This is a genomic window from Stenotrophomonas maltophilia (assembly GCF_006974125.1).
GTDB classification, from domain to species: domain Bacteria; phylum Pseudomonadota; class Gammaproteobacteria; order Xanthomonadales; family Xanthomonadaceae; genus Stenotrophomonas; species Stenotrophomonas maltophilia_O.
In genome coordinates, this window is record NZ_CP037858.1 from 683,117 (window position 1) to 737,940 (window position 54,824).

Consider the following 54,824-nt stretch of genomic DNA (forward strand, 5'->3'; position numbering starts at 1 on the left):
CAGCCTGCGCAGCACTACCGAGGCCCCGCCGGGCTGCTCGGCCAGCCACGCCCAGTGGCGCGGCAGCAGGGTCACTTCGCGGGCGACCACGCCCAGCTTGGGGCGGCCACGGCCACGCGGCGTTGCCGGCACATCTTCGGCAGTGACGTCGGCATCCGCCTCGACGGCGGCGGGAAACGCTTCGATGACCCGCGCCAGCAGTTCTGCGTCGCTACCGCGCGTATCGAAATCACGGGTGCGGCCGGTAGCGTTGTCGAACACGAGCAGCGGACCGGCAGCGTTGCCGGCGCGCAGCTGTTTCAGCGCAAGCGCAGCCACTTCCGGTGTACCGGAAGCGACCAGGCGGTGGCCGTCGAAGCAACTGAAGGGAGGGAGTCGGGACGCAGGCATGGCAATGACATCAGAGGCGATGCCCGAATATTGCCCGGGTAATTTGTATTCGTCAATATTGCCCGGGTATTAATAAGCCAGAAGAGCGTGCCAACCAAGGTTGGCACCCACCGGAAAGGTTGATCCCCACCCGAAAGGTTGATCCCCACCCGAAAGATCGCCCCCCCACCCGATTCGCCGGGTTACAGCCGGCTGTAGGACCAGCTGACCATGCGGCCGTCCTTGTACGGCATCACGCCGTGGAACGGGCGTGGGTCGGCGTCGAACACCAGTGGCAGGAAGTTGCGGTCGCCCTCCCACATCGGCAGCGTGTCCAGCTTGTCCAGGTCCACCCACTCCAGCGTGCCTTCGTGGTTGCCACCGTGCGGGGTGCCCTCGAATCCATCGATGACGAACACGAAGCCCAGCCAGTCCTCGCCGTGCTTGCCGAAACCCGGCCAGCTGATGGTGCCGCGCAGGCGCATGCCGGTGCAGTGGATGCCGGCTTCCTCCGCGATCTCGCGGCGCATGCCAGCCGCGACGTCTTCGGTCGGTTCGATCTTGCCGCCCAGCCCGTTGTACTTGCCCAGGTGGTGGTCACCGGGGCGGGTATTGCGATGGATCATCAGCACCTGGCGACGATCAGGCGACAGCACGTAGCCCAGGGTGGCGACGATCGGGGTATACGGCATGGGGCATGCATCCAGCAGCAGGTCAGCCGTGGATTATGGCCGATCAGCGCACCAGCGACAGGCGGCGTTCGGCGGGCGCGCCTGCGCCCTCGGGATCACGGCGCAGGGTGGCCACGCCGTGGCCGCGCTCGGCCAGGTATTCCAACCACTTGCCGAGGAAGGTGTTCATCCGCATGCGGTGGCTGATCAGCTCCGCCGGCGGCGGGTACAGGCCCATGGTGTCCTGCCAGCGGCGACCGACGTAGCAATGGGTGGTCTCGGCCTGGCGGGCGTCACGGTACAGGCGCACATAGGCCGACGGATCGGGCTCGCCGGTGACCGGATCGGCCAGGTCGTAGGTCAGACGCAGCTCCACCGTGTAGCGGTGGCACTCGATCACGTCCAGGCGGACATCCAGGCCGTCGCCGATCGAGGAAATGTAGCTGCCCGCCGCCAGTCCGGCCGGTTCGAACAGGCGCACCAGATGGCGGTAGTTTTCCGCGTACAGGCCCATGAGCCAGCTCAACCGGCTCAGGCGGGGAATGCGTTCGGTACGGGGCAAGGCTCGGGCCATGGGTCGATCCTACACGTTGGTGCTTCAACGTGGGGGCGGTTCGAGCCACAGCCAAGCCACCGACTGTGATCCCCCTGTAGAGCCGAGCCCATGCTCGGCTGGGCCACCGGGTTCTGGCCGAAGAGCAGCCGAGCGTGGGCTCGGCTCTACAGCGCGCAGCATCCACTGGTAGCGCCGGGCCATGCCCGGCGAACGTGGCGCGCGCCTCAATACAGCTCGCGCTGCAGCCCCAGCGTGGCCAGCACCTTGCTGGAGATCTCCTCGATCGAGGTATGGGTGGTGCTCAGGGTCGGGATCCGCTCCATCTGGAACATCACCTCGGCCGCAGCCACCTCACGCTTGCAGGTGTCCAGGTTGGCGTAGCGCGAGTTCGGGCGGCGCTCCTGGCGGATCTGCTGCAGGCGGTCCGGGTCGATGGTCAGGCCGAACAGCTTGCGCCGGTAGTTGCGCAGGCGCGGCGGCAGGCGGTCGCTTTCCAGGTCTTCGTCGGTCAGCGGGTAATTGGCCGCGCGCACCCCGTAATGCAGGGCCAGGTAGATGCAGGTGGGCGTCTTGCCGGCGCGCGACACCGCCACCAGGATCACGTCGGCATCGTCGTAGTTCACCGCGATCCCATCGTCATGGGTCAGGGCGAAGTTCATCGCGTTGATGCGGCGGTGGTAGGTGTCGAAATCGACCATGCCGTGGGCCTGGCCGACCCGGGCCAGGCGCGGGCTGGCCAGTTCACGCTCCAGCGGCTCGATGAACGGTGCGAACACATCCAGCATCAGCGCACCGCTGTCGGCCAGGATCAGGCTCAGGCTCTGGTCCACGCAGGAGTTCACCACGATCGGCCGGACCTGGTACCGCTCCCCCGCCGCCTGGATCCGGGCGCAGGCTTCACGCGCTTTTTCGGGGTCGTCGACAAACGACATGCGGTCGGTAATGAAGCTGAACCCGGAGAACTGGGTGAGCAGGCTATGCCCAATGGTTTCAGCGGTGATACCGGTTCCATCGGAAACGTAGAACACCGGACGGATGGTCGACATGCGCGCTTTTACCCCCTACGAAGCCTAAAAGGGCCGCCAACACAAGCTTGTGCCGACAGCGGTCTGCCCGGCATCATATCGGCTTCTTCCTACGGACGCGGCCACTCAGCCCGCCTCGGGCGATGGCCAAACGGAGCATCGCGCTTGAACGAGAACATCCTGTGGTTGCACGAACTGCGTCTGGCCGACCTGGCCCGCGTAGGCGGCAAGAATTCGTCGCTGGGCGAGATGATCGGCAACCTGGCCGGTCTGGGCGTCTCCGTTCCCGGAGGTTATGCGACCACGTCTGAAGCCTTCAAGGACTTCATCGCGCACAACGACCTGTCCAAGCGCATCTTCGACAAGCTGGCCAAGCTGGACGTCGAGAACGTCAACGCGCTGACCGCCGCGGGCAAGGAAATCCGCTCTTGGGTGATCGACGCTCCGCTGCAGCCGCAGCTGGACCAGGACATCCGCACCGCATACGCCAAGCTGAGCGCCGACAACGGCGGCGGCGACGTGGCCGTAGCCGTGCGTTCCTCGGCCACCGCCGAGGATCTGCCGGATGCCTCCTTCGCCGGCCAACAGGAAACCTTCCTCAACGTCACCGGTGCCGACGATGTCGTGCACAAGGTCAAGGAAGTGTTCGCCTCGCTGTACAACGACCGTGCCATCGCCTACCGCGTGCACCACGGCTTCAAGCATGAGGACGTGTTCCTGTCCGCCGGCGTGCAGCTGATGGTGCGTTCCGGCGTCGGTTCTTCCGGCGTGCTGTTCACCCTGGACACCGAGTCCGGCTTCCGCGACGTGGTGTTCGTCACCTCTTCGTTCGGCCTGGGCGAAATGGTCGTGCAGGGCGCGGTCAACCCGGACGAGTACTACGTCTACAAGCCCACCCTGCAGGCCGGCAAGCCGGCGATCCTGCGCCGCTCGCTCGGCAGCAAGGCGATCCGCATGGTGTACTCGGATGTTCCGGGTGAGCGCGTCAGGATCGAAGATACCCCGGCCGAACTGCGCACCACCTTCTCGATCAGCGACGAGGACGTGCAGGAACTGTCCAAGCAGGCCCTGGTCATCGAAAAGCACTACGGCCGCCCGATGGACATCGAGTGGGCCAAGGACGGTGTCAGCGGCAAGCTGTTCATCGTGCAGGCGCGCCCGGAAACGGTGAAGTCGCGCAGCCACGCCACCCAGATCGAGCGCTTCGCGCTGACCGAAAAGGGCGGCAACGTGCTGGCCGAAGGCCGCGCCGTCGGTGCCAAGATCGGTTCGGGCGTGGCCCGCGTGGTCAAGACGCTGGACGACATGAACCGCGTGCAGCCGGGCGACGTGCTGATCGCCGACATGACCGATCCCGATTGGGAGCCGGTGATGAAGCGCGCTTCTGCCATCGTCACCAACCGTGGCGGCCGTACCTGCCACGCCGCGATCATCGCGCGCGAGCTGGGCGTGCCGGCCGTGGTCGGTTCGGGCAACGCCACCAAGGTGATCGAAGATGGCCAGCTGGTCACCGTCAGCTGCGCTGAAGGCGATACCGGCTTCATCTACGAAGGCAAGCTCGGCTTCGAGCGCACCACCACCGATCTGGGCAACATGCCGCCGGCACCGCTGAAGATCATGATGAACGTGGCCAACCCGGAACGTGCCTTCGACTTCGGCCAGCTGCCGAACGCCGGCATCGGCCTGGCCCGCCTGGAAATGATCATCGCCAGCCACATCGGCATCCACCCGAACGCGCTACTGGAATACGACCGTCAGGATGCGGCGACCAAGAAGAAGATCGACGAGAAGATCGCCGGTTATTCCGATCCGGTCGGCTTCTATGTGGACCGCCTGGCTGAAGGCATCGCCACCCTCACCGCCTCGGTTGCACCGAACGCCGTGATCGTGCGCCTGTCGGACTTCAAGTCCAACGAATACGCCAACCTGATCGGCGGCAGCAACTACGAGCCGCACGAAGAGAACCCGATGATCGGCTTCCGCGGCGCCAGCCGTTACGTCGACCCGAGCTTCTCGGCCGCCTTCGCGCTGGAATGCAAGGCCGTGCTGCGCGTGCGCAACGAAATGGGCCTGGACAACCTGTGGGTCATGATTCCGTTCGTGCGCACCCTGGAAGAAGGCCGCAAGGTCATCGAGGTGCTGGAACAGAACGGCCTGAAGCAGGGCGAGAACGGCCTGAAGATCATCATGATGTGCGAAGTGCCGTCCAACGCACTGCTGGCTGATGAGTTCCTGGAAATCTTCGACGGCTTCTCGATCGGCTCCAACGACCTGACCCAGCTGAGCCTGGGCCTGGACCGCGACTCGTCGATCGTCGCGCACCTGTTCGACGAACGTAACCCGGCGGTGAAGAAGCTGCTGTCGATGGCCATCAAGGCAGCACGTGCCAAGGGCAAGTACGTCGGCATCTGCGGCCAGGGGCCGTCCGATCATCCGGATCTGGCCGAATGGCTGATGCAGGAAGGCATCGAGTCGGTGTCGCTGAACCCGGATACCGTGGTCGATACCTGGCTGCGCCTGGCCAAGCTGAAGGCCAACGGTTGATACAGCTGCAAGCTGAATAAAGAAACCCCGCCTCGGCGGGGTTTCTGTTTTGGGGAGGATCAATCGGGGCCGATGCGCCATTTGCAACTATTCCAGTAGGCGCCCTGAAATGGCCAACGCACACTGGGAGGACCAAAATCACTTGCCGGCAAGGTTCGCCCCATGACGATCCCGTTCGCACTTGGACTGTCCAACTACTCCGGCCCACTGGCAGGAGCGTGGGATTTCCAGAAGTTTCACGAGTTGGCTATATCCATGCTCGAAAAGCGTGGAGTAGAGGCCACCCACTTTGCGTGTGACGGAAAGGGCCAGAGCGGCAAGTTGACGAGGCTGGGCAATGCAGCGCATCGAAGGCTTCTGGCCAGTGGCTTCAACGAGCTGACTATCCTCGGTGTTGACGCTGTACCCAAAGGAAGTGACGCGCCCGCCTACGATCTGACGGCATCCGTCGATTTCCTCTCCAGTCGTGAGCTTGGAACGGAATTCGTTCTGTTCTCCAAGGACGCTCGCTTTCCTCTGGAACCGCAGTCCTTCCGGGAGCTCCTGGTGGGGCTGATCGCCCTGTACGACTGGGACTTCGGCTACGTCACTCACCCACCCTTCGAGCGCAGCCCGCAGGCCTACATCAGTGGCTACTGCGATGGAACCCAATCCAAGGACGAAGAAGACCGCAACCAGATCTGGTATGACGCCCCGCCGGAGGTGCGCCTGCGCAAGGTCCGCAACATTTTCCCGCTTAGTCTGCTCAATCCGGCACAGCTGGGTGCACCCGTCGCGCCCGACAAGACATTGGCTGGAATACTGCAAGGTACTCCCGGTTGCACGTTGGACGAACTGGTGCCCGGCCTCCTCTGGCTCAGCACGGTAGAACCGCATCTGGTGCAGGGACTACGCTCGCTGCTCAAGGGTACGGGCGCATTGATCGAAGGCGGCTGACATCACGTTCATCCCGCCGTGCCGATAATCTGCCCGCATGCAACCCCGCCTCTGCGGGGTTTTCAGTTTTTGGCGTTCTTGAGCGCCACGCCCGTTCGACAAGGAGCCCGCATGATTGCTACTGCCCCACCCGCCCCCGCCGCAAGGCCCTGGTTCCACTCGCTCGACTGGGAACGCCTGCTGGAAACCTATGGTGTGCCGTTGCTGGCCGCCATCGTTGTGCTGCTGGTTGGCATGTGGGTGGCACGACGCCTGTCCAACGCGATGCCGCGCGCTACTGCGCGCATGGGCGTGGACCCGATGCTGGGCAGCTTCCTGCGCAATGTGGTGTATGCCGCGTCGCTGGTCATCGTGGTAGTGCTGGCCATTGGGACGCTGGGCGTGCAGATCACCCCGCTGCTGGCCGTGCTCGGCACCGCCGGCCTCGCGGTTGGCCTGGCATTGAAGGATTCGCTGTCCAACATCGCCTCGGGCGTGATGCTGGTGACACTGCGTCCGTTCCGCGTGGGCGATGTGGTGACCGTGGCCGGACAGACCGGCACGGTGCGCGAAGTACGCATCTTCCAGACCGTCATCACCGGCGCCGACAACCAGCACACCACCATTCCGAACACGCTGATCACCGCCGCGCCGATCATCAACCTGACCGCCGAACCGACGCGCCGCGTCGAACTGGTGATCGGCATCGGCTACGAGGACAACATCCAGCTGGCACGTGATACCGCGCTGGCACTGATGAAGGCCGACCCGCGCGTGCTGCAGACGCCAGCACCGGACGTGGTGGTGTATGAGCTGGGTGCGCATGCGATCAACCTGGGCATCCGCTGCTACGTGAAGTCGGCCGACTGGTTCGGCACCAAGGTCACGCTGCTGGAACAGCTGAAGCTGGGCTATGACAAGGCCGGCATCAACATCCCGTACCCGCAGCAGGACATGCACCTGTACCTGCATGGCAAGGATGGTGGCGTCATAGAGGCTGATGCGCTGGTGCGCGACAAGCCCTGATCCAAGACAGAAATGCCGGCCAGCGGCCGGCACTACCCTGCCCCGCGCACCCTGGTAGTGCCGGCCGCTGGCCGGCACCCACCCCATCTCCATACACCGGTAGTGCCGGCCGCTGGCCGGCAGCCTCCAGAATCAAGCAGCGACGCTCTCTTCCAGCGTCGGGTAATCGGTGAAGCCGACCGCACCACCGCCAAAGAACGTCGCACGGTCCGGCGGATTCAGATCCGCACCCAGGCGCAGGCGCTCCGGCAGGTCCGGGTTGGCGATGAAGGGGCGACCGAAGCCGATCAGGTCGGCCCAGCCTTCCGACAATGCCTGCTCGGCGCGCTCGGCGGTGTACTTGCCGGCGTAGATCAGCGTGCCCGGGTAGATCATGCGCAGCGCCTGCTTGAAGGCCACCGGCATCGGCGGTGCGTCATCCCAGTCGGCCTCTGCAATGTGCAGGTAGCCCACGCCCATCTCACCGAGCAGGTGTGCGGCAGCCAGATAGGTCGCCTGCGGCGTATCGTCCACCGCCCCCTGCAGCGTGGTCAGCGGCGCCAGGCGCACGCCCACGCGATCACCGCCGGCCACTGCCACTACCGCTTGCACCACCTCTCGCAGGAAGCGCAGCCGGTTCTGCAACGCGCCGCCATAGCCGTCGGTGCGCCGGTTGGCCTGCGAGTCGATGAACTGGTTGATCAGGTAGCCATTGGCCCCGTGCAGCTCGACGCCATCGAAGCCCGCCTCCAGCGCGTTGCGCGCGGCCTGCGCATAATCGGCGACGATGCCCGGAATCTCGTCTTCGGCCAGCGCGCGCGGCATCGAGTGCTGGATCATCTCCCCCACGCCCGCCTCCGGACCGGCACCGGTCGGATCGACGAACACCTTCACGCCTTCAGCCAGCAGGGCCGACGACGATACCGGTGCGCCACCGTCCGGCTGCAGCGCCACGTGTGAAACGCGGCCCACGTGCCACAGCTGGGCGTAGATGCGGCCGCCGGCGGCGTGCACCGCATCGGTCACCTGGCGCCAGCCCTGCATCTGTTCGGCGCTGTGGATGCCCGGGGTCCAGGCATAGCCCTGGCCCTGCTGGCTGATCTGAGTGCCTTCGCTGACGATCAGGCCGGCACCGGCGCGCTGCGCGTAGTAGGCGGCCATTTCCGCGGTGGCGACGTTGCCGTCGGCGGCGCGCGAGCGGGTCATCGGCGGCATCACGATGCGGTTGGGGAGCGTCAGCGCGCCCAGGCGGTGGGAGGTGAACATCATGGCGGCAATCTCTTGCGGGGGAGTGCCAGCAAGAATGGGGACCGCCTGCGAAAGGCAACAGGCGTGTTGTGGCAAAACAGTTGTGCCCGGCAGGCAAGGATGGCCATGCATGAAGGCTCATCCACGCACGGCGTGGATCTACTCCAGGCTGGGCTCGATCCTGATCGCGCCATGCGCCACCCGGTCATAGCAGGTGCGCACCACGTCTTCCCCGTACTTCAGCTCGAGCCGACGCACGATGAAGTGGCCGCGCGCCATGTCCTGGTAGTAGTCGGTGAACATGGTATTCAGTGTTGCACCGGCGGCGGCACCGACGATCGGCACCGCCTGTGCGGCGAATTTCTCGGTGACTACCACGCCGAAGCGCGCGGCCACCTTCTCCACCATCTTCGCCAGCAGCTTGCCGGCCTCCTTCGGTGCCACGCCCAGGGTCAGGTCGCGGCCGGTCACCACGCGCCCGGCCAGCTCGGCCGACAGGTGGCGCATCACGTCGGTGGTGAAGCCGCGGGCCAGGTAATAGCCGGTCTCGCTGGCGTCATCGCGCGGCGAGTTGCCGCCCAGCGCGAACACCTCCAGGCAGGCCTGCCGGGTGCTGAACTCGGACAGGTCGAAGCCTTCGCTGCGGGCCACGTCGGCCACCGCACGCATCATGATGGTGGTCGACACCGGCAGTTCGATGAACAGCACGGCAAAGCCAAAGGCGCCGCCCACCGCACCGGAGGTCGCTGCGGCCAGCTTGTGCCAGCGGGTGGATGCGCCCTTGCCGGGGGTGTTGTCCATGCTCCACAGCGCCGCTTGCGCCGACTTGGACAGCGCCGCCTGCACCGCACCGTGGATGCGGTTGGAGACCGAGCTGGGCAGCGCCTTCACCGCGAACTCCAGCGGCGTGCCGACCAGATTGGCCATGCGCGCGGTCAGGGTTGGCGCTTCCAGCAGGGCCACCGCCCGCTGCAGGTCGGACCAGTCGCGGGCGTCGTGGGCAATATCGCGGGGAAGCAGGATGGGCTCGTTCATGGCGCCGATCTTAGCGCCAGGGAGTTGAACGGAGGGTGGTGCCGGCCGCTGGCCGGCAACCCGATACACCTCACGAAAGCCGCCGAATTGCCGGCCAGCGGCCGGCACTACCAAGTCGCGTGTCACCCGGTAGCGCCGGGCCAAGCCCGGCGTCGTTGTTCAGGTCGTGGGCAAGCCCGACAGCGCGCCCATGAACTGGCGATAGTGGCGCAGCTCGGCGATCGAATCGTGCACGTCACTCAACGCGGTGTGGTTGCTGTTCTTGCCCACGCCAGCGGCCACGGTCGGCGCCCAGCGCTTTGCCAGTTCCTTCACCGTGGACACGTCCAGGTTGCGGTAGTGGAAGTACTTCTCCAGACGCGGCATCTGGCGGTGCAGGAAGCGGCGGTCCTGGCAGATCGAGTTGCCACACATCGGCGAGAGGCCCGACGGGATCCACTGCGCCAGGAAGTTCACCGTCTGCGCCTCGGCCTGGCCGAGGGTGGTGGTGCTGTCCACCACGCGCTGCCACAGGCCCGAACGACGATGCTGGTTGCGATTCCACTCGTCCATCGCCTCCAGCGTTTCCAGCGGATGATGGATGGCGAATTCCGGACCTTCGGCCAGCACGTTGAGCTGGGCGTCGGTGACCACGGTGGCGATCTCGATGATCGAATCGTTGTCGGTGTCCAACCCGGTCATTTCCAGGTCGATCCAGATCAGTCGTTCGTTGGCCGCGCCGGTGTCCGCCATTGTGTCGCCTCGTTGCTGGGCAGGCGCGCGGCCTACCGGTGAAGGAAAGAGGCGCCCATCATACCCGTTCGCCCCTCAGCCCTCGCCGACGTGGTCTTCCAGCAGCAGCGGCGGCTTGCCGCGCTTGGCACGGAAGTAATTGGTCAGGCGCGTGCTCGCTTCCTTGGCCAGCACCCCGCCGTGGATCTCGACCCGGTGGTTGTGGCGGGCATCGCCGAGCAGGTCGAACACACTGCCGCAGGCACCGGTCTTTGGATCACTGGCGCCGTAGACCAGGCGCGATACCCGTGCATGCACGACCGCCATCGCGCACATCGCGCATGGCTCCAGGGTCACGTACAGGGTGCTGCCCAGCAGGCGATGGTTGGCCAGCAGCTTCCCCCCTGCCCGCATGGCCACGATCTCGGCATGCGCGCTGGGATCGTGCGAGGCGATATTGAGGTTCCAGCCCTCGCCCAGCAGCTGGCCATCGGCGCTTACCAGCACCGCACCAACCGGGATCTCATCGAACTCACGCTGTGCGCGCTCGGCCAAGGCCAGTGCATGGCGCATCCAGTGTTCATCAGCGTCGTGCACCGGTACACCCAGGACATCGGTCATGGCGGTTCTCGCTTTTCACCTGGGCCAGGATGGCCGCCGGGGCCGCATTGTACGCCCGGGGCCGTGCAGGCGCCGCTAACGTGCGTCGAAACGCTCGCGGGCCGCGTCGAGCGCCGGGAAGTTGTGCTCGGCCCAGCGGTCCAGAGCGGACAGCGTCTCGACCAGGCCGCGCGCGACCTCGGTCAGGTGGTACTCCACATGCAGGGGTTTGCTACCCAGTTCGCACCGCTCGACCAGGCCATTGCGCTCCAGCTGCCGCAGGGTCTGGGTCAACACCTTCTGCGAGATGCCTTCGATCTTCCGCAGCAGCGCACCGTTGCGTTGCGGGCCCTGCGCCAACGCCGGCAACAGCAGCATCACCCACTTGCCGGAGATCAGCGCCAGCGCATCGCGCGCCGAGCAATCGGCGGCGTAGACATCTCCAGGAAAGGCCATGGTTACCTCAAGGTGCGTAATTGCCGGGGCATACCGGCACCGCGAGGATGGTCGCACACTCCACGAACACCTCGCCCCATGCGCGCCCTCATCCTGCTTGCCCACCCCGAACCCCGCTCCTTCAACGCCCACCTGGCCGTGCAGGCGGCCGAGCAGCTGCGGCACGACCACCTGCAGGTGGACGTGGTCGACCTGTATGCGGAAGGCTTCGACCCGCTGGAAGCGGCCTGGCACCATCCACGGCGCCTGCAGCCGGGTCGCTTCGATGCCCAGCGCGAACAACGCTACAGCGCCGAACAGGATCAGCTGCCCGCCGATGTGCAGCGTCACCTGCGACTGCTGCGGGCTGCGGACCTGGTGATTCTGCAGTTCCCGCTGTGGTGGTTCGCGGCGCCGGCCATCCTCAAGGGCTGGCTGGACCGCGTGCTGGTCTATGGGCCGATGTACAACAGCCGGCAACGTCACGAACATGGCGTGATGCAGGGCAAGCGTGCGTTGCTGAGCGTGACAACCGGTTCGTCGGCGCGGGCCTGCGCGGTCGATGGCCGCGAAGGCGATACCCGGCTGTTGCTGTGGCCGTTGATGTACAGCCTGCGCTACGTCGGCTTCGAGGTGATGGAGCCGCATGTGGTGCATGGCGTACGTTCCGGGCTGGCACCGGAGCGCGTGCAGGCACACGACGAGGCACTGACCGCAGCAACCCACTACTACCGCGAACGCCTGGCGCAATGGCCGCAGTGGCCCACCGTGCCCTTCAACGACAGCGGCGATTTCGAGGATGGTGTGGTACTGCGCGCGGAAGCGACTGCCTACAGTCCCTTCATCCGCCATCGCAACGCGGGATGAATCCGCACCTGCAGGCACGGCCGGAAAGCTTCATACTGCGCATTCCTGTCAAGCACCTTGGTGAACATATGACCACCCTCCGTCCCTCGCGCGCCGACGATGGCGCCGCCCTTGTCGACCTCTGGCGCCGCGCCGTCGACGCCACCCATCACTTCCTCAGCGCGAAAGATCGCCAGGCGATCGATGCCGAAGTCGCCGGTTTCCTGCCGCAGGCACCGATGACCGTGGCCGTCGACGCTCAGGACCGCCCCCTCGGTTTCATGCTGATCGACGGCACGCACATGGAAGCGCTGTTCATCGATCCGGACGTACGTGGCACTGGCATCGGCCGGCAACTGCTGCAGCACGCACTGGCCCAGCATCCGCAGCTGAGTACTGACGTCAACGAACAGAACGCACAGGCCGTCGGCTTCTATCTGCGCATGGGCTTCGTCGAAAGCGGTCGTTCACCACTGGATTCGCAGGGCCGCCCGTATCCGCTGATCCACCTTCGGCATAAGGCCTGACATCCGCCGGGAGCAGCCACGTGCTAGCGTGGCTGCCTTCGATCAAGGAATGGCGTACATGGATGGTGCACAAGCCCTGTTGACCCTGTTTGCGCTGGGCATCAGCCTGGTCTGGATCCTGGTGCCGTTCGCCATCTTCGCCGTGCGCAACCTGCTGCGTGAGGTACTGGTCGAGCAGCGCCGCACCAACGAACTGCTTGAACATATCGGCGGTTATCGCATTCCAAAGCCACAACCCGAACCGACCGTCTGGCGCGCGCCCTGAGCAGAAACGTGCCAGGCCCGGATCAGGCCGTCGCCTCGAAGGCCGGCGAGTACTGCACCTCGCCCTGCGCCAGCGGAGGCTGCAGGCAGAGCGCCTGGAAGTACTCCGCAGGCACACCCCGCAGCACCAGGCCTGGCTCGGCACGGAAGCCGAAGCGGCCGTAATACGCCGGCTCGCCCAGCAATACACAGCCATGTGCAGCCTGCTGACGCAGTGCTTCAAGTGCGGCGTGCATCAGGGCCGCACCGATGCCCTGCCCCTGCCACGCGGGCAATACCGAAATCGGGCCCAGGCCAAACCAGCCCGTGCTGCCATCGCTGATCGTCACCGGCGACAGTGCAATGTGTCCGACCACCTGGCTCTGCGCTTCGGCGACAAGCGAAATGCTCAGTTCCCCACGCGAACGCAACGCATCGACGATGAACTGCTCGGTATGGCTGCTGTGCGCAGCGTCCCGGAATGCGGCCTCGGTGAGCGCATGGATGGCGGCGTGATCGGCCGGGGATTCGGCACGGAGTCGGAGGGTCATGCTGCTCTTCAACGGTAGGGGTGCCCACGGCGGGGCCGGATGCAAGCTGCGCCGCGCCTCGAAAAACACGGATTCACCTTTGTCATCTCCAAGTTAATCCAATAACGCATGTCACAGAATAAGATAGGAATTGACAGGGTGCGTCAATTTTTCGCCACTACAGCGCCTCCAACGCTGGAATCACGTCATGGCAGCGCCCCATAATCGGGTTGCCTCTCATCAAGGAACCGAGGCTCGCATGGAACGCCCTCTCCACAACGGCACGCAGGAAGCACTTTGCCACTAGCACCTCGCCACCGCCTCTGCATCGGCCTGGCCTGTGCCCGCGCGCTCTGCGTTGGCCTGCCTGCTCTACCGTGGCCCACGCTGCGCGCCGATCCTGTGTCTGGCCAGCCGCCGGTGCTGCTCTCTGCCGGCCCCGCGCGCGATCCTGCGGCCCTGCGCCTGCGGCTGTTCGGCAGGGACTACGGCAGCGTGCACCTGAACCTGCTCGACGAGAACTACTACCACGGTGGCTTCCGGCACTGGCTCCGCAATGGACTGGGTAACGTATGGCAGGCCCTGACCACGCGCGAGGACCGTAGTCGCCTGCCCTCGTACCGCGAGGAATTCTCCGATGCCCCCGCCGTGGCACCTTCCCCCGAACGGAACGTCCCGCCATGACCGACCGCCCTTCCCCCTTCATTCCAGGAGGCCGACATTGCGCCCTACATTGATCCCGTGCCTTGCTCTGCTTCTGTTGACCGCTTGCCATCCGGAGACCGCCATGAACCAGGAACGTGCCGCTGCTGAAGCCGATGTCGCCCAGGGTGGGCGCGGCCTCGCCAAGCTCAACCCCAACCCGCGCAAGGCCTATGAACTGGTCCTGCGCCTGAAGGACGCCCCCGGTGATTTCGCGGTCGTCGAGGGCGTCGCCCAGTACGATGTCAGCAACGAAGACCAGTGCGGCCACATCGAACCGGCCACCGGCACCGCCGCACGCATCACCAGCCAGGAGCCGGTGCAGCTGCGCAAGATTACCGACGGCGAGTATCGCGGCACCGTCTATCTCGACCGCATGCTGGATGAGGACTACTACGGCCGCGGCGTCTGCCGGTGGCAGTTCAGCGGCGCCGGCGCGATGTTGAAGGCCACCGGCGCCGAAGGCGAGACCCGCTTCCTGACCTTCGTCGACGCCAAGCCGCTGACCGAAGGCAGCGCGCACACCCTCTACTATCCGGACGCGGCCTATCCGCGCGCGCCGCTTGCAGCCGACTATCCGGCCACCGGCAAGTCCAACCCTGCCGACTACGTCGCCGAGCTGCAGGGCAAGCTGTTCACCATGAGCCTCAGCGCCAGCGAGGTCACCCCATGACCATCACCAGCCAGGACTATGCCGCGCTGTCCGATGACGCCTACAAGGATCGCGCGGTCGGCCGGCGCGCGCCGGGCCAGGAAGAGAAAGTCATCCTCAACGGGCACGAGTACAAGGTACTGCAGCACGTCGACAACCGGCTCAACGGCTATCAGGGCACCATCTACCAGCGCACCGATACCAACGAGATCGTCGTCGCCCACCGCGGCACCGAGCAGATCGCCCGTGATGCGATCCTCACCGATGGCGGCATGGTGGTGGCGCGGACCAACGTACAGGCACCCGATGCCATCGCACTGACCCGCAGTGCGCTGGATATCGCCAAGCAGGACGCCGCATTCGGAGGACGTGCCCCCCAGGTTACCGTCACCGGTCACTCCCTCGGCGGTGCCCTGGCCCAGATCACCTCGCACCACTTCAACGTCAAGGGCGAGACATTCAATGCCTACGGCGCGGTCAGCCTCAGCTACCGCATCCCGGAAGGCGGAAACACCATGATCAACCACGTCATGGCCTCTGACCCGGTCAGCGCTGCCTCGCCGCACTTCGGCCAGGTCCGCATCTACGCCAAGCCCGATGAGATCAAGACGCTCGCGGCAAACGGCTTCAGCAATCACGCCCTGCGTGATCTGATTCCGGACCGGCCGATCATTGCGGCGACCAGCTCGTTCGGCGCGCACAAACTGGGCAACTTCCTCGACGAAGGCTCGGTGCTGAAACATCCAGAAACCCAGAAGCTGGCGAAAGACAACGCCAAGATGATCGAGGAGTACCGCGATGACGTCGAGTCACTGCGTCGCGGCGTCACCCGCGCGGCACGCGGTATCCCGGGCGGCGCCATCGATCTGTACGACCACATCCGTGGCCCGCTGCAACCCGGTGAGCCGGCCCGTCGCGAGGCGGAGAAGAACGGCCATCACACCAGCATGCTGCGCATGGACGATGCCAACCACCTGGGCAACCCGCTGTTCAACGATGCGATCCGTGGCGTGCATGCGCAGGACGTTCGCGTCGGCCGCGTGCCGGATGTGATGAGTACGCAGTTGGCCGGTAGCCTGGCGGCGGAGATGCACGCGGCAGGTGGCAAGCGCATCGACGAAGTGGTGATGAATGCCGATGCCTCGCGCAGCTTCGCGGTGCAGGGCCAGGGCGGCGACCCCGCTCACCTTCGCGTGTCGGTGGATACGGCGGTGGCGATGAACACACCGCTGGAACAGAGCAGCCAGCGCATCGACCAGCAGGCCACGGGGCAGCGCCTTGCACTGGAGCGCGACCAGCAGCTGGAACAGCAGCAGAACCAGACCCGCAGCATGCAGGCCTGATGGCCAGCGCGGGAGCCGGTCATTCCGGCTCCCGCTTTACTTCAGCATCGCGCCTCAGGGGCTGGTGGCCGCGACCGGCGCGGACGTACTGGCGGTCACAAACAGATCCGGGCCAGAATCCGGGAAGCCGCCACAGGCCCGATCCCCCGGCGCCACCGGGTCACAGGGCCACTGGCTGCGCGAAACCTTCTCGCGCAGCTCGAAGCGATCCCCGGTCCAGACCACGAAGGCCAGGTGCTCGCGGTTCCAGTCACTGTAGGCACGCGGACCGCCCTTCTGCGCCGACTCCGGGTACTGCACGAACCATCGCATGGCCGGGCCGTACTGCAGCTTGCTGTGGTCCAGTGTGATCCGGCCTTCGCGGGCCAGCTGGCGTGCGCGATCGGCTTCCGTCAACGGCGGCATGGCCGGCATGGCCTCGGCCGTTACATCCCGCGGTGCGGCATCGCCGCGGACCTGATACACACGCTGGGCCACATAGGCCTCGCGGCAATCCCCCGCTGGCACGCGGACCGGCTCCGCGCCGTACTCATCACGGTTGGCGACCTGATCGCTGCAGGTGAACGGCGCTGACACCAGATAGAACGTGCTGCCGACGTCGCGCCCTTCCAGCGAGCGCACCCAGATGTCGCCCATCCGCACGATGAAGTCCGGGCGCTGGCCATAGCCCGGCACCGCCTTGAACCACGTCTTCTGCCGCACCTCACGCTCGCGCCAGCTGCGCGGCAGGTGGATGTCCTGCTGGGGCAGCGCGACCAGCAGCGCGGCCAGATGCGCCGGCATCGTGCCCTGGCAGGCGCCGATCAGCAGCTCGCCCTGGGCCGCCAGTCGCCCGGCCAGATCCACCGGACAACGGGCACCGAGCGCACGCTCGGTCGCCTGCTCGGGCGGCAACGGCACGATGGCCAATGCGGGCGGTGCGGGTGCCATCGCCGGAACGGTTGGCTCGACGGCGGCAGGCGGTGCAGCCACAGGCGCAGCCACTGCGAGCACAACGGGCACGGGCGCCGGTTCCGCAGACGGCACCGGCTGCGCGTCCACCCCAGGTGCCGCAGGAGGTGTCACGGCAACTGGTACTTCGGGAGCCGGCGCAGCGACAACGGCATGGGCCGCCGTGGGTGCTGCAGCGGGCGCCGCCCCTGCAGGCGGGGCAACGGGCGCCCCGGCAGCAAGGGGCGCCTCCCCGACGGGTACCGCTGCCTCCTGAGCCTGTGCCGACGCTGCGGCTAGTCCAAGTGACAGCAGCCAGAGCGGCGGCAGACGGCGCGCGGATGCATTGCAGCGGGCAGCCGCGTGCCGGGCCCTCAAGGGAACGATTCGCATGTAGTGTCCTTACGTTGGGTTTCCATGTCGGCGCCACAGGGCGCCACGCGTCGTACGTAAAGCACCGGCGGGGCCCCCTGCCCGCCGGCATCAGGTGTTACATGGATCGAGAACGCTGCTCCTGTTCGCGGGCGAGTGCGGCCGCCGGGTCCTGTTGCGCAACACTGGCCGCCAACTGCTGGCTGCTCTGTGCCAGTGGCTGCTGTGCGGCCTGCTCCCGGTCTACGGACGCACGCAGCATGGCCGGATCACCCAACGCGCCCTGCACCGCAAACAGCGTGCGGCCGTCGTTGCCGGCCAGCAGATGATCAATGCGCGACAGCCCCGCCTTCTGCGCGCCCAACGCCAACGCACCAGCGGCATTGTCGAGATCCTGTGCATTGCGCAGCCCACTCTGCGGTCCCAGCTGCTGCAGGTGCCGGCGCGCATCCTCGAACAACGCATTGCCGGGCTCACCGGCGTGCGACATGTCACGGGCAACACTCTGCGCCTGCGCACCGACTTCACCTCGATCCAATCGCGCCATCACGTCCGGCGTCAACTTCTGTTGCCAGACCTCGAAGCGTTGCCGGCGCGCCTCGATGCCATTGAGCGCGCCATTGAGTGCATGCGTTGCTTCGCGCACATCCTGGCGCGCCGCCTCCGGCACCCGTGTCTGCCACTGCCATACGGCAATACGGCCTGCGTGCTCGGGCTGCGCGGCCAGTTCCGGGTGATTCACCAGGTCCAGATCCAGCGCCTTGCCGGCGCGCTCGTAATTCTCCTTGCCGACCAACGGCAGATAGCCGCGGCCGTGGTACTTCAGCGCGTCACCAGGCGCGTCGTTGCCCATGCGCCCGCCGTACATCAGCTCAGCCAGGTTTTCCGGGCGGCCACGCAGCGCTTCCTGGCGGGCGCTCTCCAGCGCAGCGTTGCCATTGCGCCACGCAGCCTCCACCGGGATCTGCGAGATTCCCCGGGTGAAGTTGAAACTCTCGTTGAGCCGGCTCAAGCCGCGCGACTCGTGCCCTGCCTGGGCCATGAAATTGGCCAGTTCAAGCGGGGAGTCGATGCCGGCTTTGGTCGCCTGCCGCAACAGCTGCGACTCTCTATCGGTCGACACAGTGCAACTCCTGAATCTTCATCAGCGCGGATTCCCTTCCGCCGGTTGGAGCCTGGCTCATGGAAGCGACACCTCGGCGACACTGGACGGGTCGAAGTCCTCGAACCGCACCCTGCCCAGTTCCGCCACCGAGTAATCCCGGATGTTGGTCGCTTCGGTCTCGATATCCACGACCTTGCGTCTCACCCCGTCCACCCAGCAGGCCTTGTCCGCGGGCGCATAGCGGAACCGGTAGGTGCTGCTCCAGCGCTCGCGGCTACCGCCGTTGGTGATCACGCTGAAGGTGCCTTCCTCGACCATTGCATACGCAAAAGGGTCGCCGGCCAGGCCACCCCGGGTGGAACACGGCACCAGCTTGTCGTTGCGCGCGGCCAGCTGCCAACGCCCGCGCCCGTCAGCGCGCAGCAACAGCAGCACCCGGTTTGGTCCGTGCTGACCGGGCACCAGCCCTTCCGGCGTCGGCTGGTCGATGACCAGCAATTGATACTCGATGCCATCGCCGTTGAGCTCGCCCCTGACAGCTTCCAGCAGGTTCGCACCGGACGGAACGAATGCCAGGGCATCGTCCATGTGTGCGCCAACCCTGTCTTCCATCCCCTCCCACTCCTTCAATGTGGTCATGCCGATGCCCGCCTCCCTGCCCAGCCGGAACGCGGCGTTCCGGCTTATCCGCGCCTGCGCGGCCAGGGATCATAGCCTTGCGTACGGCAAGACCGCGATGATGGCGAGCGTCACCCGATGCAGGGGCTGACAGCGTCCTCATTGGACGGAAGAACTCCTGCATTCGGCGGCACTGGCGCGTCATTTTCATGACGCGCGGGGAGCTTACCGCGAGGCGTTCTGCCGCGTCGAAGTGCGAGGAAATCGAAAAGCGGAATTGATCACAGAAAACGGGGCTTAGCGTGAATGGCGCCTTACCTGATGAACAGATCCGCCGTACAGGCCGTTCTGGCGATCCCGCATTGACCCTGCGGCAGCTGCTTCCATGCCGCCTTCGCGCTGCATTGCTGCATCGCGACAACGACCGCTCCCTGTTCGGACATGGCGGTGGCGACGCTGGTGGTTTCAGTGCCCAGACCCGCGTGGGCGACCGCCACGCATTGCGCCTGGAGCAGGGTCGCCAACGTACATTCGCCTTTCCCGAACTCCTTGCACTCCTTCATGGAAGCACGCTTGGCCTTGCCCCGCGAACGCATCGAGTTGCTGATGAAGGTATCGCCGCGGGCATCCATCGCCACGCCGCGCACAGTCTGCGCCCAGTTGGGGCGATTGTTGTACGGGGATCCTGAGCTGCTCACCGGAATGGGCGCACAGCCCTGTACACCCTGGCCACCGATGGGATACATGCCCTGCGGGCAGTTGCCTTCGGCAAGCGCAGTGAACGGCAGTAGGCCTGCAATCAACAGACACGGAAGAAAAGCGAGGTGGATCCGTTTCATGGGGAGACTCATTCCTTTGCTGCCCATTGTGAGAGGTGGGACGGCCTGAGCAGACGATCGCTGCCCAAACTTGCCTCCCGGATTGGGAGGGCTCCGCAGAGCAGACAAGGCCCAGGCTGGCCGGGCACCTGATCATTGGAGAACTCTGCGATTCCAACCGGAGTGCTCGGCAAGCACCATGGTCGCGTAGCCACGCTGAACGCTCAAGGTCAATCGCGTCAGACTGTGCATCAGCGCAGGCTCGATCGGAGTACAGCACCCCAGCACAACACATTACTGCCGATCAAATAGACGCCCTTCGCACGAATATCACCTTCACATCAGCATCTCCAAGCTTGCCTTTGCCTTGGGGAATCAACACGCTCCGGGCACTGGCAGTCAGGGCTCTTTCGCTAGAACGCCTCATAGACCGGTTCAGAACACGCTGAGTAGGCAACTTTGCATTGCGTTCCAGTCGGATCCACGCAGATCTTTTGTGCCTGCACAATGGCTTCCTTCAAGTCTTGACCGCTCGCAACGCCACCACGCGCCCTATTGCCTTGGCTCTGAGGAACTACCCAAGCGGCACACTGGTTTCGGTACGCGATGAGTATTCGGCAATCGCGAGCAGCGTGCATGCCGCATCCCTCGAGAGCGACACGCTCCGCATCCTCTTTCGTCGCCCTCCCTGTCGCCACGCCTGCTTCGTTCGTACTGGGCGAGGAAGCAATGGCACCCCACGTCTTATGCCACTGGCCAGCGGGTTCCGCCCCACGGGCGCTCCCCCCCGCTCCAGGGATGGGGGCACACCCACCCACCCCTTGATCGCCGATGGGGTACTGGCCGGAAGGGCATCGGCCCTCGGCACTGGCGTTGCTGGCAACAAGTAATGCAGCGAACAGCAGAGCAGAAATCACGAAAGCTGAATCACCACGCAGAGATTTGAAGTCGGCCATTGCCTTGAATCTCCGTGTGATGTCACAACCGATCAGTCTTGCTGGAAGAACGGCTTGGTACAGTCAGAATGGAAAACGGAGCAAGCCTGACTTCCCAAATCCTTGCAGTCCTTGGTTGCCCGCTCCTGCGCCTGTTCTTTCGTCGCCCCGGTGTTGAATCTCATGCCATTGTCCGGTCGTGCAGCCCGGACAACCGCATAGCACTGGTTGTAGTAGGTAAAAACGACTGTGCAGTCGGTAGCTCCGCCCTGCCGGCATCGCTCGACGGCTTGGCGCTCTGCCGAAGCCTTGGCCTGATGCCCAGTGGCAGAACCTGCATCTCCTCCAGGCGAGCTGGCGACAGCACCCCATGTCTTGACCCAGTACCCGGGATTCTCCTGCGGGGCGCTCTGAGCCGCGCCGGGTATGGGTGCGCAGCCACCAACGCCTTGGTCGCCAATCGGGTACTGGCCCCCAGGGCAACGACCTTCGGCATTGGCATTTTCAGTAACGACGAGCACGGCAAACGCCAGCGTCAAAAACCCAAGAAATGTTACCCAAATGCTTGAATCCGGCCATTGCCAAGACTTTTGGGACATCACTGTTGATCACTCGGTGGTCTGATGCTCCGCACCCGTCATCTTCCTTGAAGCCTTCCGCAGTGCTTCAAGCGACATCCAAAGAACGGGAGGCAATATGATTCGCCACATCAGCCCTCCTGAAAGAAGGGCTTGGTGCAGTCCGAGTGGACGAACGTGCACTCCTGGCTTCCCGAATTCCGACAATCCTGCGTCGCCCTTTCCAGCGCCTGTTCCTTGGTAGCACCCGCGTTGAACATCGTTCCATTGTCCGGCCGGCCGGTTCTGATGGACGCATAGCACTGGTTGTAATAGGTGTACAGAACCTTGCAATCAGTTGCTCCCCAGTGACCGCAGCGCTCGATCGCCTGTCGCTCGGCCGAGGCCTTGGCCTGATGGCCAGTCGATGCACCCGCATCGCCATTCATGGATCCCGCAACGGCTCCCCACGTCTTAACCCAGTGCCCGGGATTCTCATCAGGCGCGCTCCGGCCTGCCCCAGGGATGGGAGCACAGCCGCCCACTCCCTGATCGCCGATCGGATACTGGCCCGGCGGGCAGCGACCTTCTGCTAACGCAGAATTGATGTATGCAGAACCCATAAACACGAAAGACAAGCAAAGATATTTCAGAAAACCGTTGGCGCTCATCGTCAGTCCAGCCTCTAATTTCCTTGATTGGCGTTCGCCGCGCCACGTTGACCAGGTGTGGTTCCTCCCGCCCCGCCCGTGCCGTCAAACACTCGGCCCAGACTGTTCTGAGGATTTGCTGCATTGTGGCCCGACGCGGCCTCCGGAGCCGCCGGCGGCGGAGCCGACATGCCCGGCGGACGACCATCGGCACTCGGCGAGGCACTTGCGCCACCACCTATCTGCGAATATGCCATGAAGGTGCCCAGGGTACCCTGGAAGAACATCGCTGCCATTGGGGGTGTAGTCAGGATCAACGCCGTGAGGATCAGGCCCATGCCTCCCTGCTGCATTGCCTGGCTGGTCATGCCGTCGGACATGCTTTCCTTGAGGATGAACTCCTGCACCAGCGCCGTGGTCCAGAAGGTGGCCGCTACACGTACCACCATGTCGAGCGCGATGGAGACCATCGCTGCAAGTACGGCCATCGAGAACATCGTGCCGATACCGTAGAACAGCCAGCGCTGGAACAGCTGCTTGGTCTGCTCGAACAGCAGGCAGAGGATGAACAATGGACCGAAGCCGATGAACAACGCCATGGCGATTTCATACAGCATCAGCATTGCACCAGCGGTGATGGCCGGACCTGCGGTGCCCATCCCGATGAAGAACAGTGCCCGCTTCTTGTCCTCCAGCAGCTCCCCGTCATTCATGATCTGAATGGCGTCGATACTGGAAAGCGCGACCTGCATCCATGCCAGGCTCTTGTCGATCTGATCCTCGGGCGATTCGTTCGAGCCCGTCACGACCTTCGTGATTTCTTCCTTGACGTCGTGGGTGAGGAAGCTCTGCAGGTTGGTGCCGAACGCGCCCATCGTGGTGGCCGCGCTGACGATCAACGCCGCACGCGCCATATTGGTCACCAGTACCATCATTGAGTCCCGGCTGCGGCCGGTCACGATGCGGAAGCCCTGCACCAGCACCCACAGGGTCATGAGCGTGAGGGCGATGCCGCCGACCCACTGCATCATTTCCCCCATCATGTCGATGCCAAACTTGTTTATCTTGCTTCGCAGGAAGTCGAAGATGAACTTGAAGAACACGAAATCCCCGATCGACTGGACACGTGCCACGTGCCCCATCAAATCCTGGAATCCGCCATTGAAGTCAAAATTGGCAATCGACCTGATCATTTCCGCAATCCCTTGATGTATCCCTACCGGACAACCTCATGAGGCAAGTGCTTATACCCCTGCCCCAAGCGACGTCAGTCGATGTGCAAAGCACCTTTCAACGCAGCGGTCTTGACCAGCTGCGAGATGACGCCCGGCTTGCCTTTCAATGCCACGCGCGCCAACACGCGCTGATTGGCCTTCATTGATTCCTCATAGGCGTCGTAGGACCGCATGCGCGCCTCCCACTCCTGCTGCAGCTTGGCAATGTCGTTTGCCGTACGCAGGGAGTCACTGTTCACTGCGGACATCGTGCCGGCCAGGTTTCCGTCCCCGCCAAAACGCCAACCCATGATCTCACCAAGCGTCGAATTGATGCTGGGGATGGTCTTCTCAAGGAACTCAACCGTCTCGTTGCGCTTGCGGTTTTCCATCATCTGGATGTTCACGCAAAGCTGCTGCTGCTGCGCATACAGGTCGCCAGAGGTGTCGAGGACGAACTTCTTCAGCAGGCTTCCTGCACTGAAGCCTGCTGAAGTACGGCAGACGTCTGCAACCATGTAGTCATCTGGAACACGCTCGAGCGTTGCCCCGGGTGGCAGCCCAAAATTGTTGATCAGACCCTGGATCTGGACCAGCGCGTCCTGATATTCCTGGAACGTCTTTTTCCAGCGAGTCACCTGAGCCGCGTACTCCAGCCCATCAGCCTTGATCTGCGCCTTTCCTTGAGCAACGTCCTTCAGCGCCTGCATCAGGTTGCTGAGGTCGAAAACAGGGTAACCACCGGCTGATACCGACGTCGTGGAGAACATGACCATGCTCCCCAGCAGGATGGCTGCCAGGCGCTTCTGACGCAGACCGCGTTGGCGCTTGTTATTACGGGATGTCATGTTCATGTTCTTCTCCAATGGAATGGATTTCATTCAGCGCTGTTTGATCGAAGGCTTTCAAGCCGCATCGGTTTCGGCAGAGACCTTGGCTTTACCAGAGCCCTTTCGGTTCTTGTAGAAGTCCTCCAGCCACTGTTCCGGCGTGAGCTCGTCCACAGTGATCCGATTGCGGACCGCAGCCGTCTGCAGCACCCGATGCATGATGTCGATGTTGTCGGTCGAGGCCGAGATCACCGACAGGATGTCATCCATGCCGCGAAGGTTGAGCTGGCAGACACTGGAGGCATGGCCCTGCTTGACCAGGAAGCAGCGCGAGCGCTCGTCCAGTGCCGTGACCACCTTGAACTCCGCCTCGGTCAACTTCAGGCCATCCATGTAGTCGCTCTTGCTAGCGTTCGGGTTCGGCAGCAGGATGAGCGTGGCGGTCTGCTCGATCAGGGCAGCGGAGATATCACTCTTCAGCGCGTCTTCCGGGCTCTGCGTGGCGAAGATGCCCAGGCCGTTCTGCTTACGGATGGTCTTCTGCTTGTTCTTCGCGAACTCCTTCAGGCCACCCTCGCCGTCCAGGATCTTCCAGAATTCGTCCATCACATAGATCAGCGGACGACCGTCGATCAGCGACTCAAGGCGGTGCAGCAGGTAATTGATGACCGGCACGCGCACTTCGGGGTTGTCGATGATGTCGGTGTAGTCGAAGCCGATGATGTTGGCCTTGCTCAGATCCACCGTATCGATCGGATTGTCGAAGACCCAGCCCAGCGAATTACCCGAGGTCCAACGACGCATGCGCGCATAGAGACCGTCATCGCCCATGTTGGGCAGGCTCTTCTGGAAGTTGGTCATGCTGCGCAGGTGCATCGGCGTATCAAGCATGCTCTCCACCGCGCGGTAGATGTCCTCTTCCTCGCGAGCGCTGTACTCGCGCTTGCCGGCCAGCACCTTGATCAGGTCGGCCAGGAACTGCACGTTGGATTCGCTGTTCTCGCACTGGAACGGGTTGAAGCCGGTCGGCGCACCATTCTCCAGGGCCAGGTAGTTGCCACCACAGGCGCGCACGAAGATCTCCGCGCCGCGGTCCTTGTCGAAGAAGAAGATGGTCGGCGATGGTTCGTACTTCTGTACCTGGCTGAGCAGGAAGTTGATCAGCGCGGTCTTGCCGGTACCGGACTTGCCGATGACCATGGTATTGGCGATCGCCTTCTCACCCAGCGAATTCTCGGATGGATGGGTGGCATGGAAATTGAAGTAGTACGGCTGGCCGTTGGTGGTCTGCAGCGTGGTCACGCAGTCGCCCCACGGGTTGTTGTGCTGCTTGCCGGTGGCGAAGTTGTGCAGCGGAGACAGGCCGAGGAAGTTCAGCGAGCTGACGTTGGCCAGCCGCGTGCGGAAGCGCCAGTTGGCCGGCAACTGCGAATAGAACGACGAGGTGACCGCCAGATCTTCCTTGGTCGACACGAATCCGGCGTTGGACAGCTCGGCACGGGTCGAGGCCACGTTCTGCGAGAGCTTGGCCTGGCTGTCGCCGTAGACCGCCATGATGAAGTGGTACTCGCCCAGCACGAAGTTGCCTGACGACAGATGATCCATCGCCTGGTCGAGTTCGACGATCTGGCTGACCGCCTTGTCGCCCGAGGAAATCATCATGCCCTTGGTCCGGTCCAGCACCTTCAAGGCGTCCTGGCGCCCCATCGGGCTGAACGAATGGGTGATGACGTACTCGTAGTCCAGATACTTCAGACCATTGAGGATGCCCGGATAGGTCCCCTCGGCATATTCCTTGATATTCAGGATTGCGCCGAAATGATTGACGCCATTGGGCGTATTGATCACGAAATCGCCGGTCTTGGCAGAGAACATGTGCCGGCTGACCGGAAGATAGTCTTTCACTGGCGCCGACAGTACCGGCACCGGCTCATCGATGCGGTTGATCAGGTAGCCGAACAGCTCCAGCGTCTCGGAAAACACCACGCCGTTCTTGGCTTCGTACATGCCGAGCCGGTACGGCGCGTAGTCGCGGATCACCGCCTCGACGTTCCCGGCCAGCTCCATCAGCTTCTCGACCGCCTGCTCCTGCTCGGCGCGCAGCTTGTCCACGTTCGCAGACTTCTCCACGAAGCGCTTTCCCGCCACCACCGGACGATAGATCATCGTCAGGTACAGCTCGTTCTGCATGATGCGCTGCGAGGACAGCATGCCCATGTACTGGTCGGACACATCCTGGTTGAAGCGCTGCTTGTAGTGGCTCTTTCCCTTCAGGGTGCGACGGCGGCGGATGTCATGCACCCAGAAGGCGACGTTGACGAAATCCGGCGCACGCAGCGTCTGCAGCAACCGGTTGAAAGTATTGTGCCGATGCTCAAGCTCCCATTCTTCGCGCCCCACGAACGGCAGCCCTTCCAGGTGCCAGGTCAACAGGTAGTCGCCGCCTGTGGTCTTCACCACATTCGGAGCCACGTGCGACGACAGGGGGATGAATTCACTGATGGAGGTATCTGGGTTGAACATGCGACTGCTTCCAAAAGGTACTGCCGACAAAGATCCGGAGTTGGCCAGGCGGGCGTTCAACGCCCACCTGGCCGGATCCAGCCCTCAATCCCTGGGGGCTGGCTTGCTGCGGTAGTGATTCGGGTTGAACACCCACATGCCATCGTGCTCCTGCACGTTGCGCGTCTTGAGCTTGAACATCAGGCGCAGGCCCAGCAGGCGGAAGATCATCTCGTCACGCTTGGCCATCTGCCGCATGATGAAGATCGCCACCGGAATGGTCAGCAGAAACCAGAAATTCGTGTACATGCTCAGCAGCAACAACCCACCCGCCACCATGAAAAATGGCAGGTAGGGAACGCCCAGGAACATCGCTGGGCGCGTGCAGCCCCGGAACAGGACGTTCTTATGCACTGTAGTACTGGACGGCGTGCTTGATCATTTCAAACGCCATGCCAGCGCCGTCGCCGCCACCGCCGACGTTGTCGCAGTTGCCAGCTTCCTTGCCGAGCAGCATGCGCGCGATCTGGCCCGCCGCGCCGATCAGCACACCGCCGATCAGGATCGGGGCCACGTCACCGATACGCTTGTGGGCAAACGCGATCTGGTAACCGGCGAAGATCACGGCGATCGTGACCACGGCGATCGAGGCCATGTTCAGCAGGCCGTTGATGTTGGAGAAGAAGCCGCAGACCTTGCCATCGGTACCACCGAAGTCGGTGCCGGCCAGGGCCTGGGGAGCGAACACAGCACCTGCGAATGCGACCGCCATCAGCATGGTCTTCAGCGTGCGCTGGGCCTGGACGAGGTCTAGATTGAATCGCTTCATGGATTGATTTCCTTGTTGATGGACTAACACAACTGAATCGACCAGCCGGGGGACCGGTCGCACCACGACTTCGTCAGAACACGAAGGCCGCATCCCCTGCGGGAATCTGCTGCACCGGGGCACGTGGTGCCGGTGCGTTGTAGAAATTCTGGGCATCCGCTGCCGGCGCGTTGCGCTCGTTCCAGGGGCGCAGCATCACCGGCGCATCCGACCCGGCAGCGATCCCGGGAAGCTGCTGCGGCATGGCTGACCGGCCCTGCGCCGCTGCGGGTTGCGGATACTGCTGTGGGGCCTGCTGCGGCATGCCATTCGCGCCCTGCGCCTGCGGCTGCATCATCCGATCAACCGAGCCCAGCACTACGCGCGATACCGCCTGGTCGGCGATGTTCAGCAGGCTGCCGCGGGCCATCGCACCGGTTGATGGGTAGACGGTGTAGGCCCGGGCCGGGTCATTGGACGGTACGTAAACCGGCGCACTGGCCTGGGCGACGATGCGCGCCTGGGCCGGCGAGACTGTCTGCGGATGATGCTCGACCTTCACTACCCGACGCTCGCCACGACTGACCACGTCGATCGGCGCGACGCCATTGGAGGCGACCTGCTGGCCACGACGGATGGAGTCGTAGACCTTCTGCACGTAGCCGTGGCGGAAACCGGTCTCGAAGTTGCCCGAGTAGTAGCAGCTGAACGACTTTCCCCAGTCCTTGCCCGAGCGGTTGTAGCACTCGGCGAGGATGCGGGAGCCCGCCTGCAGGTTCGGGCACTGCTGGAACGCCTTCTCGTACGAATCCAGACCATACTTGGCCAGGTTGTAGCGATTGACCTGGGCCAGGCCAATGGAGAAGTTGTAGCCCTTCTCCTCCAGCATGCGAACGGTGGCCAGCGCCTCGTCGAGTGCCTTGGGCTGGCGCACCAGGGCGCCGCCGACCACGCCGATGGCATAGGGGTTGCGCGACGATTCCACGTTGATGACGTGCTGCATCACGTCCATCGAGACGGCCATTTCCGGGCACGCCATCATTTCCAGTCCTGGCAGCATTGGTCAGCCCTCCTGCCCCTGGGCACGCCCAGGATTGAAATCAATACCGGTGATATAGCGCGAGCCTGCGTGCGCCTTGATATGCACGACGATGTCGATGGTCATCATCAGCAGTCGCTTGATGACGTTGAACTCCAGGCCCGACCCTTCAGTCGATGCCTTCACCATCAGCGCCAGCTGATCCCAGGTCTGCTCCGGGCTGCCGGCATGGCAACTGGTGATCGAACCCGGATGGCCCGATGCGCAGTTGCGGATGAAGTAGAACGCCTCGTCACCGCGCAGCTCGGCGAGGATGATGCGTTCGGGTTTCATGCGCAGGCAGGCTTCCATGCAACTCTTTGCGCTGACATTGCTGGTGCTCTGCCCGCCCTTGGAGTACAGCAGGTGAACCACATTGGGTTGGGTCAGAAACAGCTCGCGGGCGTCCTCGATCGTGACCAGGCGCTCGCTGTCCGGGATATGATTGACCAGCGCTTTCATGAAGGTGGTCTTGCCGCTACCGGTCGCACCGGATACCACGATGTTCTTGCGGTACATCACCGCACGACGGAAGAACTCTGCGTACTCGCGCTGCTGCCGCAGCTCCAGCAACTCGCGATCCTGCTCGCTCAGACTGCCATCCTGTTCCAGGATCTGGTTGAAGAAGCCATCCTCGTGGTACTGGGTGAGCGACTTGGTGTGCTTGGACGGCAGGCGGATCGTGATCGAAACCTTGCCGGCATCACAGGCAGGTGGAATCACGAACTGCGCACGCTGGCCGGTCGGGAAGGTCAGCGAGACGACCGGATCGGCATCGGTGATGCGCTGGCCCGTGTTGCTCTCATTGACGACGGCGGTGCAGAACTGCCGGGCCCGCTCGAAGGTCAGGCCCGGCACGTCCACCCGCTGCCACCCGGCCCGGGTTTCCAGGTACAGCTCACCGGGACGGTTGATGCAGATTTCCGTCACTTCCGGGGATGTCATGTACTCGGCGATGCCCAGCACTTCGTACTGATAGCGCAGGAAATCGCTGGAGACGAGGGCGAGGGGTGACACTTCGGCGTCCATGGTTGTTCTTCGGGTTACCGGCGCGGGTTGAGCACGTTGGTGAAGTCAACGTCCTTGGCGACGTAGACGTTCACGATGGTGCCCTGGTTGATGGTGACGGTCGGCGGGCGGTTCGAACTGGTCAGGGCTTCGTTGGCGAGACGCTCCATCGTGCGCGCGGTGGCGCTTTCATAGGGCGAACGAACGGCGAAACCGTTGCTGGAAACCGTCGTGGACTCCGGGCCATGTTCGGCTGCGGCGTACTTGAAGGCGTCGGCGATCAGGCTGATCATCAGTGCAGACGCAATGCGGCTGCCCCAGTGCGCGCTGTACTGGCCTGGATGACCGGCACCGCCCAGCTGATCCACGCCCGGGCTGGACATGGCTACGTCGATGCCATTTGGCGTGGTGATGCGATCCCAGATCACTTCCACGCGCTTGCCCTTGGGACCGCCGCCGTACGCACCGTAGATCTTGGAACCCTTCGGCAGCAGCAGGCTGCGGCCGTTGATCGAGTAGACCGGCTCGGTCAACAGGCACGACGTATAGCCTGCAAGATCGGTGATGATGCGGGTCTCCAGGACGCAACGCAGATAGGTGCCACGCACCAGCAGCGCATCGGGGCTCCGGATGTAGGACGCATTGGACACATCATCCACGTCAGGCCCGCGGCGCACCTTGGCCGGCGGAGCATTGCCGCTCTGCGCCTGTATCGCAGCCAGCGTGGCCTGCATGTAGGGATCATCGTTGTCCCCTGCTGCGGCCTGGCCGCCAGCGTCGCCCGTGCCCACGCCTGCGCCACCACTACCGGCAATGCGGCGATCCAGCAGACTCGGGCCGCGATCGATCTCGCGCTCGGGTGCGGCACGCGGAATGTAGGTCGGGCCCATCGTTTCCTGCGGCGGCGGCGGCAGCATCGGAATGGGCTCGGCGGCCTCCCGGGCGGCCTCGCGAATCGCGGAGGGCGCCATGGTCGGCAGATCGGGGGTGCTCGAACGTGCGACCTGCGGCGGCGCCTTGGCGTCGTCAGCGTCGTCCTTGCCCTTGCGCAGCAGCAGGAAGCCCATGGCCAGCAACAACACCAGGATGCCGCCGAGGAACAATAGCGCCTTGCGGTTCAAACGCTGCTCTTCCGCAGAGCGAAGCTGCGGAGCACTGGCATCCAGGTCCGGGGTTGGCTCGGCCTGCGCATGCCCGTAGTAGGGGTTCGTCGGTGGCTCCTGAGCCGCAGGGCCCTGCCCGTACGGAGACGGATTTGGATCGTTGCCGGGAGTGTTCTGCTGGCTCATTTCTTCACGTTCCTTCGCAGGCCGACGACGAAGTCGCCGTGGCGGATGACCAGGTACGGGTAGGTCCCGTGCACGATCAGCGTATTGCCCTCAACCGTGGTGTTGACCACGAAATCCTCGCCGTACTCCTTCTCGCGACCGAACACGGCCGGGAAGATACCGGTCTTGTACTCGGGCGAGTTGGGCAGTTTCAGATAGGTGAAACGGCCATCGTCGTAGGCGTTGACCGGGATCAGCCACCCCATTTTCTTCGCCTTGCTGGTCGAATAGGAGTAGTTGAAGTTGTATTGGCGGTCCTTGGCCAGCTCGGTACTCAGCAGCGGCTGCGCCTCTTCCTCGACCGCTGCCTGGGCAGGCCCGAACACAGTGTCATTCGGATAGACGAAGGCGATCTTGTACTGCACGCCGGCGCGACGCGCCTGCTCAAGCTGGCGCCAGTCGGTGGCAACGACCTTCAGCTCGAAAATGTACGAATGGGTCTCGGTACGCACCATCATGTTGGTGTCGACGTCGACGTTCTTCGGCTTGAGATAGAACACGTTCTCGCGCCGGGTCAGTTCCCAGCCGCTGCTGAAGCCGGTGCTGTAGTCGAGGATCTTCTCGTTCGGGCTCAGCTCGATCTGGGTGGTGAGGCCCAGGCCGGTGCGAACCGGGTAGATGCGGTCCTTCTCGTACTCGTAGTGGTCAACTGCCTGTGCCATCGCCGCGCTGGAGAACACCAGCGACAGCAACGACAGCAGCGCCCACGCGCTTCCCCTGACTTTTCGACTACTCATCGGTTGCTTGCTCCATCAGCATTTCCGGTGGAATGGTTCGGTGCCGGCGTCATTGCCGGCTGCCCCGGCGCGCCCTGCCCCTGCATCGGTTGCCCCTGGACCGGCTGGCCCTGCATGGGCGCACCCTGCATCGGCTGCATCTGTCCATTGGCCGGCACCGCGACAGGCTGACCGGTGGCGGGGTCGATCATGGTGGCGGCGGCCGGATTGTTCGGGTCGTACATGCCCTGCGCCTGCTGCGCGGCGAGTTGGGCCTGCTGCGCAGCATCCTGGGCCTGCTGCTGCATGGCGCCGTCATCCGGCACGGGCACACCACGCGCATAGTCGTTGTCGACACGGTACTCCGTGACCTGGAACGCCAATGGGTTGAGCACCCGGTCCTGTTCGGAAAGCGCGAGATTCTGGTTGTACTGGAAGCGCATGGTGACCAGCTGGTTGTCCAGGTAGGTCGATGCACCCGTGCGCTTGTCGAGCAGGCTGCGCTGGATGCGCACGGACGCACCGCGGAAGCTGCCATTCGCCTGCGCGCCCAGCGGGGTGATGCTGAGGATCTTGACCCTGATCGCCTTGCCCCTTCCGTACATCACGAAGGGATTCTGCGGATTGTTGCCGGCATAGCGCTGCTTCATGCTTGCGCCGACGGGATCGCTGGACATGACGAACACCAGCTCCCAGTCGCGCAACCCCATCACCGCGGAGTCGTACGACTCGCGCGCCAGCACGTACTGGGCGACATTGCTGCGGTTGACCGCTTCATTGGTGGTGATCGTTTCGCCCTGGAACGTGCCCCTCAGGCGCGCCACCGTGGCCGTACCTGTATAGGCATCGGCCATCACCAGGAACGGCACCTTCTCCTTCAGCGGCAGCATGTAGTAGTAGCCACCAGCCAGTGCGAGCGACATCAGCAATGAGCCGGTGGCCACCCACCACGCACGTCGCTCGCTGCGACGCGCCATGTCGGCCACGGTGATCTCGTAGCTGACCGCCTTGGCGACCGACTGCTCGACCTTGGGACTATTGCCGGGATCCTTCTTGCGGAACATGGATTCTTCCGTACTGCTGAAACATCAATGGGCGTGGAGCCCCTGCGACAGGCGCGGGGAGCAGCACGTTCGATGGTTTCGAGGTGGACTCAGGTGCCGCTGTTGGAATCAGCGCCCTGCGCCGACGCGGTGGGCGTCGAGCCAGCGCTCTGCACAACGATCTGGTTGCCTACGATGGAGACGGAGATACCCTGCGCCGCATACGCTGCGGTGAGGTCGATCACGGCCTGCTGCGCATTGGTGGTATCGATGTTCGAGACCGCGCCGTACAGGGTGAAATCCGAGCTCAGGCGGTAGTCCAGCGTGCGTCCGGAATCCTTGGCCCAACGCTCGAGCATGGCTTTGAGCGTGCCATCCATCGGCGAGGCCTGGTAGACGTAACTGGAGTACAGCGGAATCTCGGTTGTGGCCGCGGCGAAGCGGTTGACCGGCTTCCAGCGGCCTCCGAAATCGGGGGCGGGCTTGGTGGCACACCCTGCCACCATCAGCGCCGCGACTGCGGCGATGGACATTTTCGCGATAAACGCCTGATTCATACGGGCTTCACTTTGACGTACGAAAAAGCAGTTTCGAACGTTGGTTCCCTGGCCGTCCGGCGCTGCATGGCGCACGCCGGAATCGGAGGGACGCACTGGCATGCAGCACACCCACTCCGGCTCCCCTGCAGCCCGAAGGCTGCCAACCAGGTTGCAGGCCGAGCGACGGAGCTTCCCCGTCACGCACCTGCACACCCATACCAACGTCGAAACCATCCTTGTTTCCATGGCACAAACTCCTGGCCACCCTGCTTCAAAACTTTGACATCCAGCACACATCTCTGGATGTCGCACACAGGGTTACACAACTGCGCGTCAATTCCATGTCAGGAAAACCTGAAAATCTATCGAAACGTGTTGTTTTTTTGACGGAGCGCACCATTTCACGTCAGTGAATATGAATTCACTTCACATTTTTATGTTTGTGAAATCAGACTTTCAGCATCGGAACATCGACCTTTGGCAGCAGCCGCGAGGTGAAGTAGCGGTCCTTGTAGTAGCGGATCTTGTCGCATTTCACCGGATGCGGTATGCCCTCGTAGAGGAACACTTCCTTGTCCGGCCCCATCGCCTTCAGCTCCTGCGGCAGCATCAGCGCGCGCCGCTCTTCGGTGAAGCTGTGGGTCTTCTCGCGGGCGTGGGTGACGTTCTTCTTGCGGATGGTGGTGTAGCCCAGCATGTCCGAATAGTCGTTGGCGTCCTGCTGCTCGCGCGGCGCGTACAGGATCTGCAGCGCGTGGTTGGTGATGATCGTGCGCGAGACTTCCCGGCCATAGGTGGCATCGAGCTGGGACATGCTCTGGATGATCGGCAGCAGGCGGATGTTGTAGCCGGCCATGTAGGACACCGCCGAGGCGATGATCTCGACCTTGCCGATCGATGTGAATTCGTCCATCAGCAACAGGCACTGGTACTTCAGGTCCGGGTTGGACTTGGGCAGTTCCTTGGTGTTGAGGTTGATCAGCTGGCTGAAGAACAGGTTGATGATCAGGCGGCTCTCGGCCAGCTTGTTCGGCTGGATGCCGATGTAGATGGTCATCTTCTTCCTGCGGACGTCGGTCAGCAGGAAGTCGTTGCTGCTGGTGGCCTTGTCCAGCACCGGGTTGATCCAGGCATTGAGCGGTTCCTTGAAGGTGCCCAGGATCGAGGCGAAGGTCTCGTCGGCCTGGGACAGCATGTTGGCGAACGCCGAGCGCGCGTTGGCGCTGAGGAACGAACGCTCCGACAAGGCCTTGAGGTACTTCTTCAGATCGGTGCCGTCGCCGGATGACAACCGGTAGACAGAACCCAGCGTCGGCGTGCCCGAGCCGCCCGGGAAGCCACTGCTGCGCTCGTCGTCCCAGTTCTCGAACAGATACAGGGTGAAGGCCATGAACGCGTTGCGCGCCTGGCTGACCCAGAATTTCTGGTCCTCGGCACCATCCGGATACAGCATCGCAGCGATGCTCATCAGGTCCGACACCCGGAACGCCGGGTCATCGGAGACATAGCTGAGCGGGTTCCAGCGATGCGTGCGCCGATCCTCGGCGAAGGGATTGAACAGGTAGATCTCCTGGCCCTGGCTGGCGCGCCAGCCGCTGGTCAGGTCGAAGTTCTCCTGCTTGATGTCCAGCACCACCAGTGATTCGCCGTACTCGAGCAGGTTCGGGATGACCACGCCGACACCCTTGCCCGAGCGGGTCGGCGCGGCCAGGATCACGAACTGCTGGCCGTCCAGCCGGACCAGTTTGCCGCCGTGGCTGCCGACCACGATGCTCTGGCCGGTCTTCTTGAACATGCCATGCTTGGACAGGTCGGCGCCGGTGGCAAAGCGCGCGTCGCCATGCAGCGAGCGCTTGTCCTTCTTCAGCAGCAGCACCAGGCCGGTCACCAGCAGGACCAGCAGCGGCAGGCCGAAGCCCACGTAGCCGGCCCACTTGATCTTGCCCACGAACGGCGCAACCTGGGGCTGGCCAATGGCGTGGTAGTACTGGTAGTACGTGTTCCAGGTGAACAGCTTGGTGTCCAACCCCAGGAACAGCAGGGTCAGGTAGCCGGAAAACACGAAACCAAGCAGCAGGGTCGCCAGCGTGATGATGGCGATGAGCGAATACTTCTTACTGGGCAACACCCGGATCCTCCATGATGCGCACAAGGGCGCGACGGCCTAGCGGCGGCGCCAGCGCGACGCCTTCTTCCGCAGGTGGTTTTCGTTCTCCAGCCCGGGCTCCTCGCCCTCTTCACGCACCCGCTGCAACAGCAGCTGGCGCGCTTCGGCCAGTGATACAAGGTCGGTCAGACGATCCCCATCGTCGGCGACGACCGCATGGCCGACCACATCGCCCGGAGCGTACACCGGCTCGTAGGACACCGCTACCAGCTGATAGCGGCCACGCGTCTCCAGCACATGCCTGAATTCCTGCATCGATTTCCTCCTTGCTCAAGCGCTCCACGATCCCCTGCGTGCACCATCATGCCGCCCCCCATGTCGTCACCACATGCAGGACGCCAGCCGCAGCGCGCCGCACCTCCTGCCGCCCCGGGCCCGCGCTCGGCTGGCCACAATCCCATCGATCAAACGCTGATTTGCCCCTCGGCGTGGCTGCCCCTGTTGCGGTGCAGCAGTACAATGACCGGCTCCCCCGCCCCTTCGCGCCCTCCGCATGAGCCCCAACTCTTCCCTGGCTGCGCGGCTGACGCCCCGTCAGCGCACCCTGATCATCCTCGCCCTGTCACTGGGCGGCTTTGCCATCGGCACCAGCGAATTCGCCAGCATGGGCCTGATGCTGGAGATCAGCCGTGGCCTGTCGATCTCCGAAACCCAGGTCGGCCACCTCATCAGTGCCTATGCCATCGGCGTGGTCGTCGGTGCGCCGATCCTCGCCTTCGTCGGCGCCAGCTTCCCACGCCGCAAGCTGCTGCTTGCGCTGATGGGCTTCTATGCCATCGGCAACCTGGCCAGTGCGCTGGCGCCCAACTACGGCACGATGCTGGTGGCCCGTTTCGTCGCTGGCCTGCCGCACGGCGCCTACTTCGGCGTAGCGATGCTGGTGGCGGCGGCAATCAGCCCGGCCGGCCAGCGCGGCCAGGCGATGTCGCGCGTGTTGCTGGGCCTGTCGATTGCGATCCTGGTCGGCAATCCGCTGACCACCTGGCTGGGCCAGCAGTTGAGCTGGCGCACCGCCTTCGCCCTGGTCAGCGTGCTGGCCGTCGCCACCGTGGCGATGATCGCGCGCTTCCTGTTGCCGGATCCGGATGAAGTGCGCACCTCACCGATGCGCGAACTGCGCGCGTTCAATACCACGCAGGTGTGGCTGGCGCTGGCAATCGGCGCCGTTGGTTTCGCCGGTATGTTCTGCGTGTTCACCTACCTGGCACCCACCCTGGTGCAGGTCACCGGCGTAGCCGAATCCTGGATGCCACTGGCGGTGGGCGTGTTCGGCATCGGCGCGATCATCGGCAACATCGCCGGTGGCTGGCTGGTGGACAAGTTCCACTTCAAGGCCGCCGCGGTGGTGCTGCTTTGGTCGATCGTGATGCTGCTGCTGTACCCGCTGGCCGCGCAGTCGGTGTGGACGATCAGTCCGATGATCATCACCGTCGGCACCATGGGCGCGCTGGCGGCAGTGCTGCAGACGCGCCTGATGGACGTGGCGGGCGAAGCGCAGACCCTGGCCGCTGCCTCCAACCATGCCGCCTTCAACACCGCCAATGCACTCGGCCCGTGGCTGGGTGGCATGGCGATCAGCGCCGGCTTCAGCCCGGCCAGCACCGGCTATGTCGGTGCGGCCACCGCGATCGGCGGCCTGCTGCTGTGGTGCGTGGCGGTGATGCTGGACAGGAAGCGCAAGGCAGCCGGCGCGGGCAGCCACTGACCTTCGCGCCGGATCGTCAGCTGCTGCCCGCGCGGCGGCGGCGATCCGGCCGCAGCAACGCTGTATCACCGGCCGCCAGCGTCGGTCGCGCCAGCTCACCGCGCTGCACGCGGTCCAGCACCCGCCGCGAATTGGCCGCGCAGTCGATGCCCTCCGGCCGCGCCTGGATGTCCTCGATCAGGGCCCGCAGGTGCGCCCGGCTCTGTGCCAGCCGCAACTGCAGCGCCTCGATGTCGGCCACCTTCTGCTGCAGCATCATGATCAATGCATCGTGCTGCCACTGGCCCATGTCCGGTGGCAGCAAGGCGCGTATTTCCTCCAGGCTGAAGCCGGCGCGCTGCGCACCGGTAATCAGCTCCAGCAGCAGCACCGCCTGCTCCGGGTAGTCGCGGTAGCCGTTGGCCTGCCGTTGGACCACCAGCAACCCGGCCTCCTCGTAAAAGCGGATGCGCGACGCTGCCAGGCCCGTGCGGCGGGCGAGCTCACCGATTTTCATCTGCCTGAATCCTCGACATCGGAACCTGTTGACCTTCAATCAAGCTTGAAGGTTAGCGTAGCGCCATTCCCCTGTCCTGGAGCTGTCCGATGTCGCTGTTCTCGCCCCTGGCACTACCTTCCGGTGCCGTCATTCGCAACCGCATCGCCAAGGCGGCGATGGAGGAAAACATGGCCGACGCCGACCACGCGCCCTCCGAAGCATTGCTGCAGTTGTACCAGCGCTGGGCCGACGGCGGCGCCGGACTGATCATCACCGGCAACGTGATGGTCGATGGACGCGCCATGACCGGGCCGGGCGGCGTGGTGCTGGAGGACGACCGCCACCTCGACCGCTTCACGGCCTGGGCGGACACTGCCCGCTCGCGGGGCGCGCAGATGTGGATGCAGATCAATCACCCGGGGCGGCAGATGCCGGCCGCACTTGGTCAACCTGCGCTCGCGCCGTCAGCCGTCGCGCTGCAGATGGGCGCGCTGTCCAAGCAGTTCGCACCACCGAAAGCGATGACCTGGGACGACATTGACGCGGTGATCGCGCGCTTCATCCGCAGTGCCGAGCTGGCCGAACGCGCCGGATTCAGTGGCGTGGAGATCCATGCCGCACATGGCTACCTGCTCAGCCAGTTCCTGTCGCCGCTGTCGAACCACCGCGACGACCGCTGGGGTGGCAGCCTGCAGAACCGTGCGCGCCTGCTGCTGGAGATCGTGCAGGGTGTACGCGCGGCGGTGGCGCCCACGTTCGTGGTGGCGGTGAAGCTCAACTCCGCCGACTTCCAGCGGGGTGGCTTCTCGCCCGAGGACGCGCGCGAAGTGGTGGAGATGCTGGCGCCCCTCGGCGTGGATCTGGTCGAACTGTCCGGCGGCAGCTATGAAGCACCGGCCATGACCGGCGCCGCACGCGACGAACGCAGCGTGGCCCGCGAAGCGTACTTCCTCGAATTCGCACGTGAGATCGCCACGGTGGCAACAATGCCGCTGATGGTCACCGGCGGCATCCGCCGCCGCGAAGTGGCAGAGCAGGTGCTGGCCAGCGGCGTAGCCATGGTCGGCATCGCCACCGCACTGGCAATCGAGCCGGATCTGCCGCAGCACTGGCAGCAGGGCCGCGACCCGGTGCCGACACTGCGCGACATCAACTGGCGCAGCAAGCCGCTGGCGGCCAGCGCGCACATGGCCGCAGTGAAGTATCAGCTGGGCCGCCTGAGCCGGCGCCGCCCCACCGCACCCACGGTCTCACCGGTATGGGCACTGCTGCTGGCACAGGCGGCCGCAAAGTGTCGGACCCGCCGCTACCGGCGCTGGATCGGCGCCCGCGCCATCGCACGTTGAGCCGCGCGGTCTTCTCATCGCCGCAGCGATGCTCCACCATCTGCAGGATCGGCGGCAGTTCCGCCGCCGGTCGCAGCATGGAGATGGAACCCACGTGGCAGCAGGATCGACCAAGAACCGCGAGAAGCTGCTCGACGACCTGCTCTCGCTGGGCCGCAACTGGGCACTTGCCATCGCCATCGCCGGTGCCGGCGCGGCCGTCCACTACAACGAATCGGTCTACGAGGCCGGGCTCTGGCGCGGCCTGCTGCCTACACTCTGTTTCCTGGTCGCAATCATCTGGATCGTGCTCAGCATCATCCGTTTCGACCTGACCATCCAGCAACACTTCGAGCGCAAGCTGTCACGCTGGCTCAGCCGCCTGCTCTATGTCGTGCTGCTCGGTACCGGCATCACCGCCGTGTTCTTCGTCACCGAGCTGGCAGAGAACAACCATATTGCGCGGATGTGCGACTCGGTAGCCAACGAACCCGGCAGCCGCATCCACAGGTCGGCCGAATGCCAGCGCCTGTATCAGCACCGCGCTGCCTACCGGCAACGGCTGGAATCGGCCGAGGGCGAATTCGACTGAGGCCTGCGCCGGCTGCGCATCGCGTGCGCGAAAAACACATGGCGTGGATATGCGGTCGGGCACAGTGGCTACGCGTCCCTTGCAACGAACGAACGCCGCCGACATGCACCCCCCCCGCCCACCCCTGCCCGTCACGATGCCATCGCCCTGCAGGCAGGCGTGCTCGGCAGTGTGCTGGGCGTGACGTTGTTCAAGGCGATCGCACTGTCCGCACTGGCGAGTGGATCCTTGATGGTGATCGGGTTGTGGCTGCTGGCCTGCGCGCTGCTGGCCATCTGGGCACTGGCAGCCTGCCTGGCCTGCCTTGCGCTGAGCCGGCGCGTATTCGTGCTGATGCTGGCGCTCAGCATGATGCTGATGATCTGCGTCGCCTGACAGCAGGAGGCGCCGGACTATCGCGTATTCGTTACATAATAACAAGTGCGATTGGTCGGATTGTCTGCGCCAGGTGTCACGGATTTGAATTCCATGGCCAGCCCGGCACCACCCGAGACCTCCCCATGAACCTGCAGCCCCTGCTCCGCGCTTCCCTCACCGCCGTTGCCCTGGCCTCGCTCAGCGCCTGTGCCACCTATGACGACAGCAACATGCATCAGGCCTGCCAGGAGTCGCCGCATCTGAAGGACCTGCCGCGCGAAGTCGCTGCCCGCGAGAGCCGCTGCAACAAGAGCATGGAAGTGTGGTCGAGCGAGCGCAAGGGCAGTGACAGGCCGATCGACCTGAGCGGCAAGAAGAAGGACCTGTAACCGCACCCGGCGCAGCCCACATCGGCTGCGCCTCCACCCTGTGCGTCAGCCTGCTTCCGGCAGCCCGAACCCGCGCTGCAACGCTTGGCGCAACCCAGCCTGATCGCCTCCCGCATCGCAGGCCCACGCAACAACTCCATCAGGCCTCACCAACACCGCTCCCAGGCCCAGCGCATCTTCCGTCGCCGAGGCAATGCGGGTGAACGGCTGCCGCAAACGGTCGACGGGGTCGTACGAAGCGCCGTTCTCATCGAGCACAAGCAACACCCCCTGCCCCGTCCTCAGCACCTCCCCCATGCGGCGACCATCGGCCAGCAGGAAGTCCGGCACGCTGCGACCGACCAGTGGATGGCCATCGCCAAGATCGAGCTGCTGCGACACGCCCCAGACCCGTTCGGCCAGATAGGTAGCGCCATCGCGGGTGCCGGCCAGATCGGCCATCACCGCCGCCAACGCGCGCGAACCGGCGCCAGGACGCATCAATGCAACCTGCGCGCGCGACCAGTCCAGTACTCTGGCGCCCATCGGATGCCGTTCCGCGTGATAGCTATCCAGCAGCGCCGCGCGGGCATCACCACGTACCACACTGGCCAGTTTCCAGCCCAGGTTCATCGCATCACCGATGCCCAGATTCAGGCCCTGCCCTCCCAACGGGGAATGCACATGCGCAGCGTCGCCTGCCAGCAGCACGCGGCCGTTGCGATAGGCGCTGGCCTGGCGCGCGCCATCGGTCCAGGTGCTGTGCAGATGCAGCGCGGTGATGGTCACGTCGCGGGCAGACACACGCCGCAGCAGCGACTGCGCTTCGTCCAGCGCGAGAGGCTTTCGATGCCCGGCACCGCCATCGAAATCGGCAAGCGCGAGCACACCGGGTGGATTGAAATTGCACATGCCCTGCGCGGTGTACTGACGGCCCGGGGTCAGCACGCCGGGATCCTCCAGATCGACCAGTAGCGAATGACCGGTGAATTCGGGATCGGTGCCGATGAAACTGAAACCGCATTGCTTGCGGACCGTGCTACGGCCTCCGTCGCAACCTACCAGCCAGCGACCACGTACCACTCCGTCAGCGGTCTCTATCTCCACTTCGGTTGCACCGGCGCGCACCGCCTGTACCGCACGCCCGCGTTCGATGCGCACGCCCAGCCTGGTCGCACGTTCGGCCAGCACCGTTTCCAGGGCCTGCAGCTCCACCGCCATCTGGGTGCCCACCGGCGTCGGCAGGCGCCAGGTCCAGCGCGTGCGGTCGACGTCGTTCAACGCAAACGGAATGCCGGCGAAGTGGCCACCCAGCGCCCGCGGTTGCGCCAGCCAATGGGCGGTGCCGGGCGGCGGCGCGCCCTTGTCTGGCTTGATGACCTGTGTCGCGGCGACCGCGTCCAACAGGCCGCGCCGATCCAGTGCCTCCAGCGTGGGGGCGTTCAGGCCGCGCAGCCCGAATGGCAGGCGCTTCAGCGGCGAATCAGCGGATCCGGCCTGTTCCAGCACCAACACCGAACACCCGGCCTGGGCCAGTTCGCAGGACAGGAACAAGCCAACCGGGCCAGCACCGGCAATGACAACGTCGTACAGCATGGAGATTCCTTGTGAGCGTCGGGTCGGCGCTCTGGCTGGCCAAATGTTACACTCGGTGTACGTTTTCACAAGTGAACCGCCCATGACCTCGCCCCCTGGTCGTCGCGAACAACGCAAGGCCGAGACCCGACAAGCGATTTCGGACGTCGCCACCGAGCTGATCATCCGGCGCGGCTTCGAGGCCGTCTCCATGTCCGAGATCGCCGAAGCCGCGGGCGTCTCACGCAAGACGGTCTTCAACTACTTCGCCAGCAAGGAAGACCTGGTGTTCGATCGCGATGAGGAGGCGCGCATGCTGCTGCGCGAGGGCATGATGGCGCGCGGCGGCATGACCCCGCTCGCGGCCTTCCAGTCACTCGTTCGTGAGTTGCTGGAGGCCGGCCATCCGCTGCTGCGCATCAATACCGGCGCTGCCGCGTTCTGGGGCACCGTGGCCGAGAGCCCGGTACTGGTCGCGCACGCGCGACGGCTGCAGGCGCAGTTGACTGACGATCTGGCGCGATTGATGGCCGACGCTGTCGACCGGCCTGCACATGACGCCGAAGCGCGATTGGGCGCGGCCATGCTGCTGGCGTCGATGGTGGCGGCCTATGAGAAAGGACTGGCAAGCCAGCTTCAGCACGAGGACCCGCGCGAGCCCATGCTGCAGCTGATCGTGCGCGGTGCCACCGGGGTACTGGTGGCCCTGGCGGGCACCCCGTATACGGATCCCGGCGCGCGTCCATAGCGCATTCGGGGGATAGGTTTCGAAGTGTTGCAAATGCTAATCTTTCTCATTTGCAGACACATGACCTTCCCCCAATGCCCCTTTCCACGCCCCTGCAGCGCACCCTGTGCCTGGCACTGACCCTGCCCCTGGCCGCCCTTGCCCATGCTGCCGAGCCCTCGACTACCGCGCCCAAGGACCTGGACAAGGTCGAGGTCCGCGGACGTGCACAGACGCTGTATCGGGTAGACGATGCCGCGGTCGGTACCCGCACGGATACGCCGCTGGAACTGGTCCCGCAGTCGATCCAGGTCATCCCGCGTGAACTGATCGACGACCAGGCTGCGCGTCAGGTGACCGACCTCTATCGCAGCATCAGCGGCATCAGCTATTTCAGCTATGCCGGGGTGACCCTGCGAGGCTTCCGCCAGGAGAACGTGCTGTATGACGGTCTGCGCGGTGACCCGTATGCAGGATTTTCGGTGCCGCAGCTGTTCAACATCGAGCGCGTGGAAGTGCTGAAGGGGCCGGCAGGTGCACTGTATGGCGGGGGTGATGCGGGCGGTGTCATCAACTACGTGACCCGCAAACCGAAAGCCAGCGCCGAACGCCGCATCGAGGTCCAGCTGGGCGACAAGGACTTCCGTGCCGGATCGATCGAGGGTACCGGGCCATTGAATGCCGCCGGCAGCGTGCGCTATCGCGCCGGGCTCTATGCCGACAGTGAAAAGGGCGTGCGCTGGAACACCGACAGCGAGAGTGTGATCGGCGACGCCTCGCTGGCCTTCGACGTCGGCCAGACCGGCGAACTGGTGCTGCAGTTCACCGACATTACCCAGAACCTTGGCGGCAACCGTCTGCGCGGCGTGCCGGTCAACGATGCAGGCACGTTCCTGACCGACCGGCGCTGGAACCACAACGAGGCCAGCGACTTCCTCGACATGCGCGCCAAGGTGGCGCTGGCGCAGTACCGTTTCGCGCCGAGCGACACTCTGGACCTGGACTTCGCCGCCCGCTGGTTCAGCAACAACGAGCACCAGATGTACCACGAGCCGATGGGTCTGATCGATCGTGACCGCGATGGCGTGGCCGAATGGATGACCCGCCAGCTGCGCAACCAGATCCGTGACAACGAAGCATTCACTGCCAACGGCAATGCAGTCTGGCGGGTGACCACCGGCGCAGTTGAGCACAAGGTGCTGTTCGGCGCCGATGTGTACCAGCTGGATGCGGATTTCACCGCACAGACCGCCAACAGCGCTGACCTTGCGCGTGGTGCCGGGCCGGTGCGCGGCATCGACCTGTTCAATCCCGTGTACGGCGCCAGTACCTGGCACGACTACAACCTGGCTGCCCTGCCCTGGCGCAGCACGTCCACCCGCAGCAAGCGCTATGGCGGCTACCTGCAGGACGAACTGGCACTGGGCCCGCGCTGGCATGTGCTGGCCGGGCTGCGCTGGGATGGCTTCAAGGATGAGGATCGCATCACTGGCACGAGTGTGGATGGCAACGATCTCAGCTGGCGGCTGGGCAGCACGTTTACCGTGCGCGAGGGCCTGAATGTCTACGCCAACGTCGCCAGTGGTTTCGTGCCGCAGAGTGCCGCCAACCAGAACCCAGCCGCCGGCGGACCGTTCGATGCCGAACGCAGCAAGCAGTGGGAGGTGGGCCTGAAGTCCCTGCTGGCCGACCGTGTGACCTTGAACATGGCGGCCTACCGGATCGACCGCAGCAACATCGTGCAGGCCACCGGCGAGGTGATTGGTGGCGTGAACCAGTTGGCCGCGCTGGGCCTGGTACGCAGTACCGGCATGGAGCTGGACCTGTTGGCCGATCTCACCGAGCGCTGGGTGCTGAACCTGACCTACGCCTACAACGATGCGCGGGTGAAGGACGCCGGCCCGAATGGCATCGCCAACGCCTCCGGCGACCGCTTCGCCAATGCGCCGCGCAACAAGCTGGGCCTATGGACCCGCTACGACCTGCCGGCAATCAACTCCGCCATCGGCTTCGGAGCAGACCATGTGGGCGAGCGTGTCAGCCTGGATGGGCAGACCGTCAAGGCCTACACCGTGTTCGACATGAGCTGGAAGACCACGTGGAAGCAGTGGCAGTTCCAGGCCAACGTCAAGAACCTGTTCGACAAGGTGTACGCGGCCAGTGGCTTCATCGAACGCAACGGGCACTTCCCTGGCGAGCCCCGGCGGGTGTATGTGCAGGCGGCTTACAGCTTCTGAACGGAAGCACTTGTAGCGCTGAATCCACTGTCGGCAAGCAGATCGTTGCTTGGCACTGGTCCACGCGCGTCCGAAACCGTCGGCACTTCCAGTCACTTGTGCACGATCACCTCCGCCTGTAGCGTCGCCGTTGCCCAAGGAGGGCTATCAAAGGAGTGAAACATGAAGATGGGATTCAAGCTGTCTGTTGTTGTCACCGCCATTGCACTGACGCTTGGAATCGGCAGCGCGACCGCTCAACCCGACCGTTGCCGCCCTTGTTACGACGCCTATAGTGATTGCCTGGCTGCGGGCAAGGGCGAGAAGGTGTGTTATCGCGCGTTCGTCGCCTGCATGGCGAAGGGCAACTGCGGGCTCCCATAACAGGCTCGCAGAGCGCATCGAGGGGAGGTGGCAACCCACCCCCCCTCCCGGCGTCAGTGCGAGCAGGCCACCAGCATCGAGCGGGTCGCCATCTGGGTGGAGGTGAAGCCGTTCTTGTTGCCCACCGCGATGGCGTTGCCGTCGTCGCCATCCTTGCTGAAGACCACATAGCCGCCTGGGCACATCTGCCCGGCCTTTTCGTAGCAGCCACTCCAGGAGCTGGAGCCACTGCAGTCGATGGAGACGCCGCGCCGGCCATCGGGGGTAACGGTCATCCTGGCGGTGGTACAGCCACTCAGCGCGGCCACGAACAACAACGGAACAAACAACTTCATGGGTACTCCAAGGGGTTGGGGATCAGCGGAAGGGCGCCAAGGCTGGAGTGCCCGGATTGCGCGAACCTTGCGCCCATGCCCTCTTTCATGCGGCATCAGGGGCCTACGGGGCATCCGGACGGCACGCCATGTTCACGCAATGTTCCTGTAATACGGTGCCGGCGCGTGCCGAACCGCCCTGCCACGCCCCCCTTCCTGCGCAAGCCCTGCCGATGCACATCCTGCTGATTGAAGACGAGGCCGAACTGGCCGCCACCCTGAAGTCCGCCCTGCAGCGCGAGCGCTACGTGGTGGATCTGGCCAACACGCTGGCGCTGGCCCGCGAAGCAGCCCTGTACGGATCGCACGACCTGGTATTGCTGGACCGCACCCTGCCCGACGGCGATGGCTTGGGATTGATTTCGCTATTGCGTGAGCGCAACCCCGGGGTGCCGATCATCGTGCTGAGCGCGCTGGGGCAGCTGCCGGACCGCATCGCCGGCCTGGATGAGGGCGCGGACGACTATCTGGCCAAGCCCTTCGCACTCGAAGAGCTGTTCGCCCGCATCCGCGCTGCCGGGCGCCGCCCGAGCGGCATGCAGGTGGAACTGGTGAGCATCGGCCGGTTGGTGTTCGATCCGGCATCGGGCGAGGCCAGCGTGGGCGGGCAACGGCTGGAGCTGCCGCGCCGTGAGATACGTGTACTGGCCGCGTTGGCCCGGCGGCTGGGCCGCACCGTGCTGCGCGAGTCGATTGAAATGGCGGTGTATGGATTCGATGACGGCATCCATTCCAACACGCTCGATTCACATGTCTCGCGCCTTCGCCGCAAGCTGGCCGATGCCGAAGCAGGAGTAGAGATACACGCCATCCGCGGCGTCGGCTATCTGATGCGGGAAGCCAAGTAATGGCGCGTCGTCCATCGCTGAAGCGCCCGTTGATCGTCAAAACGCTGATCTATCAGCTGCTGGCGTTGCTGGTGGCGTTCTTCGCGCTGCTGATGGTGCTGATACGTGCCGACAGCGGTGGCTACTACACCATCCAGACCTTCGCGCCGGTGGCTGCCGACGCGGTGCACCGCGACCGCAATGGCGAACTGTACGTGCAGAACACGCCGGAACTGGCCGAACTGCTGAAGATCGTTCCCGGTGCATGGTTCATCGCCGAGGATGAGCACGGCCACCACGTAACGTTCGGGCCTGTGCCGCCGGCCTATGCCTCGCTGGTAGGCGCACTGGATGGCATTCCCTTTGGCGACCTGCGCGGGCGCGACCGCAGCGATGGCCTGGCCGTCGTGGTCCGCCAGCACAGCGGCCCGGCCGGCAAGCTGACCATCATGGCCCACGGCGAAACCGATACGCTGACCTGGCAGATGGCGCTGGCGGCACACATCATCACCCTGCCGATCTTCCTGCTGCTGGGCCTGGCCACCATCGTCCTGACGCCGGTCATCGTAAGACGAGCCCTGGCCGGGGTGGAGCGCATCGCGCAGGAAGCCCGCAACATCTCCGCCAGCCGCCGCGGTGTCCGCCTGACGGAAACCGCTATACCGGTAGAGATCGCTCCGTTGGTGACAGCGGTGAATGAGGCGCTGGACCGGCTGGACGAGGGACATGAACGGCAACGCCGCTTCATTGCCGCCGCCGCACATGAGCTGCGCACACCCATCGCGATTCTGGGGGTAAAGGTCGATGCGGCCGACGATGCCACCTCGCGCAGCCTGGCCGTGGAAGTGGCACGGTTGGCGACGCTGGCAGAGCAGCTGCTGGATCTGCACCGCATGGACGAGGACGGACCGAAGGAAACCATCAACCTGGCGCGGGTGGCCAAACGGGTGGCCGCTGATCTGGCGCCGCTGTTGATCCAGTCGGACAAGGCGGTAGCCGTGGCGGTGGAACCCCACTTCCCGGTGCTCGGCGAGACCGGCGCGGTGGAACGTGTGATCTCCAACCTGGTACTCAATGCTGCCGAACATGGCGGACGCCAGGTCGTCGTGCGCGTCCAGGGCAGCTGCCTGGAGGTTGAGGACGACGGCCCCGGCATACCCCTCGACCAGCGCGAACGCGTCTTCGAACCCTTCCAGCGGCTGAGACCGAGGCAGACCGGCGCGGGCCTGGGGCTGAACCTGGTGCGCCAGGTGATCGACCGCCACGGTGGCCGCGTCACGATTCTGGATGCGCCTGGCGGTGGTGCACTGATCCGTGTTGAGTTTCCTTTGCATCCAGGCGTGACCAGCGCGCCACCGCTGGAGCACTGAACACATCGCATGCACCTGTGTAACCGGCACCTGTCCATGCGTGGCCAGCAGCGAGGACAGGCAAGGTTGCGGCAATGTTCGCTGGACAGCATCGGGGGGTGGCACCTGCCGTGCCACCGCGTTCCGATCTGACAGGAAGCCTGCATGTGACCCAGGGAGCTCCTCCACCGTCCTCTTCCAGGCGCACTGTGCCACCACGGAGTTCGCCGGGACTTACCGCTGCCGCATGGAATCGCCGCCCGCGCGATGGCCGCGCGCCCGGCCTGCAACATTGGCCGCGTTGGCTGCGGGCAGTTCCTGATACCGAGCGCGCTGGCGTGCTGATACGGCTGTTCGGCGCTTTGTTCCTGCTGCTGCCCGGCGTTGCGCTTGCGGCTTCAACGTATCGGCATGCGAGCACAGCGGCGGCGGCGGCCGTGCTGTTGTTCGTTGGCTTGCACGCTGCGCTGCACGGGTTGGCGGCATGGCGCGCGGCAACCTCGCGCCCGACGCCACCACTGCTACGCGTCCTGGATGGACATGCCGCTGGGATAATGATTGCCAGTGCGCTCATGATCACCATCGGTGCAGGGATGACGAAGCTGCCTGGTCCAATGTTCTCCTGGTTGGTGGCCGGCGCGGCGAGTCAACTCTGCGGTGCGCGAATGCCAGGCCACCGCCTGCGCAATACGCTGCTGGTTCTCGGTAGCGCCCTGCAGTTCATCGCCGTGGCACTGCTCGCCCTTCTTGCCGCACGCTGACACAACGATAGTCCCGCAAGGTTCGCGCAACCCAGCGCATCGAGACTCGACGGCCAACCACGTCTGCCACGACAGACGTGTGTCTCTTCTGTCGCGAGGACCCCCGATGACCTGTCTTTTCTGGATGCTGCGCCGATGAGCGCCGTACCTCGCAAGCGCCGCCGTGCGCTCATCATTGCTGCCGGCCTTCTGTGCAGCGCGCTGATTATGCTTGCATGGTTGCGGCCCACGCCACCACCGCAACTCCAGGTTGCGCCGGTCGTTCGCGGCAACATCGAACAGGTGGTGGAAGCCACTGGCACGCTGAAGCCCTCGCGACTGGTAAGTGTTGGTGCGCAGGTTTCCGGCCGCATCGAGACCCTGCATGTGAAGCTGGGCGACAAGGTGAAGGCTGGCGATCCCATCGCCGATATCGACTCGCGAACACAGCGCAATGCACTGCTGAGCGCGCAGGCTGCACAGCGCACTGCGCGCGCCAACCGCGATGCACTGGCCACCGACCTGCGCCAGTTCGAGCTGGCCCTGCATCGGCAGCAGCAACTGGTGGCCACGCAACTGGTGGCCCGCGCCGACTTCGATGCGGCCAAGGCAAAGGTCGATGCCACCCGCGAACAGATCGCCGCACTGGAAGGAGAGATCGTGCAGCGGCAGACCGACGTGGATATCGCACAGACCAACCTGGAGTTCACCCGCATCACCGCGCCCACCGACGGCACCGTGCTGGCCGTGGTGGCACGCCAGGGGCAGACCGTGAACGCGGTACAGAGCGCACCGACCATCGTGATGCTGGGCAACCAGGACGTGATGACGGTATATGCTGAAATTTCCGAGGCAGATGTTGTGCACACGTCGGTTGGCCAGGAAGCGTTCTTCACCATCCTGGGAGACAGTGGCCGACGCTACAGCAGCAGGCTGCGCGACATCGCACCGGCACCCGAATCGATCACCCGGGAAGATGCCTCCGGCCTGGCTTCTCCCGCGACCGCCGGTGGCAGCCGCACGGCCATGTACTACAACGGGCAGTTCGACGTGTCCAATGCAGATGGCCGCCTGCGCAGCTACATGACCGCACAGGTGCGCATCGTGCTGGGGCATGCGAAAGGCGTACTGATCATTCCTTCGGCAGCGCTGGGTGCACGTGCCGCCGATGGCCGCTACAGCGTGCAGGTTCGCGGCAAAGATGGCCACCCAGCCCCACGGAGCATCACCACCGGGCTGGACGACCAGATCAACGTGGAAGTGCGTAGCGGCCTGCAGGAAGGCGAGCAGGTGGTGCTGGCCCAGACCGGCGATGCTGCCGCCTCAGTTCCCGCACAGCCATGACGGGCAAAGAAATGGACGCACCGCTGCTGCGCGTGCGCGGCATCCGCCGCGAGTTCGCGGCCGGCGAACAGACCCTGGTCGTGCTCGATGGCATCGACCTGGATATCCGTGCCGGTGAGCTGGTGGCCATCGTCGGCCAGTCCGGCTCGGGCAAGTCCACGCTGATGAACATTCTCGGCTGCCTGGATCGCCCTTCTGCGGGCCAGTACCAGATCGGCGGGCGCGAAACCGCACGGATGTCGCCCGATGAACTCGCCGAACTACGCCGCGAGCACTTCGGCTTCATCTTCCAGCGCTACCACCTGCTGACCGATCTGACCGCACTGGGCAATGTGGAAGTGCCCGCGATCTATGCGGGGATGCCGGCCAACGCGCGCCACGCCCGGGCGGGCGAACTGCTGGCGCGGCTGGGCCTGGGTGAGCGCCTGCGACATCTGCCGGGCGAACTGTCAGGCGGCCAGCAGCAGCGCGTTTCGATTGCGCGCGCACTGATGAACGGCGGCGCTGTGATATTCGCCGATGAACCCACGGGTGCACTGGACACACACTCCGGCAAGGAGGTGATGAAGATCCTCGGCGAACTGCATGCCGAGGGCCATACCGTGGTGCTGGTAACGCATGACATGGCCGTGGCCGAGCATGCCCAGCGCATCATCGAAATCCGCGACGGCCGGATTGTCGATGATCGTGCCACGGGCAGGGGCCCGGCCACAGAAGCGCCAGTAGAGGCCCTGCCGCTGCGCGGCCATGGCAGCGGCCTCCAGGCGATGCGTGACCGCTTCGCAGAGGCGTTCCGGATGGCCCTGCGCGCAATGAATGCGCACCGCATGCGCACCTTCCTGACCATGCTCGGCATCATCATCGGCATTGCGTCGGTCGTGTCGGTCGTGGCGCTGGGCACCGGGGCGCGGCAGGCCATCCTGTCCAACATCTCATCGCTGGGCACCAACACCATCGAGATCTATCCCGGATCCGGTTTTGGCGACCTGCATTCGGCACGCGTGGAAACGCTCACCCCCGGCGACAGCGTGGCTCTGGCCCGGCAGCCGTTCGTGGACAGTGCCACGCCCGGAGTGGCTACCAGCGGAACCGCCCTGCGCGCCAACCGCTCGGCCAGCGTGCAGGTGCAGGGCGTCAGCGAGCAGTACTTCCGCGTACATGGCCTGAAGCTTGGCGAAGGCGCCTTCTTCGGGCCACCCGCCGTGGCCGGCTACCAGCAGGTGGTGGTGATCGACGCCAATACCCGCGCCCGCTTCTTCGCTGCGGCGGACAATCCCATCGGCCAGAGCCTGCTGCTGGGCAACGTGCCGGTACGCGTGGTGGGCGTGGTGAAGAAGGACGCCGGTGCGGCCGGCGATGCCTCGCTGCTGCGGGTGTGGCTGCCCTACACCACCACCATGGCGCGCATGCTCGGGCAGCGGCATGTTTCCAGCATCACCGTGCGCGTCTCCGATGCGATCAGCATGCAAGCGGCCGAGCAGGCCATCGCACGGTTGCTGACGCGGCGCCACGGCAGCACCGACTTCTACATGAGCAACAACGCGCAGATCCGTGAATCCATCGAACAGACCACCGGCATCCTGACCATGATGATCAGCTCCATCGCCGCCATCGCACTGGTGGTGGGCGGGATCGGCGTGATGAACATCATGCTGGTCTCGGTGACCGAGCGCACCCGCGAGATCGGCGTACGCATGGCGGTGGGCGCGCGTCGCAGTGACATCCTGCAGCAGTTCCTGATCGAATCGGTGCTGGTGTGCCTGCTCGGTGGCGTGCTCGGCATCGGCGTGGCCCTGGCGCTGGGTGCCGCATTGGCGTTGGCCAACGTGGGCTTCAGCCTGGTGTTCTCCGTCCACTCGATTCTGGCCGCCTTCGCCTGTTCCAGCCTGATTGGTATTGGCTTCGGCTTCCTGCCCGCACGCCGCGCCGCCCAGCTGGATCCAGTGGAGGCTCTGGTTCGATAGCCACAGCATCTGCCAGCAGTGACGGCAGGTTCGCGCAATGTCTGCGCGGTCTACTGCAGCTACCCACAATGTCTGCACAGGAGCCGGACGATGTTTCTGAAACCAGGAAGAACCGCATTACTGCTGGCAGCAACCGTACAACTGGTTGTGCTGTTGCCCTACTCCGGCGACGCCCATGCGCAACGAGGCGATCGCTACGCCCCGCAGTGGAACCAGGACTACCGTGATCGCGATCGTGATGCCTGGGAGCGGCGCGAACGTGAGCGGGAACGCGAGCGCCGGCACGACGCCAAGACCGCCGGCGTGGTGGTGGGCGTGGTTGGTGCAGCAGTGGTGGCCGGCGTGATTGCCGCTGCTGCCAAGCGCGAACGGGAAGTCCGCGAGCGCGCCGACTACTGCATGAACCGCTATGGCAACTACGACCGCCGCAACGATACCTATCGCGGCGCCGACGGCTACACCTATCCCTGCCGCTGATTGACCCTCAACAAGGACAAACACCCCATGACCAGAACTGCTCTGTTGATTGCCCTGTGCGCTGCCCCATTGCTTGCCGGGGCCGCACCGGCCGACCCGAAACAGGCCTACATCGATTCCACGTTCACCGCGATGGATACCAACAACGACGGACGCGTCGACAAGGCCGAGTACACGAGGTTCCAGCAGGGACGCTTCAGCAAGCAGGCCGATTCGATCGACGCCGCGTTCACTGCCATGGACAAGAACAAAGACGGCAGGATCAGCAAGGAGGAAGCCACCGTGGTGCCGGAGATCGCGAAGTACTTTGCGGGCCTGGACACCGATGGTGACGGCTATCTGTCGCTGAAGGAGATGCAGCAGGCCATGGTTGCCGCACAGACTGCAGATACGCCAACAAAGTAGATTCAGGGCCAGGCACTGAAGATGGATGCTGATCCGGGCGCGGTGCGGGTTGAATGCACCCTCTTCCCGCGTTAGCCTCCGAGGTGCCCAAGGAGGGCTATCAACGGAGTGAAGCATGAAGATTGGATTCAAGCTGTCTGTTGCTATTGCGGCTGCTGCACTGACCCTGGGAATCGGCAGTGCCTCCGCGCAGTCCCGCTGTACCCCGTGCTACACCGCCTACGATGCATGCCTGGCGGCGGGTAATGGCGAAAACGTCTGTTACCCGGCGTTCGCCCGTTGCCTGAGAAACAGCGGCTGCACCATCCCGTAAGTCACGCGTTGCCGTGACGTGTGCCGGCCCCCATCCGGGGGCTGGCATTGGCATGCGCCAGATTCGATGCCCAGTCCGCAATCAACTCAGGAAGAACGCTGGAAACCGCGATAGGTTTCACCCCACTCGCGCATGGCCAGCAGTACCGGCACCAGCGTGCGCCCGAATTCGGAAAGCTCGTACTCCACCTTCGGCGGCACTTCCGGGTACACGTGGCGGATCACCACGCCGTCAGCCTCCAGTTCCCGCAACTGGCTGGTCAGCATGGACTGTGTGGCGTTGGGCACACGCCGCGTCAGCTCCATGAAGCGTCGCTTGCCTGTCATCAGGTGAAACAGAATGATCGGCTTCCACACGCCGCCCATGACCGACAGCGTGACTTCCACCGCGCAACCGCTCTTGCCGTCCCAACGCCTGCTACGCATGCATACTCCGGAAAACCATAGTACCTACGGAAAATCATCGTTCTTGTTGCGATAGTGGTGCGAGCCTAGCATGGGCTCATCCACTGAACGTGAGACCGCACCATGAGTTTCAAGGCACTGCTGACCCGCAAGACCAACGACGGCGTATCCACGGAGCTGGTCGATTTCGATGAAGCCAACCTGATGGATGGCGACGTGCTGGTGCAGGTCGAGTACTCCACGCTGAACTACAAGGACGCGCTGGCCCTCACCGGCACGCGCCCGGTGATCCGGACGTTCCCGTTGATCCCTGGCATCGATCTGGCTGGCGTGGTGCTGGAATCGGGCAATGCCGGTTTCCAACCCGGTGACCGCGTGGTGTTGAACGGCTGGGATCTCAGCATGGGCCACCACGGCGGCCTCGCCCAGCGTGCCCGTGTTCGCGGCGAATGGCTCAACAGGATTCCCGCCAACCTGAGCACCCGCGACGCCATGGCCATCGGCACCGCCGGCTACACCGCGATGCTGTGCGTGCTGGCATTGGAAGATGCCGGTGTGACGCCCGGGGAGGGCGATGTGCTGGTCACCGGCGCCAACGGCGGCGTCGGCTCGATCGCGGTGGCGATCCTGTCCAAGCTGGGCTATCGCGTGGTGGCCGCAACCGGGCGCCCCGAACACGCCGGGTATCTGCACAGCCTGGGCGCCGCCGAGATCATCGACCGCGCGCAGCTTTCAGAACCGCGCGAGCGGCCGGTGAGTGCCGAGCGCTGGGCCGGTGTGATCGATGTGGCAGGCGGTCCCACCCTCGTCAACGCCATTGCCGAAACGAAGTGCCGCGGCGCGGTGGCCGCCTGCGGGCTGGCGCAGAGTGATGAGCTGCATGGCTCGGTGCTGCCCTTCATTCTCCGCAACGTAACGCTTGCCGGCGTGGATTCGGTGAATGCGCCGCAGGCCGTCCGCCAGCGTGCATGGGACCGGCTTGCCACCGACCTGGACCCGCAGAAGCTGGAAAGCACCGTACAGTTGATCGGGCTTGCCGGGGTGCTGGACGTCTACGACCAGATCATTCCGGGCAAGGTGCGCGGGCGGATTGTGGTGGATGTGAATGCGTGAGCGGATCGTCTGGATCAACTGCAGTTGATGCAGCTCCCATGCTGCGGCGAATGGTGAACACGCGGTGAAACGACGCGGGCGGCGGTGACCTCAAGCCAACGCCGCTCGCATACGCTCGGGTTCCCATCGCCGCCTGGACACCCGACATGCCAATGACCGCGTTCGCACTTGCCGCTGCGCTTTCGGGCCTGCCCGACATCACCTGGGAGCGCGAGCGCGCCGAGGATGCGCACCAGCTCACGCTGTGCCAGATCCATCGTGATGCGCTGAAGCAGAACGAGGGCAAGGACGATGCCTATCCGCGTGCCAAGGCGGTCTGCGATCTGCTGGCACGCGAGTACAAGGACAAGTGGGATTTCGATGCACAGGATGCCCTGGCCGCTTCGGCGGTGGATCTGGATGAGCTGATCCGGCGCGGAGATGTAGTCGAAGTACCGCCCACGAAGCAGGATCGCGCCTACGAGTGACGCCGTGCCTGCAGGCAAGGCCGCACGCATCGTCAAGGGCCCTTATCATGTGGGCTTGGGGGCCCAATACGCCCTATTGACGCTTGCAAGGCAGTATCTGGATGTCTATGGAATGGTGCCCCTCGGGCTGGGGCCGACGCGTGAC

62 protein-coding genes (2 of these 62 running past the window's edge) are annotated in these 54,824 nt (G+C 64.4%); 28 read left to right on the forward strand and 34 right to left on the reverse strand.

The window, feature by feature from the left end:
* From EZ304_RS03145 to ppsR, 4 genes are all read right to left on the reverse strand, one after another.
* Positions 1-390: the 5' portion of a DUF2239 family protein gene (locus tag EZ304_RS03145; RefSeq protein ID WP_099552082.1), read on the reverse strand. It extends 240 nt beyond the left edge of the window; 390 of the gene's 630 nt are visible here — the first part of the coding sequence; it begins with the start codon at positions 388-390; its stop codon lies off the left edge, out of view.
* A gap of 182 nt (positions 391-572) precedes the next feature.
* Entirely contained in the window at positions 573-1,061 is a 489-nt protein-coding gene (locus EZ304_RS03150; RefSeq protein ID WP_099604040.1) for an NUDIX hydrolase, read from the reverse strand.
* Positions 1,062-1,104: 43 nt separating this feature from the next.
* Positions 1,105-1,614, reverse strand: a complete 510-nt coding sequence (locus EZ304_RS03155) for a DUF1249 domain-containing protein (protein WP_099551018.1) — start codon at positions 1,612-1,614, stop codon at positions 1,105-1,107.
* A 206-nt stretch (positions 1,615-1,820) separates the two neighbouring features.
* Positions 1,821-2,642: a posphoenolpyruvate synthetase regulatory kinase/phosphorylase PpsR gene (gene ppsR / locus EZ304_RS03160; RefSeq protein ID WP_006452040.1), complete on the reverse strand. Its 822-nt coding sequence runs from the start codon at positions 2,640-2,642 to the stop codon at positions 1,821-1,823.
* A 144-nt stretch (positions 2,643-2,786) separates the two neighbouring features.
* Between ppsR and ppsA the strand changes: the two genes are divergently transcribed.
* The 3 genes from ppsA to EZ304_RS03175 all read left to right on the forward strand — a co-directional run bounded on the left by ppsA (position 2,787) and on the right by EZ304_RS03175 (position 7,106).
* The gene (gene ppsA, locus EZ304_RS03165) at positions 2,787-5,165 is read left to right on the forward strand and encodes a phosphoenolpyruvate synthase (RefSeq protein WP_142806243.1); all 2,379 of its coding nucleotides are present in this window, start codon (positions 2,787-2,789) and stop codon (positions 5,163-5,165) included.
* 162 nt (positions 5,166-5,327) lie between these two features.
* A complete protein-coding gene (locus tag EZ304_RS03170) occupies positions 5,328-6,101 on the forward strand; it encodes a hypothetical protein (protein WP_142806244.1) in 774 nt (257 codons plus the stop codon).
* 111 nt (positions 6,102-6,212) lie between these two features.
* The gene (locus EZ304_RS03175) at positions 6,213-7,106 is read left to right on the forward strand and encodes a mechanosensitive ion channel family protein (protein ID WP_142806245.1); all 894 of its coding nucleotides are present in this window, start codon (positions 6,213-6,215) and stop codon (positions 7,104-7,106) included.
* A 132-nt stretch (positions 7,107-7,238) separates the two neighbouring features.
* On the opposite strand, the gene EZ304_RS03180 is transcribed toward EZ304_RS03175, so the two are convergent.
* The 5 genes from EZ304_RS03180 to EZ304_RS03200 all read right to left on the reverse strand — a co-directional run bounded on the left by EZ304_RS03180 (position 7,239) and on the right by EZ304_RS03200 (position 11,135).
* Positions 7,239-8,354, reverse strand: coding sequence for an alkene reductase (locus EZ304_RS03180; RefSeq protein WP_142806246.1), 1,116 nt, complete (start codon positions 8,352-8,354; stop codon positions 7,239-7,241).
* A gap of 138 nt (positions 8,355-8,492) precedes the next feature.
* Positions 8,493-9,368 (reverse strand): EcsC family protein, encoded by an 876-nt coding sequence (locus EZ304_RS03185; protein ID WP_142806247.1) that lies wholly within the window; start codon positions 9,366-9,368, stop codon positions 8,493-8,495.
* A gap of 159 nt (positions 9,369-9,527) precedes the next feature.
* Positions 9,528-10,100: an oligoribonuclease gene (gene orn / locus EZ304_RS03190; RefSeq protein ID WP_099551014.1), complete on the reverse strand. Its 573-nt coding sequence runs from the start codon at positions 10,098-10,100 to the stop codon at positions 9,528-9,530.
* 75 nt (positions 10,101-10,175) lie between these two features.
* Complete coding sequence (gene tadA, locus EZ304_RS03195) at positions 10,176-10,700, reverse strand: tRNA adenosine(34) deaminase TadA (protein WP_099551013.1); 525 nt, start codon at positions 10,698-10,700, stop codon at positions 10,176-10,178.
* A gap of 75 nt (positions 10,701-10,775) precedes the next feature.
* Positions 10,776-11,135: a winged helix-turn-helix transcriptional regulator gene (locus tag EZ304_RS03200; protein WP_142806248.1), complete on the reverse strand. Its 360-nt coding sequence runs from the start codon at positions 11,133-11,135 to the stop codon at positions 10,776-10,778.
* A gap of 78 nt (positions 11,136-11,213) precedes the next feature.
* Between EZ304_RS03200 and EZ304_RS03205 the strand changes: the two genes are divergently transcribed.
* From EZ304_RS03205 to EZ304_RS03215, 3 genes are all read left to right on the forward strand, one after another.
* On the forward strand, positions 11,214-11,981 hold the full coding sequence (locus EZ304_RS03205; RefSeq protein ID WP_142806249.1) for an NAD(P)H-dependent oxidoreductase: 768 nt from the start codon (positions 11,214-11,216) through the stop codon (positions 11,979-11,981).
* Between the two features lie 68 nt (positions 11,982-12,049).
* Positions 12,050-12,487 carry an acetyltransferase gene (locus EZ304_RS03210; RefSeq protein WP_142806250.1) on the forward strand — a complete coding sequence of 146 codons (438 nt, stop codon included), beginning with the start codon at positions 12,050-12,052 and terminating at the stop codon, positions 12,485-12,487.
* Positions 12,488-12,545: 58 nt separating this feature from the next.
* Positions 12,546-12,752 carry a hypothetical protein gene (locus EZ304_RS03215; protein ID WP_142806251.1) on the forward strand — a complete coding sequence of 69 codons (207 nt, stop codon included), beginning with the start codon at positions 12,546-12,548 and terminating at the stop codon, positions 12,750-12,752.
* Between the two features lie 22 nt (positions 12,753-12,774).
* On the opposite strand, the gene EZ304_RS03220 is transcribed toward EZ304_RS03215, so the two are convergent.
* On the reverse strand, positions 12,775-13,281 hold the full coding sequence (locus tag EZ304_RS03220; RefSeq protein WP_142806252.1) for a GNAT family N-acetyltransferase: 507 nt from the start codon (positions 13,279-13,281) through the stop codon (positions 12,775-12,777).
* A gap of 276 nt (positions 13,282-13,557) precedes the next feature.
* Between EZ304_RS03220 and EZ304_RS03225 the strand changes: the two genes are divergently transcribed.
* From EZ304_RS03225 to EZ304_RS03235, 3 genes are all read left to right on the forward strand, one after another.
* Positions 13,558-13,944, forward strand: coding sequence for a hypothetical protein (locus EZ304_RS03225; protein ID WP_142806253.1), 387 nt, complete (start codon positions 13,558-13,560; stop codon positions 13,942-13,944).
* 103 nt (positions 13,945-14,047) lie between these two features.
* Positions 14,048-14,635, forward strand: a complete 588-nt coding sequence (locus tag EZ304_RS03230) for a hypothetical protein (RefSeq protein ID WP_428999712.1) — start codon at positions 14,048-14,050, stop codon at positions 14,633-14,635.
* The gene (locus EZ304_RS03235) at positions 14,632-15,957 is read left to right on the forward strand and encodes an XVIPCD domain-containing protein (protein ID WP_142806255.1); all 1,326 of its coding nucleotides are present in this window, start codon (positions 14,632-14,634) and stop codon (positions 15,955-15,957) included. The genes EZ304_RS03230 and EZ304_RS03235 overlap by 4 nt, the downstream gene beginning before the upstream one ends.
* A 54-nt stretch (positions 15,958-16,011) precedes the next feature.
* On the opposite strand, the gene EZ304_RS03240 is transcribed toward EZ304_RS03235, so the two are convergent.
* The 20 genes from EZ304_RS03240 to EZ304_RS03335 form a co-directional block, all read right to left on the reverse strand.
* Positions 16,012-17,280, reverse strand: coding sequence for a hypothetical protein (locus EZ304_RS03240; protein WP_428999713.1), 1,269 nt, complete (start codon positions 17,278-17,280; stop codon positions 16,012-16,014).
* A 97-nt stretch (positions 17,281-17,377) separates the two neighbouring features.
* Entirely contained in the window at positions 17,378-18,382 is a 1,005-nt protein-coding gene (locus EZ304_RS03245; protein ID WP_142806256.1) for an XVIPCD domain-containing protein, read from the reverse strand.
* 57 nt (positions 18,383-18,439) lie between these two features.
* On the reverse strand, positions 18,440-18,976 hold the full coding sequence (locus EZ304_RS03250; RefSeq protein WP_099551005.1) for a hypothetical protein: 537 nt from the start codon (positions 18,974-18,976) through the stop codon (positions 18,440-18,442).
* Between the two features lie 320 nt (positions 18,977-19,296).
* On the reverse strand, positions 19,297-19,821 hold the full coding sequence (locus EZ304_RS03255; RefSeq protein WP_142806257.1) for a DUF4189 domain-containing protein: 525 nt from the start codon (positions 19,819-19,821) through the stop codon (positions 19,297-19,299).
* A gap of 392 nt (positions 19,822-20,213) precedes the next feature.
* A complete protein-coding gene (locus EZ304_RS21245) occupies positions 20,214-20,756 on the reverse strand; it encodes a DUF4189 domain-containing protein (protein WP_142806258.1) in 543 nt (180 codons plus the stop codon).
* 32 nt (positions 20,757-20,788) lie between these two features.
* A complete protein-coding gene (locus EZ304_RS03265; protein ID WP_142806259.1) occupies positions 20,789-21,334 on the reverse strand; it encodes a DUF4189 domain-containing protein in 546 nt (181 codons plus the stop codon).
* Between the two features lie 110 nt (positions 21,335-21,444).
* Entirely contained in the window at positions 21,445-21,963 is a 519-nt protein-coding gene (locus EZ304_RS03270; RefSeq protein WP_223846428.1) for a DUF4189 domain-containing protein, read from the reverse strand.
* A 14-nt stretch (positions 21,964-21,977) separates the two neighbouring features.
* Entirely contained in the window at positions 21,978-23,135 is a 1,158-nt protein-coding gene (locus EZ304_RS03275) for a type IV secretion system protein (RefSeq protein WP_099551001.1), read from the reverse strand.
* Positions 23,136-23,209: 74 nt separating this feature from the next.
* Positions 23,210-24,010 carry a hypothetical protein gene (locus EZ304_RS03280; protein ID WP_142806260.1) on the reverse strand — a complete coding sequence of 267 codons (801 nt, stop codon included), beginning with the start codon at positions 24,008-24,010 and terminating at the stop codon, positions 23,210-23,212.
* Positions 24,011-24,061: 51 nt separating this feature from the next.
* Entirely contained in the window at positions 24,062-26,509 is a 2,448-nt protein-coding gene (locus tag EZ304_RS03285; RefSeq protein WP_099604039.1) for a VirB4 family type IV secretion/conjugal transfer ATPase, read from the reverse strand.
* Positions 26,510-26,593: 84 nt separating this feature from the next.
* The gene (locus EZ304_RS03290; RefSeq protein ID WP_142806261.1) at positions 26,594-26,902 is read right to left on the reverse strand and encodes a type IV secretion system protein VirB3; all 309 of its coding nucleotides are present in this window, start codon (positions 26,900-26,902) and stop codon (positions 26,594-26,596) included.
* Positions 26,895-27,317: a TrbC/VirB2 family protein gene (locus EZ304_RS03295; protein WP_111113698.1), complete on the reverse strand. Its 423-nt coding sequence runs from the start codon at positions 27,315-27,317 to the stop codon at positions 26,895-26,897. The genes EZ304_RS03290 and EZ304_RS03295 overlap by 8 nt, the downstream gene beginning before the upstream one ends.
* 73 nt (positions 27,318-27,390) lie before the next feature.
* Positions 27,391-28,356 carry a lytic transglycosylase domain-containing protein gene (locus EZ304_RS21250; RefSeq protein ID WP_142806262.1) on the reverse strand — a complete coding sequence of 322 codons (966 nt, stop codon included), beginning with the start codon at positions 28,354-28,356 and terminating at the stop codon, positions 27,391-27,393.
* 3 nt (positions 28,357-28,359) lie between these two features.
* The gene (gene virB11, locus EZ304_RS03305; protein ID WP_099550995.1) at positions 28,360-29,403 is read right to left on the reverse strand and encodes a P-type DNA transfer ATPase VirB11; all 1,044 of its coding nucleotides are present in this window, start codon (positions 29,401-29,403) and stop codon (positions 28,360-28,362) included.
* Between the two features lie 14 nt (positions 29,404-29,417).
* Positions 29,418-30,671 carry a TrbI/VirB10 family protein gene (locus tag EZ304_RS03310; RefSeq protein WP_142806263.1) on the reverse strand — a complete coding sequence of 418 codons (1,254 nt, stop codon included), beginning with the start codon at positions 30,669-30,671 and terminating at the stop codon, positions 29,418-29,420.
* Entirely contained in the window at positions 30,668-31,447 is a 780-nt protein-coding gene (locus EZ304_RS03315; RefSeq protein ID WP_049402208.1) for a TrbG/VirB9 family P-type conjugative transfer protein, read from the reverse strand. Before EZ304_RS03315 ends, EZ304_RS03310 begins: the two co-directional genes overlap by 4 nt.
* Positions 31,444-32,490 carry a virB8 family protein gene (locus EZ304_RS03320; protein ID WP_142806264.1) on the reverse strand — a complete coding sequence of 349 codons (1,047 nt, stop codon included), beginning with the start codon at positions 32,488-32,490 and terminating at the stop codon, positions 31,444-31,446. Before EZ304_RS03320 ends, EZ304_RS03315 begins: the two co-directional genes overlap by 4 nt.
* An 89-nt stretch (positions 32,491-32,579) precedes the next feature.
* On the reverse strand, positions 32,580-33,026 hold the full coding sequence (locus EZ304_RS03325; protein WP_099550992.1) for a hypothetical protein: 447 nt from the start codon (positions 33,024-33,026) through the stop codon (positions 32,580-32,582).
* 430 nt (positions 33,027-33,456) lie between these two features.
* On the reverse strand, positions 33,457-35,136 hold the full coding sequence (locus EZ304_RS03330) for a type IV secretory system conjugative DNA transfer family protein (protein WP_099550991.1): 1,680 nt from the start codon (positions 35,134-35,136) through the stop codon (positions 33,457-33,459).
* 36 nt (positions 35,137-35,172) lie between these two features.
* Positions 35,173-35,430, reverse strand: coding sequence for a hypothetical protein (locus tag EZ304_RS03335; protein ID WP_099550990.1), 258 nt, complete (start codon positions 35,428-35,430; stop codon positions 35,173-35,175).
* Between the two features lie 238 nt (positions 35,431-35,668).
* On the opposite strand from EZ304_RS03335, the gene EZ304_RS03340 reads away from it, so the two are divergent.
* Positions 35,669-36,880 carry an MFS transporter gene (locus EZ304_RS03340; RefSeq protein ID WP_142806265.1) on the forward strand — a complete coding sequence of 404 codons (1,212 nt, stop codon included), beginning with the start codon at positions 35,669-35,671 and terminating at the stop codon, positions 36,878-36,880.
* 16 nt (positions 36,881-36,896) lie between these two features.
* On the opposite strand, the gene EZ304_RS03345 is transcribed toward EZ304_RS03340, so the two are convergent.
* Positions 36,897-37,376 (reverse strand): MerR family transcriptional regulator, encoded by a 480-nt coding sequence (locus tag EZ304_RS03345; RefSeq protein ID WP_142806266.1) that lies wholly within the window; start codon positions 37,374-37,376, stop codon positions 36,897-36,899.
* An 89-nt stretch (positions 37,377-37,465) separates the two neighbouring features.
* On the opposite strand from EZ304_RS03345, the gene EZ304_RS03350 reads away from it, so the two are divergent.
* The 4 genes from EZ304_RS03350 (at position 37,466) to EZ304_RS03365 (ending at position 40,021) form a co-directional block, all read left to right on the forward strand.
* The gene (locus tag EZ304_RS03350; RefSeq protein WP_142806267.1) at positions 37,466-38,704 is read left to right on the forward strand and encodes an NADH:flavin oxidoreductase/NADH oxidase family protein; all 1,239 of its coding nucleotides are present in this window, start codon (positions 37,466-37,468) and stop codon (positions 38,702-38,704) included.
* A gap of 94 nt (positions 38,705-38,798) precedes the next feature.
* Entirely contained in the window at positions 38,799-39,275 is a 477-nt protein-coding gene (locus EZ304_RS03355; RefSeq protein ID WP_099550986.1) for a hypothetical protein, read from the forward strand.
* A gap of 141 nt (positions 39,276-39,416) precedes the next feature.
* Positions 39,417-39,650: a hypothetical protein gene (locus EZ304_RS03360; RefSeq protein ID WP_142806268.1), complete on the forward strand. Its 234-nt coding sequence runs from the start codon at positions 39,417-39,419 to the stop codon at positions 39,648-39,650.
* A gap of 125 nt (positions 39,651-39,775) precedes the next feature.
* The gene (locus EZ304_RS03365; protein WP_054172026.1) at positions 39,776-40,021 is read left to right on the forward strand and encodes a hypothetical protein; all 246 of its coding nucleotides are present in this window, start codon (positions 39,776-39,778) and stop codon (positions 40,019-40,021) included.
* Between the two features lie 45 nt (positions 40,022-40,066).
* Here EZ304_RS03365 and EZ304_RS03370 read toward each other — a convergent pair whose 3' ends face one another.
* The gene (locus EZ304_RS03370) at positions 40,067-41,596 is read right to left on the reverse strand and encodes an FAD-dependent monooxygenase (protein WP_142806269.1); all 1,530 of its coding nucleotides are present in this window, start codon (positions 41,594-41,596) and stop codon (positions 40,067-40,069) included.
* Positions 41,597-41,678: 82 nt separating this feature from the next.
* Between EZ304_RS03370 and EZ304_RS03375 the strand changes: the two genes are divergently transcribed.
* The 3 genes from EZ304_RS03375 to EZ304_RS03385 all read left to right on the forward strand — a co-directional run bounded on the left by EZ304_RS03375 (position 41,679) and on the right by EZ304_RS03385 (position 44,902).
* Complete coding sequence (locus EZ304_RS03375) at positions 41,679-42,323, forward strand: TetR/AcrR family transcriptional regulator (protein ID WP_142806270.1); 645 nt, start codon at positions 41,679-41,681, stop codon at positions 42,321-42,323.
* 74 nt (positions 42,324-42,397) lie between these two features.
* On the forward strand, positions 42,398-44,539 hold the full coding sequence (locus tag EZ304_RS03380; protein WP_142806271.1) for a TonB-dependent siderophore receptor: 2,142 nt from the start codon (positions 42,398-42,400) through the stop codon (positions 44,537-44,539).
* 162 nt (positions 44,540-44,701) lie between these two features.
* The gene (locus EZ304_RS03385) at positions 44,702-44,902 is read left to right on the forward strand and encodes a hypothetical protein (RefSeq protein WP_142806272.1); all 201 of its coding nucleotides are present in this window, start codon (positions 44,702-44,704) and stop codon (positions 44,900-44,902) included.
* A 53-nt stretch (positions 44,903-44,955) separates the two neighbouring features.
* On the opposite strand, the gene EZ304_RS03390 is transcribed toward EZ304_RS03385, so the two are convergent.
* On the reverse strand, positions 44,956-45,237 hold the full coding sequence (locus tag EZ304_RS03390; protein WP_010484816.1) for a hypothetical protein: 282 nt from the start codon (positions 45,235-45,237) through the stop codon (positions 44,956-44,958).
* Between the two features lie 212 nt (positions 45,238-45,449).
* Between EZ304_RS03390 and EZ304_RS03395 the strand changes: the two genes are divergently transcribed.
* From EZ304_RS03395 to EZ304_RS03430, 8 genes are all read left to right on the forward strand, one after another.
* Complete coding sequence (locus EZ304_RS03395; protein ID WP_142806273.1) at positions 45,450-46,124, forward strand: response regulator transcription factor; 675 nt, start codon at positions 45,450-45,452, stop codon at positions 46,122-46,124.
* Positions 46,124-47,473 carry a sensor histidine kinase gene (locus EZ304_RS03400; protein ID WP_142806274.1) on the forward strand — a complete coding sequence of 450 codons (1,350 nt, stop codon included), beginning with the start codon at positions 46,124-46,126 and terminating at the stop codon, positions 47,471-47,473. Before EZ304_RS03395 ends, EZ304_RS03400 begins: the two co-directional genes overlap by 1 nt.
* A 317-nt stretch (positions 47,474-47,790) precedes the next feature.
* Positions 47,791-48,213, forward strand: a complete 423-nt coding sequence (locus EZ304_RS03405) for a hypothetical protein (RefSeq protein WP_260678226.1) — start codon at positions 47,791-47,793, stop codon at positions 48,211-48,213.
* A gap of 135 nt (positions 48,214-48,348) precedes the next feature.
* Positions 48,349-49,536, forward strand: coding sequence for an efflux RND transporter periplasmic adaptor subunit (locus EZ304_RS03410; protein WP_142806275.1), 1,188 nt, complete (start codon positions 48,349-48,351; stop codon positions 49,534-49,536).
* A gap of 11 nt (positions 49,537-49,547) precedes the next feature.
* Entirely contained in the window at positions 49,548-51,500 is a 1,953-nt protein-coding gene (locus tag EZ304_RS03415; protein ID WP_142806276.1) for a MacB family efflux pump subunit, read from the forward strand.
* 90 nt (positions 51,501-51,590) lie between these two features.
* Positions 51,591-51,977 (forward strand): hypothetical protein, encoded by a 387-nt coding sequence (locus EZ304_RS03420; protein WP_099550977.1) that lies wholly within the window; start codon positions 51,591-51,593, stop codon positions 51,975-51,977.
* A 27-nt stretch (positions 51,978-52,004) separates the two neighbouring features.
* Positions 52,005-52,382, forward strand: coding sequence for an EF-hand domain-containing protein (locus EZ304_RS03425; protein ID WP_099550976.1), 378 nt, complete (start codon positions 52,005-52,007; stop codon positions 52,380-52,382).
* Between the two features lie 115 nt (positions 52,383-52,497).
* A complete protein-coding gene (locus tag EZ304_RS03430; RefSeq protein WP_080355030.1) occupies positions 52,498-52,695 on the forward strand; it encodes a hypothetical protein in 198 nt (65 codons plus the stop codon).
* Positions 52,696-52,781: 86 nt separating this feature from the next.
* On the opposite strand, the gene EZ304_RS03435 is transcribed toward EZ304_RS03430, so the two are convergent.
* Complete coding sequence (locus tag EZ304_RS03435) at positions 52,782-53,120, reverse strand: winged helix-turn-helix transcriptional regulator (protein WP_142806277.1); 339 nt, start codon at positions 53,118-53,120, stop codon at positions 52,782-52,784.
* Between the two features lie 102 nt (positions 53,121-53,222).
* On the opposite strand from EZ304_RS03435, the gene EZ304_RS03440 reads away from it, so the two are divergent.
* From EZ304_RS03440 to EZ304_RS03450, 3 genes are all read left to right on the forward strand, one after another.
* Positions 53,223-54,212, forward strand: a complete 990-nt coding sequence (locus EZ304_RS03440) for an MDR family oxidoreductase (protein WP_142806278.1) — start codon at positions 53,223-53,225, stop codon at positions 54,210-54,212.
* A gap of 146 nt (positions 54,213-54,358) precedes the next feature.
* Positions 54,359-54,679 (forward strand): hypothetical protein, encoded by a 321-nt coding sequence (locus EZ304_RS03445; RefSeq protein ID WP_142806279.1) that lies wholly within the window; start codon positions 54,359-54,361, stop codon positions 54,677-54,679.
* 107 nt (positions 54,680-54,786) lie between these two features.
* A protein-coding gene (locus EZ304_RS03450; RefSeq protein WP_142808066.1) for a UvrD-helicase domain-containing protein crosses the window boundary here: on the forward strand, positions 54,787-54,824 show its start. It continues 2,716 nt past the right edge of the window; the window shows 38 of its 2,754 coding nt (coding positions 1-38); the start codon lies at positions 54,787-54,789; the stop codon falls past the right edge of the window.

What these genes read in the sequence shown, in the direction of transcription:
- EZ304_RS03150 (WP_099604040.1), bottom strand. Translation starts at nt 1,061, where the DNA reads ATGCCGTATACCCCGATCGTCGCCACCCTGGGCTACGTGCTGTCGCCT.
- EZ304_RS03155 (WP_099551018.1), bottom strand. Translation starts at nt 1,614, where the DNA reads ATGGCCCGAGCCTTGCCCCGTACCGAACGCATTCCCCGCCTGAGCCGG.
- ppsR (WP_006452040.1), bottom strand. Translation starts at nt 2,642, where the DNA reads ATGTCGACCATCCGTCCGGTGTTCTACGTTTCCGATGGAACCGGTATC.
- EZ304_RS03170 (WP_142806244.1), top strand. Translation starts at nt 5,328, where the DNA reads ATGACGATCCCGTTCGCACTTGGACTGTCCAACTACTCCGGCCCACTG.
- EZ304_RS03175 (WP_142806245.1), top strand. Translation starts at nt 6,213, where the DNA reads ATGATTGCTACTGCCCCACCCGCCCCCGCCGCAAGGCCCTGGTTCCAC.
- EZ304_RS03180 (WP_142806246.1), bottom strand. Translation starts at nt 8,354, where the DNA reads ATGATGTTCACCTCCCACCGCCTGGGCGCGCTGACGCTCCCCAACCGC.
- EZ304_RS03185 (WP_142806247.1), bottom strand. Translation starts at nt 9,368, where the DNA reads ATGAACGAGCCCATCCTGCTTCCCCGCGATATTGCCCACGACGCCCGC.
- orn (WP_099551014.1), bottom strand. Translation starts at nt 10,100, where the DNA reads ATGGCGGACACCGGCGCGGCCAACGAACGACTGATCTGGATCGACCTG.
- tadA (WP_099551013.1), bottom strand. Translation starts at nt 10,700, where the DNA reads ATGACCGATGTCCTGGGTGTACCGGTGCACGACGCTGATGAACACTGG.
- EZ304_RS03200 (WP_142806248.1), bottom strand. Translation starts at nt 11,135, where the DNA reads ATGGCCTTTCCTGGAGATGTCTACGCCGCCGATTGCTCGGCGCGCGAT.
- EZ304_RS03205 (WP_142806249.1), top strand. Translation starts at nt 11,214, where the DNA reads ATGCGCGCCCTCATCCTGCTTGCCCACCCCGAACCCCGCTCCTTCAAC.
- EZ304_RS03210 (WP_142806250.1), top strand. Translation starts at nt 12,050, where the DNA reads ATGACCACCCTCCGTCCCTCGCGCGCCGACGATGGCGCCGCCCTTGTC.
- EZ304_RS03215 (WP_142806251.1), top strand. Translation starts at nt 12,546, where the DNA reads ATGGATGGTGCACAAGCCCTGTTGACCCTGTTTGCGCTGGGCATCAGC.
- EZ304_RS03220 (WP_142806252.1), bottom strand. Translation starts at nt 13,281, where the DNA reads ATGACCCTCCGACTCCGTGCCGAATCCCCGGCCGATCACGCCGCCATC.
- EZ304_RS03230 (WP_428999712.1), top strand. Translation starts at nt 14,048, where the DNA reads ATGAACCAGGAACGTGCCGCTGCTGAAGCCGATGTCGCCCAGGGTGGG.
- EZ304_RS03235 (WP_142806255.1), top strand. Translation starts at nt 14,632, where the DNA reads ATGACCATCACCAGCCAGGACTATGCCGCGCTGTCCGATGACGCCTAC.
- EZ304_RS03240 (WP_428999713.1), bottom strand. Translation starts at nt 17,280, where the DNA reads ATGCGAATCGTTCCCTTGAGGGCCCGGCACGCGGCTGCCCGCTGCAAT.
- EZ304_RS03250 (WP_099551005.1), bottom strand. Translation starts at nt 18,976, where the DNA reads ATGGAAGACAGGGTTGGCGCACACATGGACGATGCCCTGGCATTCGTT.
- EZ304_RS03255 (WP_142806257.1), bottom strand. Translation starts at nt 19,821, where the DNA reads ATGAAACGGATCCACCTCGCTTTTCTTCCGTGTCTGTTGATTGCAGGC.
- EZ304_RS21245 (WP_142806258.1), bottom strand. Translation starts at nt 20,756, where the DNA reads ATGGCCGACTTCAAATCTCTGCGTGGTGATTCAGCTTTCGTGATTTCT.
- EZ304_RS03265 (WP_142806259.1), bottom strand. Translation starts at nt 21,334, where the DNA reads ATGTCCCAAAAGTCTTGGCAATGGCCGGATTCAAGCATTTGGGTAACA.
- EZ304_RS03270 (WP_223846428.1), bottom strand. Translation starts at nt 21,963, where the DNA reads ATGAGCGCCAACGGTTTTCTGAAATATCTTTGCTTGTCTTTCGTGTTT.
- EZ304_RS03275 (WP_099551001.1), bottom strand. Translation starts at nt 23,135, where the DNA reads ATGATCAGGTCGATTGCCAATTTTGACTTCAATGGCGGATTCCAGGAT.
- EZ304_RS03280 (WP_142806260.1), bottom strand. Translation starts at nt 24,010, where the DNA reads ATGAACATGACATCCCGTAATAACAAGCGCCAACGCGGTCTGCGTCAG.
- EZ304_RS03285 (WP_099604039.1), bottom strand. Translation starts at nt 26,509, where the DNA reads ATGTTCAACCCAGATACCTCCATCAGTGAATTCATCCCCCTGTCGTCG.
- EZ304_RS03295 (WP_111113698.1), bottom strand. Translation starts at nt 27,317, where the DNA reads ATGAAGCGATTCAATCTAGACCTCGTCCAGGCCCAGCGCACGCTGAAG.
- EZ304_RS21250 (WP_142806262.1), bottom strand. Translation starts at nt 28,356, where the DNA reads ATGCTGCCAGGACTGGAAATGATGGCGTGCCCGGAAATGGCCGTCTCG.
- virB11 (WP_099550995.1), bottom strand. Translation starts at nt 29,403, where the DNA reads ATGGACGCCGAAGTGTCACCCCTCGCCCTCGTCTCCAGCGATTTCCTG.
- EZ304_RS03310 (WP_142806263.1), bottom strand. Translation starts at nt 30,671, where the DNA reads ATGAGCCAGCAGAACACTCCCGGCAACGATCCAAATCCGTCTCCGTAC.
- EZ304_RS03315 (WP_049402208.1), bottom strand. Translation starts at nt 31,447, where the DNA reads ATGAGTAGTCGAAAAGTCAGGGGAAGCGCGTGGGCGCTGCTGTCGTTG.
- EZ304_RS03320 (WP_142806264.1), bottom strand. Translation starts at nt 32,490, where the DNA reads ATGTTCCGCAAGAAGGATCCCGGCAATAGTCCCAAGGTCGAGCAGTCG.
- EZ304_RS03325 (WP_099550992.1), bottom strand. Translation starts at nt 33,026, where the DNA reads ATGAATCAGGCGTTTATCGCGAAAATGTCCATCGCCGCAGTCGCGGCG.
- EZ304_RS03335 (WP_099550990.1), bottom strand. Translation starts at nt 35,430, where the DNA reads ATGCAGGAATTCAGGCATGTGCTGGAGACGCGTGGCCGCTATCAGCTG.
- EZ304_RS03340 (WP_142806265.1), top strand. Translation starts at nt 35,669, where the DNA reads ATGAGCCCCAACTCTTCCCTGGCTGCGCGGCTGACGCCCCGTCAGCGC.
- EZ304_RS03345 (WP_142806266.1), bottom strand. Translation starts at nt 37,376, where the DNA reads ATGAAAATCGGTGAGCTCGCCCGCCGCACGGGCCTGGCAGCGTCGCGC.
- EZ304_RS03350 (WP_142806267.1), top strand. Translation starts at nt 37,466, where the DNA reads ATGTCGCTGTTCTCGCCCCTGGCACTACCTTCCGGTGCCGTCATTCGC.
- EZ304_RS03365 (WP_054172026.1), top strand. Translation starts at nt 39,776, where the DNA reads ATGAACCTGCAGCCCCTGCTCCGCGCTTCCCTCACCGCCGTTGCCCTG.
- EZ304_RS03370 (WP_142806269.1), bottom strand. Translation starts at nt 41,596, where the DNA reads ATGCTGTACGACGTTGTCATTGCCGGTGCTGGCCCGGTTGGCTTGTTC.
- EZ304_RS03375 (WP_142806270.1), top strand. Translation starts at nt 41,679, where the DNA reads ATGACCTCGCCCCCTGGTCGTCGCGAACAACGCAAGGCCGAGACCCGA.
- EZ304_RS03380 (WP_142806271.1), top strand. Translation starts at nt 42,398, where the DNA reads ATGCCCCTTTCCACGCCCCTGCAGCGCACCCTGTGCCTGGCACTGACC.
- EZ304_RS03385 (WP_142806272.1), top strand. Translation starts at nt 44,702, where the DNA reads ATGAAGATGGGATTCAAGCTGTCTGTTGTTGTCACCGCCATTGCACTG.
- EZ304_RS03390 (WP_010484816.1), bottom strand. Translation starts at nt 45,237, where the DNA reads ATGAAGTTGTTTGTTCCGTTGTTGTTCGTGGCCGCGCTGAGTGGCTGT.
- EZ304_RS03395 (WP_142806273.1), top strand. Translation starts at nt 45,450, where the DNA reads ATGCACATCCTGCTGATTGAAGACGAGGCCGAACTGGCCGCCACCCTG.
- EZ304_RS03400 (WP_142806274.1), top strand. Translation starts at nt 46,124, where the DNA reads ATGGCGCGTCGTCCATCGCTGAAGCGCCCGTTGATCGTCAAAACGCTG.
- EZ304_RS03410 (WP_142806275.1), top strand. Translation starts at nt 48,349, where the DNA reads ATGAGCGCCGTACCTCGCAAGCGCCGCCGTGCGCTCATCATTGCTGCC.
- EZ304_RS03415 (WP_142806276.1), top strand. Translation starts at nt 49,548, where the DNA reads ATGGACGCACCGCTGCTGCGCGTGCGCGGCATCCGCCGCGAGTTCGCG.
- EZ304_RS03420 (WP_099550977.1), top strand. Translation starts at nt 51,591, where the DNA reads ATGTTTCTGAAACCAGGAAGAACCGCATTACTGCTGGCAGCAACCGTA.
- EZ304_RS03425 (WP_099550976.1), top strand. Translation starts at nt 52,005, where the DNA reads ATGACCAGAACTGCTCTGTTGATTGCCCTGTGCGCTGCCCCATTGCTT.
- EZ304_RS03430 (WP_080355030.1), top strand. Translation starts at nt 52,498, where the DNA reads ATGAAGATTGGATTCAAGCTGTCTGTTGCTATTGCGGCTGCTGCACTG.
- EZ304_RS03435 (WP_142806277.1), bottom strand. Translation starts at nt 53,120, where the DNA reads ATGCGTAGCAGGCGTTGGGACGGCAAGAGCGGTTGCGCGGTGGAAGTC.
- EZ304_RS03440 (WP_142806278.1), top strand. Translation starts at nt 53,223, where the DNA reads ATGAGTTTCAAGGCACTGCTGACCCGCAAGACCAACGACGGCGTATCC.
- EZ304_RS03445 (WP_142806279.1), top strand. Translation starts at nt 54,359, where the DNA reads ATGCCAATGACCGCGTTCGCACTTGCCGCTGCGCTTTCGGGCCTGCCC.